This is a genomic window from Citrobacter sp. Cm038 (assembly GCF_030333105.1).
In the GTDB taxonomy this organism is placed as follows: Bacteria; Pseudomonadota; Gammaproteobacteria; order Enterobacterales; family Enterobacteriaceae; genus Citrobacter; species Citrobacter murliniae.
Map to the genome: position 1 here is coordinate 1 of NZ_JAOWGO010000002.1, position 57,671 is coordinate 57,671.

The 57,671-nt window shown below is 51.9% G+C and carries 52 protein-coding genes and 1 pseudogene (1 of these 53 running past the window's edge); 44 read left to right on the forward strand and 9 right to left on the reverse strand.

Annotation, left to right across the window (positions count from 1 at the left end; genetic code table 11):
• Positions 1-321: 321 nt before the first annotated feature.
• From OGY01_RS00005 to OGY01_RS00025, 5 genes are all read left to right on the forward strand, one after another.
• A complete protein-coding gene (locus tag OGY01_RS00005; RefSeq protein WP_045438823.1) occupies positions 322-1,953 on the forward strand; it encodes a sensor histidine kinase in 1,632 nt (543 codons plus the stop codon).
• Positions 1,950-2,669 carry a two-component system response regulator DcuR gene (gene dcuR, locus OGY01_RS00010; protein ID WP_045438821.1) on the forward strand — a complete coding sequence of 240 codons (720 nt, stop codon included), beginning with the start codon at positions 1,950-1,952 and terminating at the stop codon, positions 2,667-2,669. Before OGY01_RS00005 ends, dcuR begins: the two co-directional genes overlap by 4 nt.
• 750 nt (positions 2,670-3,419) lie before the next feature.
• On the forward strand, positions 3,420-4,760 hold the full coding sequence (gene dcuB / locus OGY01_RS00015; protein WP_045438818.1) for an anaerobic C4-dicarboxylate transporter DcuB: 1,341 nt from the start codon (positions 3,420-3,422) through the stop codon (positions 4,758-4,760).
• Positions 4,761-4,856: 96 nt separating this feature from the next.
• Positions 4,857-6,503: a class I fumarate hydratase FumA gene (gene fumA / locus OGY01_RS00020; protein WP_045438812.1), complete on the forward strand. Its 1,647-nt coding sequence runs from the start codon at positions 4,857-4,859 to the stop codon at positions 6,501-6,503.
• A 160-nt stretch (positions 6,504-6,663) separates the two neighbouring features.
• Positions 6,664-7,296: a DUF2238 domain-containing protein gene (locus tag OGY01_RS00025; protein WP_045438810.1), complete on the forward strand. Its 633-nt coding sequence runs from the start codon at positions 6,664-6,666 to the stop codon at positions 7,294-7,296.
• A gap of 54 nt (positions 7,297-7,350) precedes the next feature.
• Here OGY01_RS00025 and melA read toward each other — a convergent pair whose 3' ends face one another.
• Complete coding sequence (gene melA / locus OGY01_RS00030; RefSeq protein ID WP_286492178.1) at positions 7,351-8,706, reverse strand: alpha-galactosidase; 1,356 nt, start codon at positions 8,704-8,706, stop codon at positions 7,351-7,353.
• Between the two features lie 268 nt (positions 8,707-8,974).
• Between melA and melR the strand changes: the two genes are divergently transcribed.
• The 7 genes from melR (at position 8,975) to pmrB (ending at position 18,463) form a co-directional block, all read left to right on the forward strand.
• Complete coding sequence (gene melR, locus OGY01_RS00035) at positions 8,975-9,907, forward strand: transcriptional regulator MelR (protein ID WP_045438806.1); 933 nt, start codon at positions 8,975-8,977, stop codon at positions 9,905-9,907.
• Positions 9,908-10,107: 200 nt separating this feature from the next.
• Complete coding sequence (gene adiA, locus OGY01_RS00040) at positions 10,108-12,375, forward strand: arginine decarboxylase (protein WP_286492180.1); 2,268 nt, start codon at positions 10,108-10,110, stop codon at positions 12,373-12,375.
• 320 nt (positions 12,376-12,695) lie between these two features.
• Positions 12,696-13,457 (forward strand): AraC family transcriptional regulator, encoded by a 762-nt coding sequence (locus OGY01_RS00045; protein ID WP_045438799.1) that lies wholly within the window; start codon positions 12,696-12,698, stop codon positions 13,455-13,457.
• A 127-nt stretch (positions 13,458-13,584) separates the two neighbouring features.
• A complete protein-coding gene (adiC, locus tag OGY01_RS00050; RefSeq protein WP_045438795.1) occupies positions 13,585-14,922 on the forward strand; it encodes an arginine/agmatine antiporter in 1,338 nt (445 codons plus the stop codon).
• Positions 14,923-15,069: 147 nt separating this feature from the next.
• Positions 15,070-16,707 carry a phosphoethanolamine transferase EptA gene (eptA, locus tag OGY01_RS00055; protein WP_286492182.1) on the forward strand — a complete coding sequence of 546 codons (1,638 nt, stop codon included), beginning with the start codon at positions 15,070-15,072 and terminating at the stop codon, positions 16,705-16,707.
• A 4-nt stretch (positions 16,708-16,711) separates the two neighbouring features.
• Positions 16,712-17,380, forward strand: coding sequence for a two-component system response regulator PmrA (pmrA, locus tag OGY01_RS00060; RefSeq protein WP_045438788.1), 669 nt, complete (start codon positions 16,712-16,714; stop codon positions 17,378-17,380).
• A 9-nt stretch (positions 17,381-17,389) separates the two neighbouring features.
• Positions 17,390-18,463, forward strand: a complete 1,074-nt coding sequence (gene pmrB / locus OGY01_RS00065) for a two-component system sensor histidine kinase PmrB (RefSeq protein WP_167493969.1) — start codon at positions 17,390-17,392, stop codon at positions 18,461-18,463.
• Here the strand turns inward: pmrB and pmrR are convergent.
• Complete coding sequence (gene pmrR, locus OGY01_RS23655; RefSeq protein WP_003826741.1) at positions 18,457-18,546, reverse strand: LpxT activity modulator PmrR; 90 nt, start codon at positions 18,544-18,546, stop codon at positions 18,457-18,459. The genes pmrB and pmrR overlap by 7 nt on opposite strands.
• A 104-nt stretch (positions 18,547-18,650) precedes the next feature.
• Entirely contained in the window at positions 18,651-20,153 is a 1,503-nt protein-coding gene (proP, locus tag OGY01_RS00070) for a glycine betaine/L-proline transporter ProP (RefSeq protein WP_045438776.1), read from the reverse strand.
• A 699-nt stretch (positions 20,154-20,852) separates the two neighbouring features.
• Between proP and kdgT the strand changes: the two genes are divergently transcribed.
• A complete protein-coding gene (kdgT, locus tag OGY01_RS00075) occupies positions 20,853-21,851 on the forward strand; it encodes a 2-keto-3-deoxygluconate transporter (RefSeq protein WP_045438773.1) in 999 nt (332 codons plus the stop codon).
• Between the two features lie 29 nt (positions 21,852-21,880).
• On the opposite strand, the gene OGY01_RS00080 is transcribed toward kdgT, so the two are convergent.
• Positions 21,881-22,774: a diguanylate cyclase regulator RdcB family protein gene (locus OGY01_RS00080; protein WP_200012880.1), complete on the reverse strand. Its 894-nt coding sequence runs from the start codon at positions 22,772-22,774 to the stop codon at positions 21,881-21,883.
• Positions 22,771-25,125, reverse strand: a complete 2,355-nt coding sequence (crfC, locus tag OGY01_RS00085; RefSeq protein WP_286492183.1) for a clamp-binding protein CrfC — start codon at positions 25,123-25,125, stop codon at positions 22,771-22,773. Before crfC ends, OGY01_RS00080 begins: the two co-directional genes overlap by 4 nt.
• Positions 25,126-25,678: 553 nt before the next feature.
• Between crfC and OGY01_RS00090 the strand changes: the two genes are divergently transcribed.
• The 17 genes and pseudogenes from OGY01_RS00090 to cbrB all read left to right on the forward strand — a co-directional run.
• The gene (locus OGY01_RS00090; RefSeq protein WP_003031835.1) at positions 25,679-26,014 is read left to right on the forward strand and encodes a zinc ribbon domain-containing protein YjdM; all 336 of its coding nucleotides are present in this window, start codon (positions 25,679-25,681) and stop codon (positions 26,012-26,014) included.
• 79 nt (positions 26,015-26,093) lie between these two features.
• The gene (gene yjdN, locus OGY01_RS00095) at positions 26,094-26,540 is read left to right on the forward strand and encodes a VOC family metalloprotein YjdN (protein ID WP_045438759.1); all 447 of its coding nucleotides are present in this window, start codon (positions 26,094-26,096) and stop codon (positions 26,538-26,540) included.
• A 132-nt stretch (positions 26,541-26,672) separates the two neighbouring features.
• On the forward strand, positions 26,673-27,461 hold the full coding sequence (phnC, locus tag OGY01_RS00100; RefSeq protein WP_048222374.1) for a phosphonate ABC transporter ATP-binding protein: 789 nt from the start codon (positions 26,673-26,675) through the stop codon (positions 27,459-27,461).
• Positions 27,462-27,526: 65 nt separating this feature from the next.
• Positions 27,527-28,543 (forward strand): phosphonate ABC transporter substrate-binding protein, encoded by a 1,017-nt coding sequence (phnD, locus tag OGY01_RS00105; RefSeq protein ID WP_286492185.1) that lies wholly within the window; start codon positions 27,527-27,529, stop codon positions 28,541-28,543.
• 95 nt (positions 28,544-28,638) lie between these two features.
• A complete protein-coding gene (phnE, locus tag OGY01_RS00110) occupies positions 28,639-29,418 on the forward strand; it encodes a phosphonate ABC transporter, permease protein PhnE (protein WP_045438742.1) in 780 nt (259 codons plus the stop codon).
• Between the two features lie 20 nt (positions 29,419-29,438).
• Positions 29,439-30,164 carry a phosphonate metabolism transcriptional regulator PhnF gene (phnF, locus tag OGY01_RS00115; RefSeq protein ID WP_045438740.1) on the forward strand — a complete coding sequence of 242 codons (726 nt, stop codon included), beginning with the start codon at positions 29,439-29,441 and terminating at the stop codon, positions 30,162-30,164.
• Positions 30,165-30,168: 4 nt separating this feature from the next.
• Complete coding sequence (gene phnG, locus OGY01_RS00120) at positions 30,169-30,621, forward strand: phosphonate C-P lyase system protein PhnG (RefSeq protein WP_045438737.1); 453 nt, start codon at positions 30,169-30,171, stop codon at positions 30,619-30,621.
• Positions 30,618-31,202: a phosphonate C-P lyase system protein PhnH gene (gene phnH / locus OGY01_RS00125; protein WP_045438734.1), complete on the forward strand. Its 585-nt coding sequence runs from the start codon at positions 30,618-30,620 to the stop codon at positions 31,200-31,202. Before phnG ends, phnH begins: the two co-directional genes overlap by 4 nt.
• Positions 31,202-32,269, forward strand: a complete 1,068-nt coding sequence (locus OGY01_RS00130; protein ID WP_048222378.1) for a carbon-phosphorus lyase complex subunit — start codon at positions 31,202-31,204, stop codon at positions 32,267-32,269. The genes phnH and OGY01_RS00130 overlap by 1 nt, the downstream gene beginning before the upstream one ends.
• Before the next feature lie 46 nt (positions 32,270-32,315).
• Positions 32,316-33,107 carry an alpha-D-ribose 1-methylphosphonate 5-phosphate C-P-lyase PhnJ gene (gene phnJ, locus OGY01_RS00135; RefSeq protein ID WP_231593097.1) on the forward strand — a complete coding sequence of 264 codons (792 nt, stop codon included), beginning with the start codon at positions 32,316-32,318 and terminating at the stop codon, positions 33,105-33,107.
• On the forward strand, positions 33,104-33,862 hold the full coding sequence (gene phnK / locus OGY01_RS00140; RefSeq protein ID WP_286492187.1) for a phosphonate C-P lyase system protein PhnK: 759 nt from the start codon (positions 33,104-33,106) through the stop codon (positions 33,860-33,862). Before phnJ ends, phnK begins: the two co-directional genes overlap by 4 nt.
• A gap of 9 nt (positions 33,863-33,871) precedes the next feature.
• The gene (gene phnL / locus OGY01_RS00145; protein ID WP_045438722.1) at positions 33,872-34,552 is read left to right on the forward strand and encodes a phosphonate C-P lyase system protein PhnL; all 681 of its coding nucleotides are present in this window, start codon (positions 33,872-33,874) and stop codon (positions 34,550-34,552) included.
• A complete protein-coding gene (gene phnM, locus OGY01_RS00150; RefSeq protein WP_200012894.1) occupies positions 34,549-35,685 on the forward strand; it encodes an alpha-D-ribose 1-methylphosphonate 5-triphosphate diphosphatase in 1,137 nt (378 codons plus the stop codon). The genes phnL and phnM overlap by 4 nt, the downstream gene beginning before the upstream one ends.
• 2 nt (positions 35,686-35,687) lie before the next feature.
• Complete coding sequence (phnN, locus tag OGY01_RS00155; protein ID WP_045438712.1) at positions 35,688-36,242, forward strand: ribose 1,5-bisphosphokinase; 555 nt, start codon at positions 35,688-35,690, stop codon at positions 36,240-36,242.
• A complete protein-coding gene (phnO, locus tag OGY01_RS00160) occupies positions 36,229-36,663 on the forward strand; it encodes an aminoalkylphosphonate N-acetyltransferase (protein ID WP_200012901.1) in 435 nt (144 codons plus the stop codon). Before phnN ends, phnO begins: the two co-directional genes overlap by 14 nt.
• A gap of 8 nt (positions 36,664-36,671) precedes the next feature.
• Positions 36,672-37,430, forward strand: coding sequence for a phosphonate metabolism protein PhnP (gene phnP, locus OGY01_RS00165; protein WP_286492189.1), 759 nt, complete (start codon positions 36,672-36,674; stop codon positions 37,428-37,430).
• A gap of 69 nt (positions 37,431-37,499) precedes the next feature.
• Positions 37,500-37,703, forward strand: a pseudogene (cbrB, locus tag OGY01_RS23725) (inner membrane protein CbrB); the annotation flags it as partial.
• Positions 37,704-37,734: 31 nt separating this feature from the next.
• Here the strand turns inward: cbrB and yjdP are convergent.
• A complete protein-coding gene (yjdP, locus tag OGY01_RS00170; RefSeq protein ID WP_048222388.1) occupies positions 37,735-38,064 on the reverse strand; it encodes a DDRRRQL repeat protein YjdP in 330 nt (109 codons plus the stop codon).
• Positions 38,065-38,133: 69 nt separating this feature from the next.
• Positions 38,134-38,583: a bifunctional allose-6-phosphate isomerase/ribose-5-phosphate isomerase RpiB gene (rpiB, locus tag OGY01_RS00175; protein WP_284097316.1), complete on the reverse strand. Its 450-nt coding sequence runs from the start codon at positions 38,581-38,583 to the stop codon at positions 38,134-38,136.
• A 358-nt stretch (positions 38,584-38,941) separates the two neighbouring features.
• On the opposite strand from rpiB, the gene OGY01_RS00180 reads away from it, so the two are divergent.
• From OGY01_RS00180 to alsK, 6 genes are all read left to right on the forward strand, one after another.
• On the forward strand, positions 38,942-39,832 hold the full coding sequence (locus OGY01_RS00180) for a MurR/RpiR family transcriptional regulator (protein ID WP_284097315.1): 891 nt from the start codon (positions 38,942-38,944) through the stop codon (positions 39,830-39,832).
• Between the two features lie 119 nt (positions 39,833-39,951).
• On the forward strand, positions 39,952-40,887 hold the full coding sequence (gene alsB, locus OGY01_RS00185) for a D-allose transporter substrate-binding protein (protein ID WP_284097326.1): 936 nt from the start codon (positions 39,952-39,954) through the stop codon (positions 40,885-40,887).
• Positions 40,888-41,090: 203 nt separating this feature from the next.
• The gene (gene alsA / locus OGY01_RS00190; protein WP_286492191.1) at positions 41,091-42,623 is read left to right on the forward strand and encodes a D-allose ABC transporter ATP-binding protein AlsA; all 1,533 of its coding nucleotides are present in this window, start codon (positions 41,091-41,093) and stop codon (positions 42,621-42,623) included.
• Positions 42,602-43,582, forward strand: coding sequence for a D-allose ABC transporter permease (gene alsC, locus OGY01_RS00195; protein ID WP_286492193.1), 981 nt, complete (start codon positions 42,602-42,604; stop codon positions 43,580-43,582). Before alsA ends, alsC begins: the two co-directional genes overlap by 22 nt.
• Positions 43,583-43,592: 10 nt before the next feature.
• Entirely contained in the window at positions 43,593-44,288 is a 696-nt protein-coding gene (gene alsE, locus OGY01_RS00200; protein WP_286492195.1) for a D-allulose-6-phosphate 3-epimerase, read from the forward strand.
• Positions 44,272-45,216, forward strand: a complete 945-nt coding sequence (alsK, locus tag OGY01_RS00205; RefSeq protein WP_286492197.1) for an allose kinase — start codon at positions 44,272-44,274, stop codon at positions 45,214-45,216. The genes alsE and alsK overlap by 17 nt, the downstream gene beginning before the upstream one ends.
• Here the strand turns inward: alsK and OGY01_RS00210 are convergent.
• Entirely contained in the window at positions 45,182-47,434 is a 2,253-nt protein-coding gene (locus OGY01_RS00210; RefSeq protein WP_286492199.1) for a hybrid sensor histidine kinase/response regulator, read from the reverse strand. The two genes, alsK and OGY01_RS00210, sit on opposite strands and share 35 nt — an antisense overlap.
• Before the next feature lie 114 nt (positions 47,435-47,548).
• Between OGY01_RS00210 and OGY01_RS00215 the strand changes: the two genes are divergently transcribed.
• The 6 genes from OGY01_RS00215 (at position 47,549) to OGY01_RS00240 (ending at position 53,704) form a co-directional block, all read left to right on the forward strand.
• Positions 47,549-49,072 carry a sugar ABC transporter ATP-binding protein gene (locus tag OGY01_RS00215; protein WP_286492202.1) on the forward strand — a complete coding sequence of 508 codons (1,524 nt, stop codon included), beginning with the start codon at positions 47,549-47,551 and terminating at the stop codon, positions 49,070-49,072.
• On the forward strand, positions 49,065-50,060 hold the full coding sequence (locus tag OGY01_RS00220) for an ABC transporter permease subunit (protein ID WP_045438694.1): 996 nt from the start codon (positions 49,065-49,067) through the stop codon (positions 50,058-50,060). Before OGY01_RS00215 ends, OGY01_RS00220 begins: the two co-directional genes overlap by 8 nt.
• 73 nt (positions 50,061-50,133) lie before the next feature.
• Positions 50,134-51,075: an ABC transporter substrate-binding protein gene (locus OGY01_RS00225; RefSeq protein ID WP_286492204.1), complete on the forward strand. Its 942-nt coding sequence runs from the start codon at positions 50,134-50,136 to the stop codon at positions 51,073-51,075.
• A 69-nt stretch (positions 51,076-51,144) separates the two neighbouring features.
• Positions 51,145-51,828: a D-lyxose/D-mannose isomerase gene (locus OGY01_RS00230; RefSeq protein WP_225760371.1), complete on the forward strand. Its 684-nt coding sequence runs from the start codon at positions 51,145-51,147 to the stop codon at positions 51,826-51,828.
• A gap of 14 nt (positions 51,829-51,842) precedes the next feature.
• Complete coding sequence (locus tag OGY01_RS00235; protein ID WP_200012907.1) at positions 51,843-52,703, forward strand: ketose 1,6-bisphosphate aldolase; 861 nt, start codon at positions 51,843-51,845, stop codon at positions 52,701-52,703.
• A complete protein-coding gene (locus OGY01_RS00240) occupies positions 52,700-53,704 on the forward strand; it encodes a carbohydrate kinase family protein (RefSeq protein ID WP_286492238.1) in 1,005 nt (334 codons plus the stop codon). The genes OGY01_RS00235 and OGY01_RS00240 overlap by 4 nt, the downstream gene beginning before the upstream one ends.
• A 52-nt stretch (positions 53,705-53,756) precedes the next feature.
• On the opposite strand, the gene OGY01_RS00245 is transcribed toward OGY01_RS00240, so the two are convergent.
• Complete coding sequence (locus OGY01_RS00245) at positions 53,757-54,488, reverse strand: response regulator (protein ID WP_225760370.1); 732 nt, start codon at positions 54,486-54,488, stop codon at positions 53,757-53,759.
• Between the two features lie 288 nt (positions 54,489-54,776).
• Between OGY01_RS00245 and fdhF the strand changes: the two genes are divergently transcribed.
• Positions 54,777-56,924: a formate dehydrogenase subunit alpha gene (gene fdhF / locus OGY01_RS00250; RefSeq protein WP_081918179.1), complete on the forward strand. Its 2,148-nt coding sequence runs from the start codon at positions 54,777-54,779 to the stop codon at positions 56,922-56,924.
• A gap of 91 nt (positions 56,925-57,015) precedes the next feature.
• Positions 57,016-57,671: the 5' portion of a Sel1 family TPR-like repeat protein YjcO gene (gene yjcO, locus OGY01_RS00255; RefSeq protein WP_048222406.1), read on the forward strand. The gene runs 28 nt beyond the window's last position; the window shows 656 of its 684 coding nt (coding positions 1-656); its start codon is at positions 57,016-57,018; its stop codon lies beyond the right edge, outside the window.

Here is a 57,671-nt window from a genome sequence, read left to right on the forward strand (position 1 = left end):
AGTTCTCCGGCGCCCGCAACCCTTAAATGTCAGAAAAATGACTGACTGCTGCATTCCACAGCAAAACCCTGCCTTATACCTGTTTACACACAGAGTTATCCACAAAGATGCTGGTATTTCCTGTTCTCTCCCCAGGTAGAAAGACCAAATCTGACGTAAATAACCCTCAACGTCAGCCATATCGTTCAGATTTATGCATCTCCGTTTCTACTACTCTATATAAGCAGTGCTGGCTTCAGCCCTCATAATCCCGGTTCCATCTTTGAATTACGTACTTCATAAAGCGATAATACCCATACAAACAGTGATTCCTGGACCACGATGAGACACACTCTGCAACGCTACGCTATACGTAAACGCCCAATGAAACTCGGTACAACCGTGATTCTCATGGTCAGTGCCGTACTCTTTTCCGTGCTGCTTGTCGTTCATCTGATTTACTTCTCACAAATCAGCAATATGACGCGTGATGCGTTAGCAAGCAAAGCGCTGGCTGTCGCGCGAACACTGGCAGACTCTCCAGAGATCCGCCGCGGTCTGGCAAAAAAGCCCAAAGAGAGTGGTATTCAGGAAATTGCCCTGGCGGTAAATAAGAGCAACGATTTCTTGTTCATCGTTGTCACTAATATGCAAAGCATCCGTTATTCGCACCCTGAAGCGCAGCGAATCGGTCAACCGTTTAAAGGTGACGACATTTTACTGGCGCTACAAGGGAAAGAGAACGTCGCCATTAATCGCGGCTTTCTGGCTAAAGCACTACGCGTCTTTACTCCTATCTATGATGAAAATCACCGGCAGATTGGCGTCGTGTCGATCGGCCTGGAGCTAAGCAGGGTCACCGAACAGATCAATGACAGTCGCGGTAGCATCATTTGGTCCATCTTATTTGGTGTTCTGGTTGGGTTGTTGGGCACATGGGTGTTGGTTAAGGTCCTTAAGCGCATTCTGTTTGGCCTGGAGCCTTATGAAATATCCAACCTGTTCGAACAACGCCAGGCAATGTTGCACTCTATAAAGGAAGGCGTTATTGCCGTTGACGAAAGTGGTGAAGTGACACTGATAAACCAGGCAGCGCAGGAGCTTCTTGATTACCGTAAATCACAAGACGATGAGCAGCTCTCAACGCTCAGCCATGCGTGGTCGCAAGTGGTCGATCTTTCAGAAGTATTACGTGATGGGACGCCACGCCGTGATGAGGAGATCACGGTAAAAGATCGGCTACTCTTAATCAACACCGTGCCGGTACTCAGTAACGGTAAGATCATCGGGGCCATTTCAACGTTCAGAGATAAGACGGAAGTCCGTAAGCTCATGCAACGTCTGGATGGTATGGTCAACTATGCCGATGCACTTCGTGAACGATCCCACGAATTCATGAATAAGTTGCACGTGATTCTGGGCTTATTGCACCTGAAAAGTTATAAGCAGTTGGAGAATTATATCATTAAGACTGCGAACAATTATCAGGAAGAGATCGGCTCACTGTTAGGCAAAATAAAATCCCCGGTGATCGCGGGTTTTTTACTCAGTAAGATTAATCGCACATCAGATTTAGGCCATTCCCTGGTTATTAGTAATGAAAGCCAATTGCCGGAAAACAGTAATGAAGATCAGGTGGCTGTACTGATTACCGTTCTGGGGAATTTGATTGAAAACGCTCTGGAGGCGCTAGGTCAAGAACCGGGTGGGGAGATCAGCGTATCCTTACACTATCGACACGGCTGGTTGCATTGTGAAGTGAATGACGATGGCCCGGGGATCGCCCCCGAGCATATTGATCACATCTTTGAGAAGGGCGTTTCGTCAAAAGGAACCGAACGGGGAGTAGGTTTAGCGCTTGTTAAACAGCAGATTGAAAGCGTTGGCGGCAATATTTCCGTCGAGTCTGAACCAGGGATCTTCACCCAATTTTTTGTACAGTTACCGTGGAATGGTGAGAGGGCCAGCAGATGATCAATGTCTTAATTGTCGATGACGATGCAATGGTAGCGGAATTAAACCGTCGATATGTGGCGCAACTCTCCGGTTTTCATTGCTGTGGGACCGCCTCTACGCTGGAGAAAGCCAAAGAGATAATTTTTCAAGGCGAGCACCACATTGATCTGATTTTACTTGATATTTATATGCAGAAAGAAAACGGTCTGGACCTGTTGCCCGTTCTGCACAGTGAAGGCTGCAAGTGTGATGTCATTGTCATCTCCTCCGCCGCCGACGCCACAACCATCAAAGACTCACTCCACTACGGTGTGGTTGACTATCTGATCAAACCGTTTCAGGCATCCCGTTTTGAAGAAGCCCTTACCAGTTGGCTGCACAAGAAAACGGAGATGGAAAAACACCAGTACTATGAACAGTCAGAGCTTGACCAACTGATCCATGGCAACTCTTCCAGCGAACAGGAAACGCGGCGCTTGCCCAAAGGGTTAACCCCCCAGACGTTACGTACGCTATGCCAGTGGATTGATGAGCACCAGGATCAAGAGTTTTCTACGGATGAACTGGCAAACGAGGTCAATATCTCCCGCGTCTCTTGTCGTAAATACCTCATCTGGTTAGTCAATTGTCACATCTTATTTACCAGCATCCATTATGGCGTTACTGGCAGACCAGTTTATCGTTATCGTGTTCAAGCCGAGCATTACTCATTGCTTAAACAATATTGCCAATAAAACACATATCTGGGATTATTCGTTATATAAAAGTAACAATTATTAAGATAATGAAAAATCCCTTTTTTGTTTGCTGACGCAGTAAAATAGTGATTTGCGTTAGATCAAATATATTTGTATATGATATGTTAATGCATTATTTTAATATTGACAAACGTCACAATGTTTTTAATTTCAAAATCGCTAACAAAAGTTAATTAAGTATTATCTAACTCACAGAGTGTGTATTTTTACCCATAAAGGATTAGTCTGAAATTAACCAGACATAAAAATCTAGCTGGTAGCAATGGAGAACATGCTACGTACTATGGACACCGTACATTTTTGTGAGCAAATAAAAGTATCCGCGAGCCAACCTCATTACATCATGAACTGGCGTGAGCGTGATCACACAAATAATCCTCTCACCCATTGTGCCGGTGGTTCACGTAATAGCGGAAAACATAAAGCTGATGATAAGCGCCTGGATAACCAGGACAAAATACAGACTGTACAGCGTCAGCCACTGCTCTTCATAACAAGCCCTGCTTCCCATCGCCTGAGGATTCTCTCCTCTGAACAAAGCCACAGAAAGAAAGTTTAATATTTCTAATAATCATAAAGAAACATTTTAACCAGACATTTGAATATTAATCGCAAATACGGACATACCGAATATTGACCATTTTCTGATGCTTATTCCAGCACAAAAGAATGTGGTGCAGATCCATTTTTTAAAAATTGACTGGTTTTTTCGCGAGGGTAAATAAAATGTTATTTAGTATACAACTTCTCATAATATTAATATGTTTGTTTTATGGCGCCAGAAAGGGCGGTATCGCGTTGGGTTTGTTAGGCGGTATCGGTCTGGTCATCCTGGTTTTTGTTTTCCATCTCCAGCCAGGTAAACCACCTGTAGACGTTATGCTGGTTATTATTGCCGTAGTGGCCGCGTCTGCAACCTTGCAAGCCTCCGGCGGTCTTGACGTTATGCTGCAAATTGCTGAAAAGCTGCTGCGCCGTAACCCAAAATACGTTTCCATCCTGGCACCGTTTGTTACCTGCACCCTGACCATTCTTTGTGGTACAGGCCATGTGGTATACACCATTCTGCCAATCATTTATGACGTAGCCATTAAGAACAATATTCGCCCGGAACGTCCGATGGCAGCGAGTTCTATTGGCGCACAAATGGGGATTATCGCCAGCCCGGTTTCCGTAGCCGTTGTGTCACTGGTCGCAATGCTGGGCAACGTGACGTTTGAAGGCAAGCATCTTGAGTTCCTCGACCTGCTCGGCATCACTATTCCGTCTACCCTGTTGGGTATCCTGGCTATCGGTATCTTCAGCTGGTTCCGTGGTAAAGATCTGGATAAAGATGAAGAGTTCCAGAAGTTTATCTCTGTACCGGAAAACCACCATTATGTGTATGGCGACACCGCGACTCTGTTAGACAAAAAGCTGCCGAAGAGCAACTGGCTGGCAATGTGGATCTTCCTGGCCGCTATCGCCGTTGTTGCCGTGCTCGGCGCAGTATCTGAACTGCGTCCTTCTTTTGGCGGCAAACCGCTGTCGATGGTTCTGGTTATTCAGATGTTCATGCTGCTGACTGGCGCACTGATTATCATTCTGACGAAAACCAATCCCGCATCTATCTCAAAAAATGAAGTCTTCCGTTCAGGTATGATCGCGATTGTAGCGGTGTACGGTATTGCCTGGATGGCGGAAACCATGTTCGGCGCGCATATGTCTGAAATTCAGGGCGTACTGGGCGACATGGTGAAAGAGTATCCATGGGCCTATGCGGTTGTTCTGTTATTGGTCTCTAAGTTTGTAAACTCCCAGGCTGCAGCGCTGGCGGCTATTGTTCCGGTTGCGCTGGCAATCGGGGTAGATCCTGCGTACATCGTTGCCTCTGCTCCGGCATGCTACGGTTACTACATTCTGCCGACCTACCCGAGCGATCTGGCGGCCATTCAGTTTGACCGTTCCGGCACCACCCACATTGGCCGCTTCGTTATCAACCACAGCTTCATTCTGCCTGGTTTGATCGGCGTAAGCGTATCCTGTGTCTTTGGCTGGGTATTCGCCGCAATGTACGGTTTCCTGTAATCACACTTCGCGTGCCGTCCAGTTTTGTACGGCACGCCACCTTTAAGATACAGAGAATTTTTAAATTCCTGATAAAAATGAAAAGGCTGGAAGCAAATGTCAAAAGTTGAATTCACTTACCAGGCGCCTTTCCCGCTGGGGGAAGACAAAACTGAGTACTACCTGCTGACATCCGATCACGTCAGCGTCGGCGAGTTTGAAGGCGAATCAATCCTGAAAGTAGCACCTGAAGCACTTACGCTACTGGCTCAGCAAGCCTTCCACGATGCCTCCTTCATGCTCCGCCCCGAACACCAACAGCAAGTCGCCTCCATTCTCCATGACCCAGAAGCCAGCGAAAATGATAAGTACGTTGCGCTGCAATTCCTGAGAAACTCCGAAATTGCCGCCAAAGGCGTATTGCCAACCTGCCAGGATACCGGCACGGCAATTATCATGGGCAAAAAAGGCCAACGCGTCTGGACTGGCGGCGGTGACGAAGCTGCACTCTCCAAAGGCGTATTTAATACCTATATTGAAGATAACCTGCGCTATTCACAAAACGCGGCGCTGGATATGTACAAAGAGGTGAATACCGGCACCAACCTGCCTGCACAAATTGATTTGTACAGCGTGGACGGTGACGAATACAAATTCCTCTGTGTCGCCAAAGGCGGCGGCTCTGCCAACAAAACCTATCTGTATCAGGAAACCAAAGCGCTGCTGACTCCCGGGAAGCTGAAGAATTTCCTGGTAGAGAAGATGCGCACACTCGGAACTGCCGCTTGCCCGCCGTACCACATCGCATTTGTAATTGGCGGTACTTCAGCGGAAAGCACGCTCAAAACAGTAAAACTGGCCAGCACGCACTATTACGACGCGCTGCCGACTGAAGGTAATGCCCATGGTCAGGCATTCCGCGATATTCAACTGGAACAGGAACTGCTGGAAGAAGCCCAGAAACTTGGCCTCGGTGCACAGTTTGGCGGAAAATATTTCGCTCATGATATCCGCGTAATCCGCCTGCCTCGCCACGGGGCATCCTGCCCTGTAGGTATGGGGGTCTCCTGCTCTGCTGACCGTAACATCAAGGCTAAGATTAACCGCGAAGGCATCTGGATTGAAAAGCTGGAACATAACCCAGCCCAGTACATTCCAGAATCACTGCGTCAGGCGGGCGAAGGCGAAGTGGTTAAGGTCAACCTTAACCGCCCGATGAAAGAGATCCTCGCCCAGCTTTCTCAATACCCGGTTTCTACCCGCCTGTCTCTGAGCGGCACCATCATTGTGGGTCGTGACATCGCCCACGCTAAGCTGAAAGAACGTATTGATTCCGGTGAAGGTCTGCCACAGTACGTGAAAGATCACCCAATCTACTACGCAGGGCCGGCAAAAACGCCAGCGGGTTATCCATCAGGCTCCTTAGGCCCAACTACTGCAGGTCGTATGGACTCTTATGTCGATCTGCTGCAGTCCCACGGCGGTAGCATGATCATGCTGGCGAAAGGTAACCGTAGTCAGCAAGTGACAGACGCCTGCCACAAACACGGTGGTTTTTACTTAGGTAGCATCGGCGGTCCGGCAGCGGTGTTGGCGCAGCAGAGCATCAAGCATCTGGAATGCGTGGAGTACCCTGAGCTGGGGATGGAAGCCATCTGGAAAATCGAAGTCGAAGATTTCCCGGCCTTCATCCTGGTTGATGACAAAGGTAACGATTTCTTCCAGCAAATCGTGAGCAAACAATGCGCTAACTGCGCGAAATAAGCCATTCGGCCCGGCACTGGACTGCTCCCAATAGTTGGATACTCAACCATTGGGGTCAGTCCGGTGATCCCCCCGGGCCAACTTTCCCCCTTAATTACTGGCATTGAAATTTTATCGTTCCCGGTAAATAGTAGGCTTTTCCACTCGTTGAAAAGTCACCATGAACCGCACACTCAACACATCGCTGCTCAACGCTGGCGCATTGCTGCTGGCGCTTATCCTTATCTACACCGGTTTTAGTGCCACAGAAAAAATCACCTGGTTGATGGAAGTTACGCCGGTCATTATTGTCGTGCCGCTGTTACTTGCCACGGTAAAGCGCTATCCATTAACACCACTGCTCTACACGCTGATTTTCTTTCACGCCATCATTCTGATGGTGGGCGGCATGTATACCTACGCCAAAGTTCCCATCGGTTTTGAAGTTCAGGAGTGGCTGAATCTGAGTCGCAACCCTTACGACAAACTGGGGCACTTCTTCCAGGGACTGGTCCCTGCACTGACGGCGAGAGAAATTTTAGTGCGCGGCAATATTGTCCATGGGCGTAAGATGCTGGCATTTTTAGTCTGCTGCGTAGCCCTGGCGATTAGCGCTACCTATGAACTGATTGAATGGTGGGCAGCGCTGGCGATGGGTCAGGGTGCTGATGACTTCCTTGGCACACAGGGAGATCCGTGGGACACCCAGTCGGATATGTTCTGCGCCCTGCTCGGAGCATTGACTACAGTAATTTTTCTGGCGCGTATTCATTGTCGACAGCTGCGGCGTTATGCATTAATTGCCACCAACTGATTGCCGGATGTTGTTCACGCTAATCCGGCCTGTGCATGACTGATGTAAATGACCTTATCGATGTAACCAGCCCGGTAACCAGTCACCGTGTGCCGCGATCAGGTCATCCACCAGCGCATAAATTTCCTCAATCCCCAATACCGCAGCGGTGTGCGGATCCATCATTGCCGCGTGATAAACACGATCGCGATTTTCCGTCAGGATGGCTTCCGTCAGCAGTGTCTGCACATTGATATTGGTTTGCATCATTGCCGCCAAATGCGACGGGAGGGTACCAACTTTTGTCGGCTGAATGCCGTTAGCATCGACCAGACAAGCCACTTCAACACAGCAACCTGAAGGCAGATTATCGATCAGGTTGTCATTACGAACGTTGCCATAAATTACGCTCGGTTCACCAGTCCAGAGAGCGTTCATGATAGTGCTGGCATATTCTCGAGACGGTTTAATATCAATACGCGCAGCCGTTTTGTACTCTTCCAGCTCTTGATGCCAGTTAGCCAGTTGTTCCACGCAACGTTTCGGGTATTCATCCAACGGAACCCTGTAGCGCTCAATTAGATCCTCGCGTCCCGGTTTGATAAACCACGGTGTATATTCGGCAAAGTGTTCAGACGACTCGGTGACGAAATACCCTAATTTTTTGAACATTTCATAACGCACAATGTTCTGACAACGCGTATTACCGTGAATATTCGGTTTCGGAGCCTGCCCTGCTTCATAGGCTGCCAGCAGTTCCGGGTAAAGATCCACATAGCTGCCATCGGCAGTTTTGCGTTCCAGCTCCAGATAAAACGCCATATGGTTGATCCCGGCGCTGCGATAGCGCAAAGAGGCTGGGTCGATATTCACATCGCGGGCCAGCTCCTCCGCCGTTCCCTGTACTGAATGGCACAACCCCACCTGCTTAATATGCGGATAACGGGCATACATTGCCCAGGTGTTCATCGCCATGGGGTTGACGTAATTAAGCAGAGTGGCATGTGGGCAGACTTCGGTCATGTCTTCACAAATCTGCCATAAATGTGGAATGGTGCGTAGCGCACGCATAATGCCGCCGGGCCCTAACGTGTCAGCAATAGTTTGCTCGAGCCCGTGACGCTTACAAACCGCAAAATCGGTGACGGTACACGGCTCATAACCACCAATCTGGAACGCGACAACCACAAAATCGGCATCCTGCAATGCCGATTTTTGTTCAGTATGGCAAGTGATGTGACCGGAAGCGCCAGCTGAATCCATCAGCTTACGCACCACAATATGCGACTCTTCAAGGCGGGTCGCATCGATATCCATTAAGGCAATATGCGCCGATTTCAGCGCCTCACGATGAAAGACATCCCCGAGAATATTTTTTACAAAGATCGTGGAACCGGCGCCGATAAAGGTAATTTTAGGTGCAGACATCATCACTCTCCAGAACGTTGTTGAATATCGTCATGGTGGCACGGGGTTTCCATGAAAACTTCCGGCTTCTGTAATGAGCACTCCCAAAAACTCAGATCCCCCTTCCGTCAACGAACAATCTGAGTTTATGGGATAAAATTGACCAAAAAGCAGAGTATGCGACCCAAAAATCTGACTATCTACACTCGCAGTGGAGCGATTTGCGCCTCAATTCTCAGTCTTATCCATCGGCAAATGGCATGATTCTGATAATTCAGGAAATGGAGCAACCATGAATACGCTGCCAACGCCACACCTCCCCCTTGATCCGCACATGTGCAATAGTGATGAACCGCAGACTCGTAGCCCGCTAACGCTGTACTCTGAATATCAACGTATGGATATCGAACTGCGCCCGCCGCAAGCCATGACCACCAGCCACTGGCATGGCCAGGTGGAGGTCAACGTCCCGTTCGATGGTGATGTTGAGTATCTGATCAATAACGAAGTGGTGCAGATAAAACAGGGCCATATCACGCTATTCTGGGCCTGTACACCGCATCAGTTGACGCGTATCGGCACCTGCCAGAACATGGCGATATTCAATTTACCTATGCACCTGTTTCTCTCCTGGCCACTGGACCGCGAGCTGATCAATCACGTCACCCACGGCATGGTGATAAAATCACTGGCCACACAGCAGTTGAGCACTTTTGAAGTTCAGCGCTGGCAGCAGGAACTGAGCAGCCCGAACGAACAAATCCGCCAGCTTGCCATCGATGAAATTGGCCTGATGCTTAAGCGGTTTAACCTTTCTGGCTGGCAGCCAATCCTGGTCAATAAAACCTCGCGCACACACAAAAACAGCGTATCCCGGCACGCCCAGTTTTACGTAAGCCAGATGCTGAGCTTTATCGCTGACAACTACGATCAAGCACTCACCATCAACGATGTTGCGGAACACGTAAAACTCAATGCCAATTATGCTATGGGGATTTTCCAGCGCGTAATGCAACTCACCATGAAGCAATACATTACCGCAATGCGTATCAACCACGTCCGCGCACTGCTTAGCGATACCGATAAAACAATTCTGGATGTCGCACTGACCGCTGGGTTTCGCTCCAGCAGCCGCTTTTACGACACCTTCAACAAGTTCGTTGGTATGTCGCCACAGCAATACCGCAAGCTGAGCCAACAACGGCGGCAATCCTCAACGACCTGAGCACCTGGCAATATCACTATCAGCCAAAAAAATAATCCCCCTGTCGATAAACAGGGGACAGAAACGGCTTAATCCTTTATCTAATGAATTGTTTATAAAGGATAAAAACCTCAAACAGTCTGTTTATTGACCGCTTTACTCACTTATTTATCAGGTAAATACTTGCCCTCGTCACACATCCTCCACTACGGGAAAAGACGATGAAAGTATTAATTGTTGAAAGTGAATTTCTGCATCAGGACACCTGGGTCGGTAGCGCTGTCGAACGTCTGGCTGATGCTTTAAGTCGGCAAAATGTTACCGTCATTAAGTCCACCTCATTCGACGACGGTTACGCCATCCTCGCCGCGAATGAAGCCATTGATTGCCTGATGTTCAGCTATCAAATGGAACAACAAGATGAACACCTGAATGTCAGGCAATTGATCGGTAAGCTTCACGAACGCCAACAAAACGTCCCTGTTTTCCTGTTGGGCGATCGGGAAAAGGCCACCGCGTCACTGGATCGCGACCTGCTGGAGCTTGTCGATGAATTCGCCTGGATTCTTGAAGACAGCGCTGACTTTATCGCGGGTCGCGCCATGGCGGCGATGACCCGTTACCGTCAACAGTTATTACCACCGCTGTTCAACGCCCTGATGAAATACAGCAATGTCCATGAATATTCCTGGGCAGCGCCCGGTCACCAGGGCGGTGTCGGTTTTACCAAAACGCCTGCTGGTCGCCTGTACCATGACTACTACGGTGAGAATCTGTTCCGTACCGACATGGGGATTGAACGTACCAATCTCGGGTCTTTACTCGACCACACAGGCGCATTTGGTGAAAGCGAAAAAAATGCCGCCCGCGTGTTCGGCGCAGACCGTTCCTGGTCCGTGGTAGTCGGAACCTCCGGCTCTAACCGCACTATCATGCAGGCATGCATGACCGATAACGACGTGGTGGTGCTGGACCGTAACTGCCATAAATCTATCGAACAGGGGTTAATCCTCACCGGAGCAAAACCGGTGTATATGGTGCCAAGCCGCAACCGCTACGGCATTATTGGGCCTATCTACCCGCAGGAAATGCAGCCAGAAACTCTGCAGAAAAAAATCAGCGAAAGCCCGCTGACTAAAGGTAAAGCAGGACAAAAACCGTCATACAGCGTTGTAACCAACTGCACCTACGACGGTGTGTGCTACAACGCGAAAGAAGCGCAGGATCTGTTAGCGCAAACCAGCGATCGCATTCACTTCGATGAAGCCTGGTACGGCTATGCCCGCTTCAACCCGATCTATTCCGATCACTACGCAATGCGTGGCGAGCCTGGCGACCATAACGGCCCAACCGTTTTTGCCACCCACTCGACCCATAAACTGCTGAATGCTCTCTCTCAGGCCTCTTACATTCACGTTCGTGAAGGTCGCGGTGCCGTCAATTTCTCCCGCTTTAACCAGGCGTATATGATGCACGCCACCACCTCGCCGTTATATGCCATCTGCGCATCGAACGACGTGGCAGTCTCCATGATGGACGGCAACAGCGGCCTGTCGCTGACTCAGGAAGTGATCGACGAAGCAGTCGACTTCCGTCAAGCCATGGCGCGGTTATACAAAGAGTTCACTACCGAGGGAGACTGGTTCTTCAAACCGTGGAACAAAGAGGTCGTAACCGATCCGCAGACCGGCAAAACCTATGACTTTGCTGACGCGCCAACCCAACTCCTGACCACTGACCAAAATTGCTGGGTGATGCGGCCGGGTGAATCCTGGCACGGTTTTAAAGACCTGCCGGATAACTGGAGCATGCTGGACCCGATTAAAGTCAGCATTCTGGCACCGGGTATGGGCGACGATGGCGAACTGGAAGAGTCCGGCGTACCGGCAGCTCTGGTCACAGCCTGGCTTGGACGTCACGGTATCGTGCCAACACGTACTACCGATTTCCAGATTATGTTCCTGTTCTCAATGGGTATCACCCGTGGGAAATGGGGCACATTAATCAACACACTGTGCTCTTTCAAACACCACTACGATGCCAATACTCCGCTGTCGCAGGTTATGCCTGAACTGGTAGAGGAACATCCCGACACTTACGCAAACATGGGCATTCACGACCTGGGCGACACCATGTTTGCATGGCTGAAAGAAAACAACCCTGGCAGCAAACTCAATGCGGCCTACTCCGGCCTGCCTGTCGCGGAAATCACCCCGCGTGAAGCTTATAACGCGATAGTAAGCGACAACGTTGAGATGGTGGCCATCGAAAATCTGCAGGGCCGTATCGCAGCAAATTCCGTAATTCCTTACCCACCGGGAATTCCTATGCTGCTGTCCGGTGAAAATTTTGGCGACGCCAACAGCCCGCAGATCGGATACCTGCGTTCGTTGCAGTCCTGGGACCATCACTTCCCTGGCTTTGAACATGAAACCGAAGGAACGGAAATTATTGACGGTGTGTATCACGTCATGTGCGTGAAAGCATAAGTCTTTTTTTGCTTAGTCTGCTTTTCTGCTTTCAAGGTTGACACATGATAATTGAGTAATTCCTGAGTATTGCTGCAAAACAATAACATTGTCATACCTTTTTGCGCGGGACAACCCCGCGCTTTTTTTATACAAAAAAAGCGTATTGCCACTTGCGTAAATAATTATGTACACCGCGATAATTCCTAAAAATATTGTAATTACTTTAAATCACGCTATTTTAACGCAGGTCTTGATTCATCATACAATTCCATTTAACCGGTATTGTTCACCCCTTGGTGAGCAACGGTATTTTATGTTCATATTCCAGGAGTTCGGGTATGAGGGTTTGCAGCAAAGAAGCTTGTGTTGTTGTATTAACGGAGAAAGATGTTTGGTTAAGGATTAACGGAAAAGAAGCCATCAGTTTAAAAGCTAACCATATGGCGTTATTAGCTTGTGAAAATAATATTATCGACTTCTCTTCACTCAATAATGCGCTGGTTGTCCATATCAGCCGCAGTATCATTAAAGATTACTTACGGTTCTTAAATAAAGATCTGTCACAGATCCCCCTCTGGCAACGCAGTGCCAACCCGGTAATGACCGCCGTCTGCCTGACGCCGGATGTCTTTCGGGTCGCCGCTCAACACAGCGTGATGGATAGCCAGAATGAAAGTGAATCCGAACGTAAACGCTCGTTGTTATTCACTGTGTTATCACGTTTTCTCGACAGTAAAAAGTTTATCTCCCTCCTCATGCATATGCTACGCAACCGTATCAGCGACTGCGTTTACCACATCATTGAGAGCGATATTCATAAAGACTGGAATTTAAGCATGGTCGCCAGTTGCTTATGCCTGAGCCCCAGTTTGTTAAAGAAAAAGCTTAAAAGTGAAAATACAAGTTACAGTCAAATAATTACTACCTGTCGAATGCGATATGCAGTTAATCAATTAATGATGGACGGAAAAAATATTTCACAGGTATCTCAGTTGTGCGGATATAACAGCACGTCATATTTTATTTCCGTATTCAAAGAGTTCTATGGCATGACGCCACTGCATTATGTAAGTCATTATCGGGAACGTTCGGCTGCCTGATTTTTAACCATTAAGCGATAAGCCACAATAATATCAGCATTAGCGATACCCCTTTTCCGACATCATAAAATAGCCGTATGAAGAGGTATGATACGTCGTCATTTATCCTTATCAGGAGTAAAAAAATATGTCGACGGATGCTGATGCTCACAAAGTGGGCTTAATCCCCGTCACCCTTATGGTGTCGGGGAATATTATGGGTTCCGGTGTATTCCTGCTACCCGCAAACCTTGCGTCAACTGGCGGGATTGCAATCTACGGATGGTTGGTCACTATTATCGGTGCTCTGGCACTGTCGATGGTATACGCCAAAATGTCGTCCTTAGACTCCAGTCCCGGTGGTTCATACGCTTATGCACGCCGTTGCTTCGGGCCTTTTTTAGGCTACCAGACTAACGTGCTGTACTGGCTGGCCTGCTGGATCGGTAACATCGCAATGGTGGTGATTGGCGTTGGTTACCTGAGCTACTTCTTTCCTGTCTTAAAAGACCCACTGGTCTTAACGCTAACCTGCGTGGCCGTACTGTGGATCTTCGTTTTGCTGAATATCGTCGGGCCGAAAATGATCACCCGCGTGCAGGCCGTGGCGACCGTGCTGGCGCTGGTGCCTATTGTCGGGATTGCGGTCTTCGGCTGGTTCTGGTTCCGTGGTGAAACCTATATGGCAGCCTGGAACGTCAGCGGCATGAACACCTTCGGCGCAATCCAAAGCACTTTAAACGTCACTCTGTGGTCATTTATCGGGGTGGAAAGTGCCTCTGTGGCAGCAGGCGTAGTCAAAAACCCCAAACGTAACGTTCCTATCGCCACTATTGGCGGGGTGCTAATTGCTGCCGTCTGCTACGTTCTCTCCACAACGGCGATTATGGGTATGATCCCTAACGCTGCACTGCGCGTCTCTGCCTCTCCGTTCGGTGATGCAGCACGAATGGCGCTGGGTAACACCGCCGGGGCGATCGTCTCATTCTGTGCGGCTGCAGGGTGCCTGGGGTCACTGGGCGGCTGGACGCTACTTGCTGGACAGACAGCAAAAGCAGCAGCTGATGATGGGCTGTTCCCGCCGATTTTCGCCCGCGTTAACAAAGCCGGTACCCCGGTTGCCGGGTTAATTATCGTCGGTATCCTGATGACTATCTTCCAGTTCAGTAGCATGTCGCCGAATGCCGCAAAAGAGTTTGGTCTGGTCTCTTCGGTATCCGTCATCTTCACGCTGGTACCGTATCTTTATACCTGCGCCGCCCTGTTGCTGCTAGGCCACGGTCACTTTGGTAAAGCGCGTCCACTGTACTTAGTGGTGACCTTCGTGGCATTTGTCTACTGCATCTGGGCCGTGGTTGGCTCTGGTGCCAAAGAGGTAATGTGGTCGTTCGTGATGCTGATGATCATCACCGCGCTGTATGCCCTCAATTACAACCGGATCCATAAAAACCCGTATCCGTTAGATGCTCCGGTTAACCGTAATTAATTTCGATGCTCACTGAAGCCCGATAGCACCAGCTCATCGGGCTTACTCATCACGCAACCAGCCGGTAAATGCAAACATTAAGAACTTAAGGTTGGCTTAATTTTACTTTGAGAGGATCTGCCCCACTTAGTTAATGGAACCCCCTTAATGTTCAAGCTCCTGTTTAAAAGACCGACTTTCGGGCAAATCAGCTGGCTTCTGCTGATCTCATTTTATCTTGCGACCTTCCTGAACATTGCGTTCTACAAACAGGTACTACAAGACCTGCCGCTGGATTCCCTGCGCAACGTACTGGTATTTTTATCAATGCCGGTAGTTGCCTTCAGCGTTATGAACATTGTACTGACGCTGGCCTCTTTCCTGTGGCTTAACCGCCTGCTGGCCTGCATTTTCATTCTGGCAGGCGCATCTGCCCAGTATTTCATTATGACTTACGGCATCATCATCGACCGCTCGATGATCGCCAATATGATGGATACCACACCAGCGGAAACCTTCGCCCTGCTGACGCCGCAAATGATCGTGACGCTTGGATTCAGCGGCATCATGGCAGCGGTAATCGCTTGCTGGATCAAAATCAAACCGGCAGCGCCAGTATTGCGTAGCGTGTTGTATCGAGGGGCCAATATACTGGTATCCGCTCTGCTGATCGTGCTGGTCGCCGCCTTCTTCTATAAAGATTACGCTTCGCTGTTTCGCAATAACAAAGAGTTGGTTAAGTCCCTCAGCCCGTCTAACAGCATTGTGGCTACGTCGTCCTGGTATTCCCACCAACGGCTGGCTAATCTGCCACTGGTACGCATCGGTGAAGATGCTCATCGCAATCCATTGATGACAAAAGAAAAACGTAAAAACCTCACCATTGTGGTTCTCGGCGAAACCTCGCGCGCCGATAACTTCTCGCTGTCGGGTTATTCGCGCCAGACCAATCCTCTGCTGGAAAAAGATAACGTGGTCTATTTCCCGCGCACCACCTCCTGCGGTACGGCGACAGCCGTTTCCGTACCCTGCATGTTCTCCAACATGCCGCGCGCACATTATGATGAAGAGCTGGCGCACCACCAGGAAGGCGTACTCGACATCATCCAACGGGCGGGGGTTAACGTGCTGTGGAATGATAATGACGGCGGCTGTAAAGGTGCATGTGACCGCGTACCGCATCAGAATATGACCGAGCTGAACCTGTCGGGGCAGTGTATTGATGGTGAATGCTATGACGAAGTCCTGTTCCACGGGCTGGAAGAGTACATTAATCAGTTGCAGGGTGATGGCGTGATTGTACTGCACACTATCGGCAGTCACGGTCCGACCTATTACAATCGCTATCCGCCACAGTTTAAGAAATTTACCCCAACCTGCGACACGAACGAAATCCAGACCTGCTCACAGCAACAACTGGTGAATACCTACGACAACACCATCCTGTACGTCGACTATATTGTTGATAAAGCAATTAATATACTGAAAGCGCATCAGGATAATTTCACCACCAGTCTGGTCTATCTTTCCGATCACGGTGAATCCTTAGGGGAAAATGGCGTCTATTTGCACGGCCTGCCGTATTCGATTGCACCGGACACACAAAAGCATGTACCGATGCTGCTTTGGTTGTCAGAGGATTACCAGCAGCGCTACCAGATCTCTCAGACATGTTTGCAAAAACGGGCAAACGCTGAAGATTTCTCACAGGATAATCTCTTCTCAACCCTGCTGGGATTAACAGGCGTACAGACAACCTATTACCAGGGCGCAGATGATATTCTGCAACCATGCAGGGGAGGCTAACCGAATGAAAATTTTGATTGTTGAAGACGATACGCTGTTGTTACAGGGGCTGATACTCGCCGCGCAAACGGAAGGTTACGCCTGCGATGGCGTGTCAACCGCCCGTGCAGCAGAGCATTGCCTGGAGAGCGGACATTATAGTCTGGTAGTTCTGGATCTCGGTTTACCCGATGAAGACGGCCTGCATTTTCTGAACCGTATCAGGCAGAAGAAATATACCCTACCGGTACTGATCCTCACCGCTCGTGACACGCTCAAAGATCGTATCAACGGACTGGACGTCGGTGCCGATGACTATCTGGTAAAACCCTTCGCCCTGGAGGAACTGCACGCCCGCATCCGGGCGCTATTACGTCGTCATAACAACCAGGGTGAGAGTGAACTTATTATCGGTAACCTGACGCTGAATATTGGTCGTCGCCAGGTGTGGTTGGACGGACAAGAGGTTATCTTAACGCCCAAAGAGTACGCGCTACTGTCGCGGTTGATGCTCAAAGCGGGCAGCCCGGTACACCGTGAAATTCTGTATAACGACATCTACAGTTGGGATAACGAGCCGTCGACAAATACGCTTGAAGTCCACATTCACAATCTGCGCGACAAAGTCGGGAAATCACGCATCCGCACGGTCAGAGGATTTGGCTACATGCTGGTTGCTACCGGGGAAAGCTAAGTGAAGCTGATACATTTTTTAAAACAACCGCTCCCGCTTCGTCACCGCCTGATGCTGACGATTGGCCTTATTCTGCTGGTCTTTCAGCTGATTAGTACCTTCTGGCTATGGCACGAAAGCACTGAACAAATACAGCTGTTCGAGCAGGCGTTACGCGAAAACCGTAACAACGATCGCCACATCATGCATGAGATCCGCGAGGCCATCGCCAGCCTGATCGTCCCCGGTATCTTTATGGTCAGCCTGACGCTGATTATTTGCTATCAGGCAGTACGGCGTATTACCCGTCCCCTTGCTGATTTACAAAAAGAGTTAGAAGCACGTACAGCAGATAACCTGACTCCTATCGCTATTCGCAGCTCGACCATTGAGATCCAGGCGGTAGTCTCGGCACTCAATCAACTGGTGACGCGACTGACCACCACCATCGAAAACGAACGTCTGTTTACCGCCGATGTCGCCCACGAGCTTCGAACGCCGTTATCCGGCGTTCGCCTGCACCTGGAACTGCTGTCAAAAGCCCACAACGTTGACGTTTCGCCGTTGATTGCCCGTCTTGACCAAATGATGGACAGCGTGTCGCAGCTACTGCAGCTCGCCCGTGTGGGTCAGTCGTTTTCCGCCGGGAATTACCAGCATGTGAAACTACTGGAAGACGTGATATTGCCTTCCTACGATGAGCTCAGCACTATGCTGGACCAGCGGCAACAGACGCTATTACTACCAGAGAGCGCCACGGATGTCGTCGTCCGGGGTGACGTCACGCTGCTGCGTATGCTGCTGCGAAACCTGGTGGAAAACGCACATCGTTACAGCCCGGAAGGCACCAATATTACGATTGTCCTAAACACAGAACACGATGCGTTGATGGCCGTCGAGGATGAAGGGCCAGGAATTGATGAAAGTAAATGCGGGGAGTTAAGCCAGGCGTTTGTACGCATGGACAGTCGTTTCGGCGGCATTGGCCTGGGATTGAGTATTGTTAGCCGTATAACCCAGCTCCACCATGGCCAGTTCTTCTTGCAGAATCGCGTCGGAACTACCGGCACCCGAGCCTGGGTGGTGCTGGAGAAAGATCAGTAAGAGCTCACCCATACGTACAAAAAGCTGCTCACGATCAGCACGCTGCATACGGTGGTTAAACTTTCATAAATACGGGTTTTCATGACACTCTCCTCCAATAATCTGGAGGAGAGTTTGCCTGACAGAGATTAAGCCAACCTTAAGAGCCTGCCCTATTAGGCTCTAAGCCCTGGCTTACAGGAAAAGATTACTCATCAATACGCGGGTGCTGCTGTACCAGTCGCGAACGCTTGACCTGCAATTCAGCAATTTCCTGATCGATATCTTCAATCTTCTGCTCGATGTTATCGTAGTGCTCACCGAGGATTTCTTTCGCTTCCTGTATATCCGAAGCCGCAGGGGTCGCTCCTTTCAGTGGCTGATTAGCGGTCTCTTTCATGGTCACGCCGGTAATTAAACCCACCACCGCAATCACCATCAGATAGTAAGCAGGCATCATCAGATTCTGCGAACTTTCCACCAGCCAGGCAGCCAGCGTTGGGGTCAAACCGGCAATCAATACCGAAATATTAAACGCCGCAGCCAACGCACTGTAACGAATGTGCGTCGGGAACATCGCCGGTAACGATGATGCCATTACCCCGGTAAAGCAGTTGAGGATCACCGCCAGCATCAATAAACCAGCGAAAATCAGGCCAATAATGTTGCTGTTAATCAAAATGAATGCCGGGATCGCCAGCACAAACAGCGCAATACTGCCCATAATAATAAACGGACGACGCCCGAAACGGTCGCTGAGCAGCCCCATCACCGGTTGTACAAACAGCATCCCGATCATGATGGCGATAATAATCAGCACACCGTGATCTTCAGAATAATGCAGGTTATGCGACAGGTAGCTCGGCATATAAGTGAGCAGCATGTAATAGGTGACGTTTGTCGCAATCACCAGACCAGTACACGCCAGCAGGCTACGCCAGTGCTTGGTCGCAATTTCCTTAAAGGAGACTTTCGGCCCTTCCTGCAAACCCTGACGGTCGCCCTGCTCCAGCTTATCAACGTGCTGTTGAAACGCCGGAGTCTCTTCCAAAGCGTGACGCAGATACAGACCAATCAACCCTAACGGCAACGCGAGGAAGAACGGAATACGCCAGCCCCAGTCAAGGAAATTCTCCTCACCGACGACGGTGGAGATCAACACCACGACGCCCGCACCCAGCACAAATCCCGCGATGGAGCCGAAATCCAGCCAGCTCCCCATAAACCCACGCTTACGGTCGGGAGAGTATTCCGCGACGAAAATTGATGCGCCGGTGTACTCCCCACCCACTGAGAAGCCCTGCGCCATCTTACACAGCAGCAGCAGTATTGGCGCCCAGATACCAATGGAGGCATACGAAGGGATAAGTCCGATACAGAACGTACTTATCGACATAATCACAATCGTGATAGCAAGTATCTTCTGGCGACCATATTTATCGCCGAGCATACCGAAGAACAATCCGCCAAGCGGTCGAATCAGAAAGGGAACGGAGAAGGTGGCAAGTGCAGCAACCATCTGCACGCTGGGGTCAGCCCCCGGGAAAAACACTTTACCTAATGCGTAAGCTACAAACCCATAAACACCAAAATCAAACCACTCCATTGCATTACCTAACGACGCAGCGGTAATGGCTTTTCGCAGTTTACCGTCATCGATAATGGTGACGTCGCGAAGCGTGATAGGTTTTATTTTTTTCCTTTTTAGCATACCTGTCCTCTTAGACTTAGCCCTGTCGCGCACAGAACGAATCACTCAACGCAGCATGCGCTAAGGTCATCGGCCTTGCGGGGAATGCACTGGCGCAATCCCTGTAACAAGCGTAGCAGGTTTACTTACACTGACCTGAAGTGTGCAGTACAACCGAACCTGTTGACGCCTGATTGGGCGGTTAATGACCTCTTTACCCTAACAGTGTTTAAATTTGTGATCAACTTCACACATAGTTTTTCATTTCGTCAACATGCGTAAATAAGGTCATTCTTAGTCAGCTTTTTTACATAAAGTCGTTGCGATTTATTGGCAATTATCTACAAGAGAATCACCCTGTCGCACCAACAATCACCGCAGTCATTATTATTCTGCTAGCGAAAAAAACATCTAATCCCTTCACAAAAAATTCACAGATTTTTTAATAGCCGGAAGCTTTAGGAATTTTTGCTCGGAATATGTGATGAAGATAACTAAAACACCGTTTTATTTTGATTGAATCATCGTTCTCATGAATGCACACTAATTCCAGACGCAATATCCCTGGGAGCAGTTAGATGCTCAACGTATGCCGCGTTAGATTTTATAAAACAAAGAGATAGCCGTTTTCTTTGTTGTTATTTTTAAGTAACCATTTGAATTTAAATAATTTTTAATTTCTTGCGCGTTTGATACCAGCGACAAGACATGAGGACGTTTATGAAAATTAAAGCCACGATTGAACGCATCCCCGGCGGAATGATGTTGATTCCACTGTTATTAGGCGCAGTATTAAATACGTTAGCTCCCGATACCGGTGCTTATTTCGGTTCATTTACAAAAGGAATGATCAGCGGCACCGTTCCGATTCTGGCTGTGTGGTTTTTTTGTATTGGCGCATCTATTGATTTACGCGCAACCGGAACAGTATTACGCAAATCCGGTACGCTGGTATTAACCAAAATAGCCGTGGCCTGGGCAGTGGCAATGATTGCCGCTTCATTTATCCCTGACACAGGTATTCAAACTGGTTTCTTTGCGGGTCTTTCCGTTCTGGCGATTGTCTCGGCAATGGACATGACCAACGGTGGTCTGTACGCCAGCCTGATGAATCAGTACGGTACTAAAGAAGAGTCCGGCGCATTCGTTCTGATGTCACTGGAGTCTGGCCCGTTAATGACTATGGTCATCCTGGGTTCTGCAGGCCTCGCTTCCTTCGAACCGCACCATTTCGTCGGTGCAGTCTTACCGTTCCTGATTGGCTTTGCGCTGGGTAACCTGGATCACGACCTGCGTTCCTTCTTCAGCAAAGCGACGCCGGTGCTGATTCCGTTCTTCGGCTTCGCGCTGGGTAACACCATTAACCTGAGCGTCATTGTTGATACCGGTCTGCTGGGTATCCTGCTGGGTGTCGCGGTAATCGTTATTACTGGTATCCCGCTGATTATTGCCGACCGTGTCATTGGCGGAGGGAACGGTACTGCGGGCGTTGCAGCCTCTTCTGCGGCAGGTGCTGCGGTGGCAAATCCGGTGATCATCGCTCAGATTAACCCGGCATTTGAACCCGTTGCCGCCTCAGCGACGGCATTGGTTGCCGCCAGCGTTATTGTCACTGCGATTTTGGTACCAATTATCACCGCGCTGTACGCCAAACGTTTTAACAAACAGCCGGTCGTCACAGAGACTGCGGCCACACCAGCGGATTCTCTGCACCACTAAGTTTGCCCCAACGTACTCACCGTCCCCTCTCAACCCATGAGAGAGGACGGTGCAAAAATCTCTTCAACCATCGCATCAACTAACCGCTTTGCCGAACACAGCCTCGGCATTCCCAACGCCACATTTTGCCAACGCTGCGTTACCGACCAGCTCACCGGATGCCGCTCTGCATCACACCAGTCACCAAGCCAGCTCAGCATATCGTTGTGTTCACTTGATCCGCCGACAGCAGGTGTACTGAGCCATTGGTGATAATAATGACGCGTAGTAGGTGCAGCATTTACGCTATGTGCCAGCGCCTGGGTAGCCATCGTGCGCAGATTGTCTTTTAGCATCGATACCACATCGGCATTCCCCAGCCGACAGGCATCTCCAAAGGCTCCCCAACGTAGCTCCTCCAGCGCGATGAAGCAGCGCCCCGGCAATGACCAGCCGTCATAAGCGCCGGCACGCCAGCGAGTAAAAATTTGTTCGCTATGTTCACCTGCCTGGACAGTCAGCCCTCGTTGGACAAGCGCCTTCTTTTTATAAGCGCTGCGTTGTGTAAACCAGTCGGAGAGTGCGCTTATCTGCAGCATTACGCCCTGGGTGGCATGACCGCGCGGATTTTCCATTTGATGCATAAACAACAGTCGTTCAGCAATACGCATCAGTGCCAGATGCCCCGGATCGATCATTCCCGCCAGTTTCTCCACCAGCTTAAGACGCATAACCAGGTGCTCGCTGGACACTCCCGCCATAACCCACGCCCGAAGCTGAGTCTGGGATAACACTTCTTGCGTCAGGCGCGCGCGCAGTCGCTTCTGCTGTTGCAGAAAACCGCCGGAACGTTTGGTTTCATCTCCCTGAACCAGGTCGACCATAAACTTCGGGTAGACACACTCCAGCGTCCGCCCTGGGCCTTCCAGTAACACGTTAGTCATGTATGCTCTACTGCAAAAAGGGTGTGAATATCGTCACGTAGCAAGCGAGAATCTTCATAAATCCATGCCGCAGTCGCAATACGATGCTGTAATTGCTCACTCAGGGCATTCACTGCAGATTCATTTTGCTGACGCAGGGCCAAACTCTCACGCAGGCTCGCCTGTAATTGCGTCAGGCTCAGTGAAAAATCGGCAAAAAACGTTGCCATACCTGCCGTAACGGAAATATCGACCTGCGCCACTAAAGCTTTACGGATTTGTTGGCAAAACAGGGTGACGTACTGCACCAGGCTCTTGTGCAGTACGCTCATATCAATCAGGTAACGCGTTTTGGTTTCAACGTAATCATTCCATCCCCAGTTTGGCTGGTTCAGCCAGCGGGAGAAAGTGTCCCGCACGCCTCCCACCGTGGAGGTGGTATTTTCCGACGGCATATCCTGTTCAATGGCTTCGTTAAACAACTGGCGAGTATTGAAGTTGAACATCGCCGCATGAAATGCCGGAAAACGGATCCGCGCACGAAATCCGGTATGGCTCAGTTCCTCTTTCACCCGCAGCTCAATTGGCCTCATGGCCTCGTTTAACGTCCGCGACAGCGTCGACTCCAGTTGCTCAAAACGCAACGCCAAATCGCGACTGATATTCTCCTGCGCTGCCAGCAGGACGACTTCACAGGACGACCGAATTTTATCTAATACAATCTTCGCTTGCCCTTCGTCATGCAGCACCAGCATTTCACCCGCCATTTCCGCCGCTGCAATGGACGCTCCCATACCGTGTTGTGAAATCCTCAACACGTTTTCTTTTGCAAAGAACGCATTAATTCTAAAAAGAATATCGGCTTGCTGTTGATTGAGAAACGCCGTGGCAGATTCCAGCGCCAGCTCAACCTCGTGGTTAACTTCATCACTCACCCGCTCCTGGCTCACCTGAAGCTGCTGCATATCTTCTTCAATATGGCTGACATTCAGCTGCAGCTTTTCATACGCTACTGTTAAGCCGTGATAGCGAAACTCCAGGTATTCATGCGCGCTTTGCGCATAGTTCAATAACTTATGTGACGCAGAGCGTAGTGCATAGAGCGAAGCATTAGCGTAGGCAGCATGGATCAATTTTTGAATCGGCTGCTCAAACAATGAATCTTCCCAAAGCAAATCGGCGGCATGCCTAATATGCTCCGTATCATCAAGATCGGTGGTTCGCCAGCGCCTGCCGAGCGCCGCTTCGGCAAAATCCTGTACCCAGCGTTGTTTATGGTGATCCGGCAACCGCCCGTTAGTCGTCAACTCATGACGCGCCCTGTTCGCCAGATATCCCCACATTGAAGAAACCGGATAAATACGTTCAGGTGTAATAGCGCCTTTCATCAAGGTACCGGAAATCAACGCCCGCACCTGCTCTTCATCATCACTATTGCGGTCTTTCTGATCGAATTTATTCACCAGAGCGTACAACGGCACCGACTTTCCAACCGCTGTAATGGCCTGACGGACTTCCTCATCCGAAATAGATTTCAGTTGGGTATAATCCATCACCGCCAGCACCGCTGAAGCCCGCGCCAGCTGTTCATTAAGCATCTTTTGTAAGTGCGGCTGCCCCGCCTCATTTGGCCCCGGCGTATCCAGCAGGGTCAATTGCCCCGGATAGCTCGCCAGCCCGGCCAAATGCACAAACTCAACTTCAATAACCGGAATATGCTCAATCGCTGCGTAAGCGGAAAAAGGAAAATCGACCTCCAGCGCTTTTGACAGACGCACAAGATCGTTCAGACTTTTGAGACAGTGGAAAATAGGTTCTGCGCCAAGATAATACCGTTCAAATGCCACGCCGGTTTCAATACGCTGAAGCAGGGCATTCATATCCTTATCAATTTCCAGCGTCTGAGTCAGAAGCTGGCGATCGCACTCCCGCACGCGCTGCTGTAATAAATTCATCAAGTCATCAATCGGTGCAACATGAGAAAAATGCAGCACCGGCTCTTTCTGACCTGGCGTATGGCGGATAAGCGTCGGCAGCGCCGTCATCGGGCGATTACGATTAGGCAGAACCTCCGTACCCACAATCGCGTTTATTGTCGTCGATTTACCTGCCTTCATGGTGCCGACAATAGCCAGCACCATCTCCAGACGCGTTATCTTTCGCAGCTCATTGTTGAGCGTTGCCTGCTGGACATCCATGCCACGCGCACTGAAATGCAGGGGCTGTACCTTTCCGCTATGCTCTCCTTCTTTCTGCGTGACGTTATCCAACGATGTCGCGGGCAATTTTTGTAATTGCTTGAGATGTTCCTGAGAGAGCATCAGCAAGCGTTCAGCTTCCTGACTTAATTCATATATTGTCTGTGTGTACATGGAAAATTTTTCCTTAACGCAAATAGCAGTGCTTTTATTTAGCCAAATCGTTTTATTTATAGACTTTCGGCTTTTATAATTACGTGTGGAAATAATTAAAAATCAAAACAACCAATTGATATTTTTAATATAGAATTCAATGTATAACCGTTGGCCTGAGGCCTCTCACTTACTGTATTAAGTAAGAAAGATAAAGAGAGTAGTTCAGTTTTAAAAAATGCCAGCTTAATTCCCCTACCTAAATTAAGGGGTCGTGAAGCATTCACATACAATGGCTAAGTGATACTGAAAGTCGTGTGACCTATGAATATCAGGTGGTTTGCCTCACCTTATCTTAAATAACAAAGCGTAGCAATTTCCCTTAAAAAATATTCAGTCCGGATTTCAGGTACTGGAAAGCAAAGGAATTGTGGTGTTTAACTGCAGCCTGCCATTTTTCTTAATCGGACAGTAGTCCCGACAAAAGCAGGGATTTTATGTATAATTGCGGCCTTTTTCGGCAATCTGCCATTTTTGGGCGCTTTTGCCCCTGCTGACTTTTGAGGAAATCTACATGTCATTACCACACTGCCCACAATGCAACTCCGAATACACTTACGAAGATAACGGCATGTTCATTTGCCCGGAATGCGCCCACGAATGGAACGATGCTGAACCGGCTCAGGACAGCGACGAACTGATCGTGAAAGACGCTAACGGCAACCTGCTGGCCGACGGCGACAGCGTTACCGTCGTGAAAGATCTGAAGGTAAAAGGTAGCTCTTCAATGCTGAAGATTGGGACCAAAGTGAAAAACATCCGTCTGGTTGAAGGCGACCACAACATTGATTGCAAGATCGATGGATTTGGCCCAATGAAACTGAAATCCGAGTTCGTGAAAAAGAACTAATGATTATGCCCGGTGGCGCTTCGCTTACCGGGCTTACGCTAACTACACTTAACTGGCTTCTTTTACTGAGGTAAAAATTATGCCATTAAGTCCCTACATCTCTTTTGCCGGCAATTGCGCCGACGCCATCGCATACTACCAACAGACATTGGGCGCAGAGCTGCTCTACAAAATCAACTTTGGTGAAATGCCCAAATCGGCACAGGACAGCGAAGAGGGTTGCCCTTCAGGTATGAAATTCCCCGATACTGCAATAGCCCACGCTAATCTGCGTATCGCGGGCAGCGATATCATGATGAGTGATGCTGTTTCATCAGGAAACGCACATTATTCCGGTTTCACGCTGGTTCTTGATACGCAACATGTCGACGAAGGGAAGCGCTGGTTTGACAAACTTGCCGCCAAAGGCCAAATCGAAATGGACTGGCAGGAAACCTTCTGGGCGCACGGATTCGGTAAAGTCACCGATCAATACGGTGTGCCATGGATGATTAACGTCGTGAAGCAACCGCAGCCAACCGAGTAACCTGACGGGAGGCTCGCCCTCCCGTACTGTCATCAAATCTCGCTCAACTCTTCATCGCCAGGTAACCTTCCTTTAACGAAAATGTCACATTAATCCGCCACGATGGGGCCACTTTTTTAGGGAGGCCGCATCATGCAAACGATTATTCGCGTCGAAAAACTCTCCAAATCCTTCAATCAACATCAGGCGCTAAACGCGGTTGATCTCAATATCGGTGCCGGTGAGATGGTCGCTCTGCTTGGGCCGTCTGGCTCCGGCAAATCCACCCTTTTACGCCATTTAAGCGGTTTGATTACTGGTGATAAATCACCAGGCAGTCGCGTCGAACTGTTAGGTCGCACCGTACAGCGTGAAGGCCGGCTGGCGCGCGACATTCGCAAAAGCCGCGCTCACACCGGCTACATCTTCCAGCAGTTCAATCTGGTGAACCGTCTGACCGTGCTGGAGAACGTGCTGATTGGTGCGCTCGGCAGCACACCGTTCTGGCGCACTTGTTTTAGCTGGTTTACGTCAGAACAGAAACAACGTGCGTTACAGGCGCTAACCCGCGTTGGCATGGCGCACTTTGCATATCAGCGCGTTTCCACGCTTTCAGGCGGGCAGCAGCAACGCGTCGCCATCGCCCGCGCGCTGATGCAGCAGGCAAAAGTGATCCTCGCCGATGAGCCGATTGCCTCGCTGGACCCGGAATCTGCGCGCATCGTGATGGACACCCTGCGCGACATTAACCAGACCGACGGCATCACCGTGGTTGTCACACTGCATCAGGTGGATTACGCCCTGCGTTACTGCGAACGCATTGTCGCACTGCGTCAGGGGAACGTCTTCTTTGATGGCAGCAGCCAGCACTTCGATAACGATCGATTTGATCATCTCTACCGCAGCATGAACCGCGTCGAACAGAACGCGCAGGCTGCTTAATTGAACTGAAAAGACCAGGCTGACAAGTGAAATAGCCTGGAACAATGACTCGTTGAGGAAAAAACATGAGCTATAAGGCCGTTGCCGCGCTGGCGTTCACCAGCATGTTCAGCTTCAGTACCTTGTTAAGCCCGGCGCATGCCGAAGAGCAGGAAAAAGCGCTGAACTTTGGCATTATTTCGACTGAATCACAGCAAAACCTGAAGCCACAGTGGGAACCGTTCCTGAAGGACATGGAAAAATCACTGGGCGTAAAAGTGAACGCCTTCTTTGCCCCGGACTATGCCGGGATCATCCAGGGAATGCGTTTTAACAAAGTCGATATCGCCTGGTACGGCAACCTCTCCGCCATGGAAGCAGTGGACCGCGCCAACGGACAGGTCTTTGCACAGACCGTTGCCGCAGATGGATCGCCGGGTTACTGGAGCGTGCTGATCGTTAACAAAGACAGCCCGATCAACAACCTGAACGAACTGATCGCCAAACGCAAAGATCTGACTTTCGGCAACGGCGATCCTAACTCCACTTCAGGCTTCCTTGTTCCTGGTTACTACGTCTTCGCCAAAAACAATATTTCTGCCAGCGACTTCAAACGCACGGTTAACGCCGGGCACGAAACTAACGCCCTGGCGGTCGCCAACAAGCAGGTGGATGTGGCAACCAACAACACCGAAAACCTCGACAAACTGAAAACCTCCGCGCCAGACAAACTAAAAGAACTGAAGGTGATCTGGAAGTCACCGCTGATCCCGGGCGATCCGATCGTCTGGCGTAAGAACCTCTCCGAAAACACCAAGGACAAGGTGTACGACTTCTTTATGAGCTACGGCAAAACACCAGAAGAGAAAGCCACTCTGGAACGTCTGGGCTGGGCGCCATTCCGCGCCTCCAGCGATCTGCAACTGGTGCCGATTCGTCAGCTGGCGTTGTTTAAAGAGATGCAGGGCGTGAAGGACAACAAAGGACTGAATGCAGAAGAAAAAACCAGCAAAACCTCAGCGCTGAAAGCACAGCTCGACGACCTCGACCGCCTGACTGCTGCACTGGGTGCGATGACCAACGTCACCAAAGCGGTGCAGTAACGGATTGCCCGGTGGCGCGATGCTTACCGGGCCTACGAACGTAGGCCGGATCAGGCAAAGCCGCCATCCGGCAATACAGAATAACGGAGCCAAATATGCAAACCATCACCGTCGCCCCACCCAAGCGCAGCTGGTTCTCGCTGCTGAGCTGGGCCATCCTTCTCGCCGTGCTGGTTGTCTCGTGGAAAGGCGCCGAAATGGCCCCGCTCACGCTGATCGAGGATTCCGGCAATATGGCGACTTTCGCCGCCGACTTCTTCCCGCCGGACTTCAGCCAGTGGCGGGACTATTTGGGCGAAATGGCCGTCACTCTGCAAATCGCCGTCTGGGGTACCGCCCTCGCTGTTGTTTTATCGATTCCTTTTGGCCTGATGTGCGCCGATAACCTCGTGCCGTGGTGGATTTACCAGCCGATGCGAAGGGCGATGGACGCCTGTCGCGCCATCAACGAAATGGTCTTCGCCATGCTGTTTGTCGTCGCCGTCGGCCTGGGTCCGTTTGCAGGCGTCATGGCGCTGTTCATCCATACCACCGGGGTGCTCTCCAAGCTGCTTTCCGAAGCAGTAGAAGCCATTGAACCCGGTCCGGTAGAAGGGATTCGCGCTACCGGTGCTAACAAGATTGAAGAGATCCTCTACGGCGTTCTGCCGCAGGTCATGCCGCTACTCATCTCCTACTCGCTGTACCGTTTTGAGTCCAACGTCCGCTCCGCCACGGTGGTTGGGATGGTCGGCGCAGGCGGGATCGGCGTAACGCTATGGGAGGCGATTCGCGGCTTTCAGTTCCAGCAAACCTGCGCCCTGATGGTGTTAATCATCGTCACCGTCAGCCTGCTGGATTTCCTCTCCCAGCGTTTACGTAAGCACTTTATCTGATTAGCGAGGCATTGATTGCTATGCACTTGTCTACACATCCGACCAGTTATCCGACGCGTTATCAGGAGATTGCCGCGAGACTTGAGCAGGAGCTTCGTCAACATTATCGCTGCGGCGACTACCTTCCCGCGGAGCATCAGCTTGCCGCGCGCTACGAGGTGAACCGCCATACATTGCGCCGTGCCATCGACCAACTGGTTGAACGCGGCTGGGTGCAGCGTCGCCAGGGCGTGGGCGTACTGGTGCTGATGCGACCGTTCGATTACCCACTCAATGCTCAGGCGCGCTTCAGCCAGAACCTGCTGGACCAGGGTAGCCACCCTACCAGCGAAAAACTGCTGGCGGTGCTGCGCCCGGCGTCCAGCCACATTGCCGACGCATTGAGCGTCAAAGAGGGCGACAACGTCATTCATCTGCGCACCCTGCGCCGGGTGAACGGTATCGCTCTGTGTCAGATTGACCACTACTTTTCCGACCTCACCCTCTGGCCGCTGTTGCAGGGCTTTAACAGCGGCTCATTGCACGACTATCTGCGCGAGCAATCTGGTCTGACATTACAGCGCACGCAGACGCGTATCAGCGCCCGCCGCGCGCAGGCCAAAGAGAGCAAGATACTGGAAATCCCCAACATGGCGCCGCTGCTGTGCGTGCGTACCCTGAACCACCGTGATGGCGAAGAGCATGCAGCGGAATACTCCGTCAGCCTGACCCGCGCCGACATGATCGAATTCACCATGGAGCACTGACTGAATGCACGTCGATATCGCCACCCGCCAGCACTGGATGCGCGTGCTGGCTTACAGCAACGCTGAAACCCTGAATGCGCGTCTGCAGGCACTGAAGCTGACGCCGGAATATGAACTGATCCGCGCACCAGAAACCGGACTGATGCAGATTCAGGCCCGTATGGGCGGCACCGGCAACCGTTTCTTTGCTGGCGACACCACGCTCACCCGCGCAGTAGTACGCCTTAAAAGCGGCACGCTGGGCTACAGCTACCTGCTCGGACGTAATAAACACCATGCTGAGCAGTGCGCCGTCATTGACGCGCTGCTCCAGGAACAGACGCATTTCCAGAGCCTAATGGAAACCCTTATTACCCCGCTGGAAGCGGAACGCGATGCACTGATTAGCGCTCGCCGTGCCGAAGTTAACGCCAGCCGGGTCGACTTCTTCACGCTGGTACGCGGAGATAACGCATGACCTTACAAACAGCCTTTAACCTACCCGTCCAGGACGCGCAACAAAGCTTTCGTCGTCTGCTGAAAGCAATGAGCGAACCGGGGGTGATTGTCGCCTTGCATCAACTGAAACACGGTTGGCAGCCGCTGAATCTCGCGACCACCAGCGTGTTACTGACACTGGTCGATGGCGACACACCGGTCTGGCTGGCACCTTCCATGAATAATGACATTGCCAGCCAGAACCTGCGTTTTCACACTAACGCGTCGCTGGTGGATCAGCCGCAACTGGCGGCATTTGCCGTTGCCGACGAACGCATCAGCAGCGAACAACTGAACGCACTCTCCTCCGGCTCCGCCGTTGCGCCAGAGACCAGTGCCACCCTGATTGTGCAGGTCGCAGGTTTAAGCGGTGGCCGAATGCTGCGCCTGACGGGTGCGGGCATTGCAGAAGAACGGATGATTGCGCCACAACTGCCTGAATGCATTATTCATGAACTCACCGAACGCCCGCACCCGTTCCCGTTGGGAGTCGATCTGATCCTGACCTGCGGCGAGCGGTTGCTGGCTATTCCGCGAACCACCCATGTGGAGGTGTGCTGATGTACGTCGCCGTCAAAGGGGGTGAAAAGGCGATAGCCAACGCCCACGCACTGCAAGAAAACCGACGCCGGGGCGATGATGACATTGCCGAACTGAGCGTGACGCAAATCGAACAGCAGATGAACCTGGCGGTCGATCGCGTGATGACTGAGGGCGGGATTGCTGACCGTGAACTGGCCGCGCTGGCACTGAAACAAGCCAGTGGTGATAACGTCGAAGCCATCTTTCTGCTGCGCGCCTACCGCACAACGCTGGCAAAGCTGGCGGTGAGCGAGCCGCTAAACAGTGCAGAGATGCGCCTGGAACGCCGTATCTCCGCCGTCTACAAGGACATTCCCGGTGGACAGCTGTTAGGCCCTACTTACGACTACACCCACCGCCTGCTGGATTTTACCCTGCTGGCCAATGGCGAAACGCCGCCACTGCGAACCGCTGATAGCGCACAGGAGGCCTCCCCACACGTCTTCTCTCTGCTGGCAAACCAGGGACTGGCAAAGCGTGAAGAAGATAACGGGGCAACGCCCGATGACATCACCCGCACACCGCCAGTTTACCCCTGCTCACGCGCCTCACGCCTGCAACAGCTAATGCGTGGTGATGAAGGTTATCTGCTGGCACTCGCCTACTCCACTCAACGCGGTTACGGGCGTAACCATCCGTTTGCGGCAGAGATCCGCAGCGGCTATGTGGAACTGGAAACTGTACCGGAAGAGCTGGGATTTGCGGTCAATGTCGGCGAACTGTTGATGACCGAATGCGAAATGGTCAACGGTTTTGTCGCGCCAGAGAACGAAGCGCCCCATTTTACCCGCGGTTACGGGCTGGTGTTCGGCATGAGTGAACGTAAAGCGATGGCAATGGCACTGGTGGACAGAGCCCTACAGGCACCCGAATACGATGAAACGGTCACGGGACCCGCGCAGGACGAAGAGTTCGTGCTGGCGCATGCGGATAATGTCGAGGCGGCGGGTTTTGTTTCGCACCTCAAGCTCCCCCATTACGTCGATTTCCAGGCCGAGCTGGAACTGCTCAAACGTCTGCAACAGGAGGCCTCTCGTGACCACTAACCTCTCCGGTTACAACTTTGCTTATCTTGATGAGCAGACCAAACGCATGATCCGCCGCGCCATTTTGAAAGCGGTCGCCATTCCCGGCTATCAGGTGCCGTTCGGCGGCCGTGAAATGCCGATGCCCTACGGCTGGGGAACTGGTGGTATTCAACTGACTGCCAGCGTGATTGGCGAGCCGGATGTGCTGAAGGTGATTGACCAGGGTGCAGATGACACTACCAACGCCGTGTCGATCCGCAACTTCTTCAAACGCATTACTGGGGTAAATACCACTGAGCGAACAGAAGACGCCACGCTGATCCAGACTCGTCATCGGATCCCGGAAACACCCCTAACTGAAGATCAGATCCTGATCTTTCAGGTACCAATCCCGGAGCCGCTGCGCTTTATCGAACCTCGCGAAACGGAAACCCGCACCATGCACGCGCTGGAAGAGTACGGCGTGATGCAGGTGAAGCTGTATGAAGATATCGCCCGCTTCGGCCATATCGCCACCACTTATGCCTATCCGGTGAAGGTTAACGGGCGCTACGTGATGGACCCATCACCCATTCCAAAATTCGACAACCCGAAGATGGATATGATGCCAGCCCTGCAACTGTTTGGCGCAGGCCGTGAAAAACGGATCTACGCCGTTCCGCCCTATACCAGGGTGGAAAGCCTCGATTTTGACGATCACCCGTTCACGGTGCAGAGCTGGGATGAGCCCTGCGCCATCTGCGGTTCAACCCACAGTTATCTCGACGAAGTGGTGCTCGATGACACCGGCAAACGGATGTTTGTCTGCTCCGACACCGATTACTGCCGCCAACAGAGTGAGGCTCTCAGCAAATGACGCAACCGCTGCTTTCGGTCAACAACCTGACCCACCTCTACGCGCCGGGAAAGGGCTTCAGCGATGTCTCTTTCGACCTGTGGCCTGGCGAAGTGCTGGGCATCGTCGGCGAGTCCGGCTCCGGCAAAACTACGCTGCTGAAATCGATCTCCTCACGTCTGACGCCGCAGAGCGGTGAGATTTTGTATCAGAACCATTCGCTGTACGGCATGAATGAAGCCGACCGCCGCCGCCTGCTGCGTACCGAATGGGGCGTGGTGCATCAGCATCCGATGGACGGTCTGCGCCGCCAGGTTTCGGCGGGTGGCAATATCGGCGAACGCCTGATGGCTACCGGCGCGCGCCATTATGGTGACATCCGAGCCACCGCGATGCGCTGGCTGGAGGAGGTCGAGATCCCCGCCTCACGTATTGACGACCTGCCGACCACCTTTTCCGGCGGCATGCAGCAACGTTTACAGATCGCCCGTAACCTCGTCACCCATCCCAAACTGGTGTTTATGGATGAACCCACCGGCGGGCTGGACGTCTCGGTACAGGCCAAACTGCTGGACCTGCTACGCGGCCTGGTGGTGGAACTGGATCTGGCTGTGGTGATTGTCACCCATGATTTAGGCGTGGCGCGTCTGCTGGCAGACCGTTTGCTGGTGATGAAGCAAGGTCAGGTGGTGGAAAGTGGATTAACTGACCGCGTGCTCGATGATCCACATCACCCCTATACCCAACTGCTGGTGTCGTCCGTATTGCAGAATTAAGAGGCCAACATGATTCGCGTTGAAAATGTCAGTAAGACTTTTGTACTCCACCAGCAAAACGGTGTACGTCTGCCGGTGCTGCAAAACGCCACTCTGGAAGTTAAAAACGGGGAATGCGTGGTACTTCACGGCCATTCCGGTAGCGGAAAATCAACGCTGCTGCGCTCGCTATACGCCAACTATCTGCCGGATGAAGGGCACATCCACATTCGCCACAGTGATGAATGGGTGGATCTGGTGCAGGCTCCGGCACGCAAAGTACTGGAAGTCCGTCGCGCAACCATCGGCTGGGTGAGCCAGTTTCTGCGTGTGATCCCAAGGATTTCCGCGCTGGATGTCGTAATGCAGCCTCTGCTTGATCTGGGGGTTTCTCGCGAGGAATGCGCTGCCAAAGCGGCGAATCTGCTCACTCGCCTGAATGTCCCGGAGCGGCTGTGGCATCTTGCACCGTCGACGTTTTCCGGCGGTGAACAGCAGCGCGTCAACATTGCCCGCGGGTTTATCGTTGATTACCCCATTCTGCTGCTCGATGAGCCCACTGCCTCACTGGATGCCAAAAACAGCGCCGCCGTCGTCGCACTGATTGAAGAAGCGAAAGCCCGCGGCGCGGCAATTGTCGGCATTTTTCACGATCAAACCGTGCGCGACCGCGTAGCGGATCGCCTGCACCTGATGGGAACAACAGCATGATTATCAACAATGTAAAGCTGGTGCTGGAAAATGAAGTGCTGCAGGGATCGCTGGAAATACAGGACGGGGTTATCCGCGCTGTTGCCGAAGGCCAGAGCCGTCTTCCGCAAGCGCTGGACGGTGAAGGCGGTTGGCTGTTGCCGGGACTGATCGAACTGCATACCGATAATCTGGATAAATTCTTCACCCCCCGCCCGAAGGTGGACTGGCCCGCCCATTCGGCAATGAGCAGCCACGACGCGCTGATGGTCGCCAGTGGTATCACGACCGTGCTGGATGCCGTTGCCATTGGCGATGTGCGTGACGGCGGCGACCGTCTGGAAAACCTGGAGAAGATGATTAACGCGGTGGAAGAGACACAAAAACGCGGGGTCAATCGCGCTGAACACCGCCTGCATTTGCGCTGTGAGTTGCCGCATCACACCACCCTGCCGCTGTTTGAAAAGCTGGTCGGTCGCGAACCGGTAACTCTGGTTTCGCTGATGGACCACTCGCCGGGTCAGCGTCAATTTGCCAACCGCGAGAAGTACCGCGAGTATTATCAGGGCAAATATTCACTCACCGATGCGCAGATGGCTCTTTATGAAGAGGAACAAGTGGCACTGGCGGCGCGCTGGTCGCAGCCCAACCGCTCAGCCATTGCGCAGATGTGCCGCGAACGTCAGATTGCGCTGGCAAGCCACGATGACGCGACGCATGAACATGTGCTGGAATCGCATCAGCTTGGCAGCGTTATTGCCGAATTTCCCACCACGTTTGAGGCCGCAGAAGCCTCACGCCAGCATGGTATGAATGTGCTGATGGGAGCGCCAAACATCGTGCGCGGTGGTTCTCACTCAGGCAACGTGGCGGCACATAAGCTGGCAGAATTAGGCCTGCTGGATATCCTCTCTTCTGATTACTACCCCGCCAGCCTGCTCGATGCAGCCTTTCGTGTTGCCGATGACGAAGCCAACCGCTTTACGCTATCGCAGGCAATCCGGCTGGTCACCCGCAACCCGGCACAAGCGCTGAATCTCAACGATCGTGGCGTTATTGCTGAAGGTAAGCGTGCGGATCTGGTGCTGGCACACCGTAAGGGCGATCACATCCATATCGATCACGTCTGGCGTCAGGGGAAAAGGGTGTTCTGACTATGGGAAAACTGATCTGGCTGATGGGGCCATCCGGCTCAGGTAAGGACAGTTTGCTGGCGGCACTCCGCCAGCAGGAACATACGCAGTTACTGGTGGCGCACCGCTACATTACCCGAGCCGCTAACGCCGGGAATGAAAATCATATCGCCCTCAGTGAACAAGAGTTTTTTACCCGCGCCGGGCAGAATCTGCTGGCGCTGAGCTGGCATGCCAACGGCCTATACTACGGCGTGGGCGTGGAGATCGACCTCTGGCTGCACGCCGGTTTCGATGTCGTCGTCAACGGATCGCGCGCCCATCTGGCACAGGCGCAAACGCGCTATGGCACCTCGCTTTTGCCCATTTGCTTACAAGTTTCTCCTGAGATTTTGCGCCAGCGCCTGCAGATGCGCGGGCGGGAGAGCGCAATGGAAATCGCCGCCCGCCTCGAACGCGCAGCACGCTACACGCCGTTTGACTGCCATGTCCTCAATAACGATGGAAGTTTGCTACAGTCAGTCGATACATTGCTCACACTGATGGGACGCAAGGAGAAGAAACATGTCTGTCTGTGAATTACGCCGCGCCACGCTGTACGATGTTGATGCGGTTTACGCGCTTATTTGCGAACTAAAGCAGGGCAAATTTGACCACCAGGCATTTAGCGCCGGGTATGCCGCAAATCTGCAGGACCACAATATGCGCTACCAACTGGCGCTATTGGACGGACAAGTCGTCGGGATGATTGGTCTGCACTTACAGTTTCACCTGCACCACGCCAACTGGATCGGTGAAATTCAGGAATTAGTTGTAATGCCACAGGCGCGAGGGCTAAAAGTAGGCAGTCAATTGCTGGCCTGGGCTGAAGCGACAGCACGTGAGGCTGGCGCAGAAATGACCGAGCTTTCCACCAGTGTTCAACGCCACGACGCACACCGTTTTTATCTGCGTGAAGGCTATGTACAAAGCCATTACCGCTTCACCAAGCCGTTGTAGGGAGAGCTATGAGTCTGACCATCACGCTGACGGGAACGGGCGGTGCCCAGTTAGTACCGGTTTTTGGCTGCGACTGTGCAGCCTGCCAACGGGCACGTATACAGACACAATACCGTCGTCGCCCCTGTAGCGGGGTGGTCAGGTTCAATGATTCGGTGACGCTGCTGGACGCGGGGATCCCACACCTGATGGATGACTGGCCCGCAGGCAGTTTCCGGCAATTTCTGCTAACCCATTACCATATGGATCATGTACAGGGGCTGTTTACGCTGCGCTGGGGTGTAGGCAAGACCATCCCGGTGTACGGACCGCCGGATAAACAGGGCTGTGACGATCTGTTTAAGCATCCCGGCATTCTCGATTTTAGCCATACGGTCGAACCGTTTGTGGTCTTTGATCTCCAGGGCTTACAGGTTACTCCATTGCCGCTTAACCACTCAAAACTGACGTTTGGTTATCTGCTGGAAACCGCGCACAGTCGCCTGGCGTGGCTCTCTGACACCGCCGGACTACCTGACAAGACGCTGAAATTCCTGATCAACAATCAACCTCAGGCAATCGTCATCGATTGTAGCCATGCCCCGCGCACCGAACCGCCGCGTAATCATTGCGATCTCAACACCGTAATGGCACTCAATGAGCTGATTCGCTGCCCGAGGGTGATCCTGACTCACATCAGCCACCAGTTCGACGCATGGATGATGGAAAATCCATTACCAAAAGGGATGGAGGCCGGATATGACGGGATGGAGATTGTGGTGGATTAGCCCACTTCACGCGCGCTTCACACTCCAGGCCTATGCTCCCTGCACATTGTTCAATTTGAAGGGAATCGCATGACCCGAACACGACGTATCATCCACCACGCCAGTTGGTTCACGCTGCTGGGGCCGTTTATCGGCATGCTGTTAACCATTATCGGTCTGATGTGCATAACGTCTGATTCAGCCATGCGCCTGCTGGCCGACATTCTGCACATGTTTTCGCTGTTTATTACGCTGACATGGATAATCGGTGCGATTCCCGCGCTACTGACGGGAATCATCGTCGCGAAAAAAGGTGAATGGGGCGTTAACGATCGTAGTCCTCTTCCATTCTACGCTCTTCATCTTCAAGCTGACGCCGTTCCTGATCGAGCTGACGCTGGCGGTCGTCTAACTGACGACGACGGTCTTCAAACTGGCGACGGCGGTTATCATACTGCCTGCGACGATCGTCGCTCATCTGGCGCTGCCAGCTTTCATCACGAGAATCGTCGTAATCCCGATTATTTTCAGGTTTATAGGCATCGCTGACGGCACGTTGAATATTGCCGATGGCGTCATCGATAATATCCGCCTGTGCCGAAATGGTGGTCAGCATCAGCAGACTGAATAAAAAGAGTGTCGTGGAGCGTTTCATAAAACCAGCCCTGAAGAGAAACTCGCTCCACGGTAATCAAAGCACTGTCACACAAGTAGCGGAGGATTCTCAATTCCTCCGCCGCTCTATCGCCATAATTGTCTCAACGCGTTGTTGATGACGTCCTCCTTCGAACACTGCATCCAGCCAAGCGTCCACAATCATTTTCGCCAATTCCAGTCCTACCACTCGCGAACCAAACGCCAGTACATTAGAGTCATTATGCTGCCGCGAGAGTTGTGCCGAGTAGGGTTCGCTACAGACAACCGCACGGATCCCGGCAAACTTGTTCGCCGTTATTGAAATACCGACGCCTGTACCACAAATCAGAATCCCGCCATCGACCTCTCCGGTAACCACCGCCTGCGCCACTTCGCTGGCGTAGCGTGGATAATCAGTACGCTCGGACGAATATGTCCCCTTATCAATCACTTCAATACCGCGCTGCGCCAAATGTTTAAAAATATCCGATTTAAGGATAAAACCGACATGATCACAGCCAAATGCAATCTTTTTCATAGATGTTCCGCCACCCTTAAAACTTCACAAAAAAATATTTTCTGTGATTTAAATGCAATAAAAAGCGTCAATTATCAACCTAAAACGTCTTACTGGCCTGTTCTACACACATACATTCAGCAATGCAATAGCGCTTAATGCGCCCCCTTTCCCGCCATACTGACGATAAAAGAACATCACTTTAAAGTAATCACCTGTTTTTAATGACATTAAACTAAGCCGATGTTTTAAATGCGTTCTGTTTTTTCACAGAAACAAAAACTTTATAAATTTAATTATTTTGTGAAGCGATCGGCATCTTTTCTGTCGTTGCTGTGGTGATATAGTGACGTCTTCATTTCAAGGACAAGAGAACGTAATGAGCCAGTCAGAGTTTGATTCAGCGCTTCCAAACGGTATCGGGCTTGCGCCTTACCTGCGTATGAAGCAGGAAGGGATGACCGAGAACGAAAGCCGGATCGTGGAGTGGTTACTCAAGCCGGGGAACCTGAGTTGCGCCCCCGCGATTAAAGATGTTGCGGAAGCGCTGGCAGTATCTGAAGCCATGATTGTTAAAGTATCGAAGCTGCTGGGGTTCAGCGGCTTTCGCAACTTACGCAGTGCGCTCGAGGACTATTTTTCTCAGTCTGAGCAGGTGTTGCCTGCCGAGCTGGCCTTTGATGAAGCACCGCAGGACGTGGTAAATAAGGTATTTAACATTACCTTGCGCACCATTATGGAAGGACAGTCGATCGTCAATGTCGATGAGATCCACCGTGCCGCACGCTTTTTCTATCAGGCAAAACAGCGCGATTTGTATGGCGCGGGTGGATCGAATGCTATCTGCGCTGACGTACAACATAAATTTTTACGCATTGGCATACGCTGTCAGACCTATCCCGATGCGCACATCATGATGATGTCTGCCTCGCTCTTGAAAGAAGGTGATGTGGTTCTGGTCGTCACTCATTCAGGGCGAACCAGCGATGTCAAAGCGGCTGTCGAGTTGGCTAAAAAGAACGGTGCAAAAATTATCTGTATCACTCACAGCTACCATTCGCCAATTGCTAAACTGGCTGACTATATTATTTGTTCGCCAGCACCGGAGACACCTTTATTAGGGCGTAATGCTTCGGCACGTATATTGCAACTTACATTATTAGACGCATTTTTTGTTTCAGTAGCACAACTCAATATTGAACAGGCAACCGTTAATATGCAAAAAACCGGCGCAATTGTTAATTTTTTCTCACCAGGCGCGCTGAAATAAAATGTTAGTTGCTTCCATTTATATTCTCTAAATAATTCGATTTGCAGGAAAGACAACGCATCTGCAACTTGAAGTATGACGAATTCATGGAAGCAACACCCTACACAGAGATTACTACTATGAATAAATATCTGAAATATTTCAGCGGTGCTGCTATAGGCCTAATGTTGTCAACCAGTGTTTTTGCCGCCGCCGAATATGCTGTCGTATTAAAAACTCTCTCTAATCCTTTCTGGGTGGATATGAAAAAAGGAATTGAGGATGAAGCAAAAACGCTGGGCGTCAGCGTCGATATTTTTGCTTCACCTTCAGAGGGCGATTTTCAGTCTCAACTGCAGTTATTCGAAGACCTAAGTAATAAAAATTACAAGGGGATTGCCTTTGCCCCCTTGTCCTCGGTGAACCTGGTAATGCCCGTAGCCCGTGCATGGAAGAAAGGGATTTATCTGGTCAATCTCGATGAAAAAATTGATATGGATAATCTGCAAAAAGCGGGCGGTAATGTTGAAGGTTTTGTCACCACCGATAATGTTGCCGTCGGGGCGAAAGGTGCGACATTCATTATTGATAAGCTAGGTGCTGAAGGTGGTGAAGTAGCAATTATTGAGGGTAAAGCTGGTAACGCCTCCGGCGAAGCGCGTCGTAATGGTGCTACCGAAACCTTCAAAAAAGCAAGCCAGATTAAACTGGTTGCTAGTCAACCCGCCGACTGGGACCGGATTAAAGCACTGGATGTCGCCACTAATGTTCTGCAGCGTAATCCGAATATCAAAGCGATCTATTGCGCGAATGACACGATGGCTATGGGGGTTGCTCAAGCCGTCGCAAACGCTGGAAAAACAGGAAAAGTGCTGGTAGTCGGTACTGATGGTATTCCTGAAGCCCGCAAGATGGTGGAAGCTGGACAAATGACGGCGACTGTTGCCCAGAACCCAGCGGATATCGGTGCGACTGGGCTTAAGCTGATGGTTGATACCGCGAAATCAGGCAACATTATCCCGCTGGATAAAGCACCGGAATTTAAGCTGGTCGATTCTATTCTGATCACAAAATAAAATTGACGTAAAAGGTCATTTGTAGGCCTGATAAGTGTAGCGCCATCAGGCAATGATTCGACTTTTGTGCCGGATGGCGACGCGAAAGCGCTTTATCCGGCTTACTGATTCAGCCAACATTTTGCTTACACATAATCATCCGAGATGCGTCGAGGCGGCAATTGAGAGGCAACTAAAAGGATGAAGTGTAAAAGAGAGCATTTATGGTCACGCCATATATATCGATGGTGGGGATCGGCAAATCCTTTGGTCCGGTTCACGCATTAAAATCGGTTGATTTAACTGTCTACCCTTATGAAATACACGCCTTATTAGGGGAAAATGGTGCCGGTAAATCCACGCTGATGAAAGTGTTGTCGGGAATACACGAACCGACAAAAGGTACCATTACCATTAATGACATTAACTATGACAAACTGGATCACAAATTAGCAGCAAAACTCGGCATTGGAATTATTTATCAGGAACTCAGCGTCATTGATGAATTAACGGTATTGGAGAATTTATATATCGGTCGTCATCTGACGAAAAAAGTCTGCAGCATGAATGTTATCGACTGGCGAGAAATGCGCGTGCGCGCCGCCATGATGTTATTACGCGTGGGCTTGAAAGTCGATTTAGATGAGAAAGTGGCGAACTTATCTATTAGCTATAAACAGATGCTAGAAATCGCCAAGACGCTGATGCTCGACGCCAAAGTAATCATCATGGATGAACCCACCTCCTCACTCACCAATAAAGAGGTGGACTATCTATTTCTGATCATGAGTCAGTTGCGTAAAGAAGGCACTGCCATCGTCTACATCTCACATAAGCTGGCGGAAATTCGCCGCATTTGCGACCGCTATACGGTGATGAAAGACGGGAGTAGCGTTTGCAGTGGCATGGTGAGCGATGTGTCAAATGACGATATCGTTCGTCTGATGGTAGGCCGCGAACTGCAAAACCGATTTAACGTGATGAAGGAGAGCACCGGCAACCTTGAGCGCGATACGGTATTTGAGGTGCAGAATGTCACCAGTCGTGACAGAAAAAAGGTCCGGGATATCTCATTTAGCGTCAGCCGGGGAGAAATATTAGGCTTCGCTGGGCTGGTCGGTTCCGGACGTACCGAACTGATGGATTGCCTGTTTGGCGTTGATAAACGCGCTGGCGGTGAGATCCGTCTTAACGGCAAAGCCATCTCTCCACGTTCACCACTGGATGCCGTAAAAAAGGGGATGGCCTACATAACTGAAAGCCGCCGGGATAACGGCTTTTTCCCCAACCTCTCTATCGCTCAGAACATGGCTATCAGCCGCAGTCTTAAAGGCGGCGGCTATAAAGGCGCGATGGGTCTGTTTCATGAAGGTGACGAGCAACGTACTGCTGAATCTCAGCGCGAACTGCTCGCACTGAAGTGCCACTCGGTAAACCAGAACATTACCGAACTCTCCGGCGGTAACCAGCAGAAAGTACTGATCTCCAAATGGCTGTGTTGTCACCCGGAAGTGATCATTTTCGATGAGCCTACCCGCGGTATCGACGTAGGCGCAAAAGCCGAAATTTACAAGGTGATGCGCCAACTGGCGGACGACGGGAAAGTCCTCCTGATGGTGTCATCTGAACTTCCTGAAATTATCGCCGTCTGCGACCGCATCGCCGTGTTCTGCGAAGGACGACTGACGCAAATCCTGACCAACCGCGATGACATGAGCGAAGAGGAGATTATGGCATGGGCATTACCTCAAGAGTAAAAGACGAAGCGAGCGAGAAGAAACCCTTCAACTTTGCGCTGTTCTGGGATAAATACGGTACCTTTTTTATCCTGGCGATCATCGTCGCCATCTTCGGTTCACTGTCGCCAGAATATTTTCTAACCACTAACAACATTACCCAAATTTTTGTGCAGAGTTCCGTGACCGTTCTGATCGGCATGGGCGAGTTCTTCGCTATTCTTGTCGCCGGTATCGACCTCTCGGTTGGCGCGATTCTGGCGCTTTCCGGCATGGTGACCGCCAAGCTAATGTTAGCTGGTGTCGATCCGTTTCTCGCAGCTCTGATTGGCGGTGTACTAGTCGGCGGCGCACTGGGGGCGATTAATGGCTGCCTGGTAAACTGGACTGGTCTGCACCCCTTTATTATCACGCTTGGCACCAACGCGATTTTCCGTGGGATCACGCTGGTCATCTCCGATGCCAACTCGGTATACGGCTTCTCGTTTGACTTCGTGAACTTCTTTGCCGCCAGCGTGATAGGAATACCCGTCCCCGTTATCTTCTCGTTAATTGTCGCTGTTATCCTCTGGTTTCTAACAACTCGTATGCGTCTCGGGCGCAACATCTACGCACTGGGTGGCAACAAAAACTCAGCTTTCTATTCCGGGATTGACGTGAAATTTCACATCCTGGTGGTGTTTATCATCTCCGGTGTTTGTGCGGGATTGGCTGGTGTCGTCTCCACGGCTCGATTGGGCGCCGCAGAGCCACTTGCCGGAATGGGTTTTGAAACCTACGCCATCGCCAGCGCCATCATTGGCGGCACCAGCTTCTTCGGCGGCAAGGGGCGTATTTTCTCTGTGGTGATTGGCAGCCTGATCATCGGCACCATCAATAACGGCCTGAATATTCTGCAGGTACAAACCTATTACCAACTGGTGGTGATGGGCGGATTAATTATCGCAGCTGTCGCCCTTGACCGTCTTATCAGTAAGTAAGGAATTAATCATGAAAATCTCCCCCTCTTTAATGTGTATGGACCTGCTGAAGTTTAAAGAACAAATCGAATTTATCGACTGTCATGCAGATTACTTTCACATCGATATTATGGACGGCCACTTTGTGCCAAATCTAACGCTCTCACCGTTCTTCGTCAGCCAGGTTAAAAAACTGGCGAGTAAACCGCTCGACTGCCATCTGATGGTAACGCGTCCGCAGGATTACATTAGTCAGTTGGCGCGCGCTGGTGCGGATTTCATTACCCTTCATCCGGAAACTATCAACGGCCAGGCGTTCCGCTTGATTGACGAAATCCGCCGTCATGGCATGAAAGTGGGGCTGATTCTTAACCCGGAAACACCGGTTGAGGCAATGAAATACTATATCCATAAGGCCGATAAAATTACGGTCATGACTGTCGATCCCGGCTTTGCCGGACAACCATTCATCCCTGAAATGCTGGATAAAATTGCCGAACTGAAGGCATGGCGTGAACGAGAGGGTCTAGAGTACGAAATCGAGGTGGATGGTTCATGCAACCAGGCGACCTACAAAAAACTTATGTCAGCTGGTGCGGATGTCTTTATCGTCGGCACCTCCGGGCTATTCAACCATGCGGAGAATATAGACGATGCGTGGAAAGTGATGGCTGCGCAGATCCTGACTGCGAAAAACGAGGTACAGCCTCATGCAAAAACAGCGTAACGTTGTAGCGGGCGTGGATATGGGGGCAACCCATATCCGTTTTTGCCTGCGGACAGCAGAGGGTGAAACTCTACACTGTGAAAAAAAACGTACCGCAGAGGTGATTGCTTCCGGCATCGTGTCAGGTATCGCCGGAATGCTCAACGAGCAACTTAGGCACTTTGAAGTTCGCTGCCGCGGTCTGGTGATGGGGTTTCCGGCGTTAGTCAGCAAAGATAAGCGCACCATTATTTCTACGCCTAACCTGCCATTGGCGCAGGAAGAACTACAGGGGCTCGCGGGTAAACTGGAAGAGGTGCTGGACTGCCCTGTGGAGTTTTCCCGCGACGTCAACCTGCAACTGTCCTGGGATGTAGTAGAAAATTACCTCACGCAGCAGCAGGTTCTGGCTGCCTATCTCGGTACCGGAATGGGCTTTGCGGTGTGGATGAACGGAGCCCCCTGGACCGGAGCGCACGGCGTGGCAGGAGAACTGGGTCATATTCCCCAAGGCGATATGAGCCAACGCTGCGCCTGCGGCAACTCAGGGTGTCTGGAAACTGTCTGCTCCGGACTAGCACTAAGACGTTGGTATGAACAACATCCCCGAGATTATGCGCTGAGTGAACTGTTTGTTTATGCTGGCAACGCCTCCTTCGTCCAGGATCTACTGGAAAACGCTGCACGGGCAATTGCTACCAGCATTAATCTGTTCGATCCCGATGCAGTGATTCTGGGAGGAGGCGTGATGGATATGCCCGCCTTCCCACGCGAGACGCTGATTGCCATGACCCAAAATTACCTGCGCCGTCCACTGCCATATCAGGCCGTGCGTTTCATCGCAGCCTCGTCTTCTGCCTTCAATGGCGCTCAGGGCGCGGCGACACTGGCCCATTATCTTTTTTTATCACAATCTAACGCAGTGCTTGCGCCAGTTGCACACGGGTAAAAGGTTTACGCAATAACGCTACGTCCGGTAGCGCTGGGTTGTGCGCCGGGCGTAAATCCTGGCCGCTGATCAGCAGGATGGTCAACTGCGGATAATGCTTCAGCGCGTGGTTAACCACATCCACCCCGCTTAAGCCACCAGGTAACATTAAGTCACTGATAAGAATATCAATCTCAGATGACGACGCCAGCATATGCATCGCCTGTTCGCCGTTGGACGCCTCCAGCGTCAGATAGCCCAGCAGGTGTAGCTGCTCGCACAACGTCTGGCGCACGTCGGCCTCATCTTCGAGTACCAGAACCAGTTTTTCGCCGCGGGTTGTGGCGTGTTCCGTTATCGGTTCCACCTGAATCTGCACCGGCACAATCGCGCGAGGAAGCTGTAACCTGACGGTAGTTCCCTGCCCTGGCGCGCTTTCAATCTCGACGCGACCGCCGGACTGGCGCACAAATCCGTATACCATCGACAACCCCAGCCCGCTGCCGCTGCCGGTCTGTTTGGTAGTGAAAAACGGTTCAAAGACCTGTGCTTTGATCTCCTGCGACATGCCGCTACCCTGGTCGGCAACCTCCAGCATCACCATGTCCTGCCTGCGTCCATCGCTGCGCGTCACCCGCTGATTCCAGCTGCGAATTTTAATCGTGCCCGCCTGCCCTTCCATCGCATCACGGGCATTCATGACCAGATTAATGATGGCATTTTCCAGTTGGCTGACGTCAATCCACGCCGGCCAGGCGGGCGTCTGGGCTTCAATCTCCAGCGTCAGCGTGGCGGGTAACGAGTGGCGCATCAACTCACCCAGATTCTCCAGCAACGTTTTCAGCTCTACCGCATGCGGATGCAAAGATTGTTTACGCGAAAAGGCTAATAGCCGTTGGGTGAGTAGTGCGCCGCGCTCCGCCGCTTTTAGCGCCCGGTTGATACGCGGCGCATCGGGAGAATCCGGATTAACCAGATCCAGACTGCCGATAATCACCGCCAGCAGGTTATTGAAATCATGCGCTAACCCGCCGGTCAGTTGCCCCACCGCCTTCAGCTTTTGGCTGTGCAACAGTGCTTCTTCAAGGCCCTGACGTTCGGTTCGATCGATTTCCATTTGCGTGGTTTTTTCTTTCAGCAACCGGGTGGTGTGCTCAAGCGAAGCCGTGTTACGCGCAAAAACGCTAAAAGCACGCGCCAGCTCTCCCAGCTCATCGCGCCGTTGCAGGGCAGGAACACTAACGTCTGATTCACCATGCGCCAGCCGGGTCATCGCACGCGAGATAGCCGTCAGGTTGGAGCCAAGATTACGGTAGATATACCAGCCGGCAAAGCCGGTGATCACCACCGCCAGCAGCGCAAAGATCATGATAAACAGCACGCCGGACTGCAATTCATGATGGCTCTGCGCCACCCGCTGTTCGGAGATAATCGCCACCTGTGAGACATACTGGTTGATATCACTGTTGAGGATCGCTACCAGCGCTTTGATATGAAACATATACCAGTTGATCGCCAGATCGCTCTGTTCCAGCGCTGACGAAAGCGGTTCAAGTTTATGTAGCTCCTGATTGAAGTCGTTGAGAATAAGGTTAATCAACAGGTTGGCATTGTGCAGTGGCAACGCAGGCATTACATCGTCCAGCTGTTTGATCACCGATCGCGGCGTTGGCGTTTCGATAGCGGCGACGATCAAGCGATCCATTTGCCCCAGCAGCACGTCATCCTGCCCATCGGTGAGTTTTTGCAGATGGCGTAAGTAACTTTGATTCTGGTACAGCGAACTGAGCAATGCGTTACGTTCCAGATGTCGTAACTGACCGCGCTGTAACATGCCTTCCACACTGCTTTGCAACTCATTGCTGCGTTGAATAATTCGCCCAACCAACTCCGGTTCCTGCTGTGCCAGCGGTGCGCTGGCCAGTTGTTCCAGCGAATGTTTCAGCGCCCGCTGGGTCTCCTGTAACCGCTCCGCTTCACCTTTGTATTCCAGCGCCCCCACCACTTGCGAGAGCCGCACCGCCGCCGTTGCCACGTTTGCTGTATCGCGCGCCAGATTCATGCTACCGGTCATATCGTCTACGGTTTGCTGTTGCACCTGTTCCTGAATCTGACTGGCATGCTGAAAACCCAGCACCGCAACGCCACTCACCATCAGCGTGACCGCGACCACCAGCAGGTTAAAGAACAGCAGTCGCCCACGCGCACTGGCGAAAAAGTGACGTCCGGGTTGCGGCATATCACGCTCCATGAAGAAAAATCGCAATATGACAAATATGAACGGCTTCTGACATTTTGCATTTACATTCCTGTGATGGACTGCTGATATCGGCCACCCCGCAGGAGATCCGTTATGAGCAAGACACCGGTTCTGGAAATGCGCAATATTGCCAAAGCATTTGGCAAATTTTATGCGCTGAAAGGGGTCGATTTGACGGTCTGGACCGGTGAGATCCACGCGCTGATGGGCGAAAACGGCGCGGGAAAAAGCACCCTGATGAAGATCCTTGCTGGCGCCTATACCGCCACCAGTGGTGAGATCCTGATTGACGGTCAGCCTTTTCATATTCGTGGGCCAAAGGATGCGCTTAGTGCAGGCATTACGTTGATTTATCAGGAGATGCAGCTCGCACCGAATCTTACAGTAGCGGAAAATATCTTCCTCGGCAGCGAGCTGTCGCGTGGTGGCCTGGTCCAGCGTAAAGAGATGGTGATGCAGGCGCAAAAGGTCATCGACCGGCTTGGCGCGCAGTTTAAGGCCAGCGATCGCGTGATGACGCTCACTATCGCCGAACAGCAGCAGGTGGAAATCGCCCGCGCTCTGCACCGTAACAGCCGCATCCTGGTAATGGATGAACCCACCGCCGCACTCTCCTCCCGTGAAACCCACCGCCTGTTTGAGCTGATCATGCGTCTGCGTGATGAAGGCATGGCGATTATCTACATCAGCCACCGTATGGCAGAAGTCTACGAACTGTCGGATCGCGTCAGCGTATTACGCGACGGGCAGTACGTCGGCAGTCTGACCCGCGACAAGCTCAACGCCTCCGAACTGGTACGTATGATGGTGGGCCGCCCTTTAAGCGATCTGTTCAACAAAGAACGCGATATCCCATTAGGCAAAGCGCGTCTGAATGTCCATCACCTGACTGATGGCAACAAAGTCCAGCCATGCAGTTTACTGGTGCGTTCCGGGGAGATCGTTGGCCTGGCTGGGCTGGTCGGAGCCGGGCGTTCCGAACTGGCGCAACTCATATTTGGCGTACGTAAAGCGATCAGCGGCATGATTGAAGTGGACGGTGAGCCGGTGGTGATCCACTCCCCGCGCGAAGCCATTGACCACGGTATCGGTTTTCTTACCGAAAATCGCAAAGAACAGGGGCTGTTTTTAGAGCTGGCGGCGGCAGAGAACATCACCATGGCAACCCTGGAACGTGATGCAAACTGGGGCATGCTCAACCGCAAAAAGGCACAGACCATTTCTGATGACGCCATCCAGTTGCTCAATATCCGCGTCCCACATGCTCAGGTTCGCGCAGGCGGTCTGTCTGGCGGTAACCAGCAAAAATTACTGATCTCACGCTGGGTAGCGATTGGCCCACGCATTTTGATCCTTGATGAACCGACCCGTGGTGTGGACGTCGGAGCAAAAAGCGAGATCTACCGGATCATGAACGATATGGCGCGCAAAGGCGTGGCGATCCTGATGATCTCCAGCGAACTGCCGGAAGTCGTCGGCATGAGCGATCGGGTGTATGTGATGCGCGAAGGCAGTATTGCCGGAGAGCTGAACGGACAAAACATTACTCAGGAAAACATTATGACGCTGGCGACCGGCGTGAACGACTCCCATCATCAGGCGGTGCACCATGACTAATCCAACCACTCCCCAGCAGGTGGCAAAATCGGCCTCCGCAAAAAAAATGCTGATGAGCGATCTGATGCAAACGGTCGGCATTTTACCCATTTTGATCCTGATTGTGGCGGTATTTGGTTTTATCGCCCCAAACTTTTTTACTGAGAGCAACCTGCTCAATATTACCCGTCAGGCATCGATTAACATCGTACTGGCTGCCGGAATGACCTTCATCATTCTGACCGGCGGGATCGATCTCTCCGTGGGCTCCATTCTTGGTACTACCGCAGTCGCGGCGATGGTCGTTTCTCTTATTCCTGAACTGTCCATGCTGTCGATTCCGGCTGCACTGATGCTCGGTCTGGTTCTGGGGTTGTTTAACGGCGCACTGGTCGCCTTTGCCGGATTGCCACCGTTTATCGTTACGCTTGGGACCTACACGGCACTACGCGGTGCGGCCTATCTGCTGGCAGACGGGACGACAGTAATTAACTCCAACATTAGCTTTGAGTGGATCGGCAACAACTATCTCGGGCCGATTCCGTGGCTGGTGGTCATTGCCCTGGCGGTGATTGTCGTGTGTTGGTTTATTCTGCGCCGCACCACACTGGGCGTTCATATCTACGCAGTCGGCGGCAACATGCAGGCGGCACGGTTAACCGGCATCAAAGTGTGGCTGGTGCTGCTGTTCGTCTACGGCATGAGCGGTCTGCTTTCGGGTCTTGGCGGGGTGATGAGCGCCTCACGACTGTACAGCGCCAACGGCAACTTAGGCATGGGCTATGAGCTGGACGCCATCGCGGCGGTGATCCTCGGCGGCACCAGTTTTGTCGGCGGAATTGGCACCATCACCGGCACGCTGGTTGGGGCGCTTATTATCGCGACGCTCAATAACGGAATGACGCTGATGGGCGTTTCCTATTTCTGGCAACTGGTGATCAAAGGGGCGGTGATCATCATAGCGGTGCTAATCGACAAATACCGTACCCGACACCATCAAAGTGCATAAGCCAACTTGCCGGATGGCGGCGCAATTGCCTTATCCGGCTTATAACAACAATACCCTACGTGAGGAAACGAGTATGCGTTTGAAGCCAATAGTGACTGCGCTCTGTGCTGGCGCACTGCTTGCTGCTACGCCTTATGTGCAGGCAAAAGAACTGAAATCAATCGGCGTAACGGTGGGCGATCTTGCCAACCCGTTCTTCGTACAGATAACCAAAGGTGCGGAGCTGGAAGCGCGCAAACTGGCGGGTGATGGTGTCAAAGTAACGCTGGTTTCCAGCGGCTACGATCTGGGGCAGCAGGTGTCTCAGATCGACAACTTTATTGCCGCCAAAGTTGACATGATTATTCTTAACGCTGCCGATTCCAAAGGCATCGGACCGGCGGTCAAGCGGGCAAAAGATGCGGGGATCGTCGTGGTCGCTGTTGACGTGGCGGCTGAAGGTGCAGATGCGACCATCACCTCCGATAACACCCAGGCAGGTGAAATGGCCTGTAAGTACATCACCGATCGCCTGAAAGGCAAAGGCAACGTCGTGATCATCAACGGGCCTCCGGTTTCCGCGGTACAGAACCGCGTGGAAGGCTGCCAGACCGAATTCAAACGCCACCCGGACATCAAGGTGCTTTCACATAACCAGAACGCCAAAGGCAGCCGTGAAGGTGGACTGGAGATCATGACTGCATTGCTGGCGGCCAATCCGAAGATTGACGGCGTATTCGCGATTAACGATCCCACGGCGATCGGCGCCGATCTGGCAGCAAAACAGGCGCAACGCAGTGAATTCTTTATTGTTGGTGTTGACGGATCTCCAGATGGAGAAGAAGCACTGAAGCGTGAGAATTCACTGTTTGTGGCGACCCCGGCACAAGATCCGCAAGTGATGGCTGCCAAGGCGGTAGAAATCGGCTATGACATATTACAGGGGAAACCCGCGCCGAAAGAGCCTGTGCTGATCCCGGTGACGATGATCGATAAAAACAACGTCGGTAGCTATAAGGGTTGGACGGTGAAATAACCCCCCACCACGACACTGCCGGATGGCGGCATCAATGCCCTGTCCGGCGTTATAAGGAGAATGCTGCCCATGAAACGCTCCGCAATAAACGAAATTCTCGGCCACACACGCCAGTTTTTTTCCCTGCACGATGTGCATCTCCCGCCTTTTGCCAGCTTTCCGCCAACCCAATGGCGCAAACTCGATGCCTCCGCATGGAGCGAAGTCTTTGACCTCAAACTCGGCTGGGATGTCACTGCATTCGGTGGCAACAACTTCGCCGCACTGGGATTAACGCTGTTCACCCTACGTAATGGCTCGCCGAAAGGCATGCCTTATGAGAAATGCTACGCCGAAAAAATCATGCATGTCCGTGATGCGCAGGTCACCCCAATGCACTTTCACTGGCGCAAGCGCGAAGACATTATCAATCGCGGCGGCGGCAATTTGATTGTTGAACTGTGGAACGCCGATATTCGCGAGCAAACAGAAGCGAGCGACGTCAGCGTGGTCATTGACGGTTGTCGGCAAATCCACTCCGCTGGCAGCCAGTTACGCCTGACTCCGGGGGAAAGCATCTGCCTGACACCCGGTCTGTATCACAGCTTTTGGGCTGAGGAAGGTTTCGGCGACGTACTGGTTGGCGAAGTGTCTTCTGTTAATGACGACGACCATGACAATCACTTTCTGCTGCCGATCGCCCGTTATAACGACATTGAAGAAGATGAACCGGCGCAGCTGGTGCTGTGTAACGAGTATCGCCTGTTCCGTTAACCAAGGAGCGTATTATGCCGTTGATTTCTCTTGCCGATGGCCTCGCCCATGCTCGCGAGCACCGCTATGCCTTAGGGGCTTTTAACGTCCTCGATTCACACTTTCTGCGCGCGCTGTTTGCCGCAGCCAAACAGGAACGTTCACCGTTTATTATCAACATTGCCGAAGTCCACTTTAAATATGTCTCGCTGGATTCGCTGGTCGAAGCGGTGAAATTTGAAGCCGCACGGCATGATATCCCGGTGGTGCTTAACCTTGACCACGGTCTGCACTTTGAGTCAGTCGTCCGGGCACTGCGATTAGGATTCAGTTCAGTAATGTTCGATGGTTCAACGCTGGATTACGAAGAAAACATCCGTCAGACCCGAGAAGTGGTGAAGATGTGTCACGCCGTCGGCGTTTCGGTGGAAGCGGAACTGGGTGCGGTGGGCGGTGATGAAGGCGGTGCGCTGTACGGTCATGCCGACGAATCATTATTTACCGATCCCATGCTGGCACGCGATTTCGTCGACAGAACCGGTATTGACGCGCTGGCAGTTGCTATTGGCAATGCGCACGGCAAGTACAAAGGCGAGCCAAAACTCGACTTCCCGCGTCTGGACGCCATTCGCCAGCAGGCAGCGATCCCGTTGGTACTGCATGGGGGTTCAGGCATCAGTGATGATGACTTCCGCCGTGCGATCGAACTGGGGATTCATAAAATCAACTTTTATACCGGCATGTCACAGGCGGCACTGGCTGCAGTAGAGTCGCGCATGGCCAATCGTCAGTCGCTGTACGATGAATTTGCCGAGCTGTTATTAGGTATTGAAGAGGCCATCACCGATACCGTTTCCGAACAGATGCGCATCTTTGGCAGCGCGGGGCAGGTCTGATGGAACGCAGGGGCATTATCGCCGCGGGCAACATGCTGGTCGATCATGTACATCAGATCGTGCAATGGCCAGAGCGCGGCTGGCTGGCTGAAATAACCCGTAGCGAACGCGCAACGGGCGGTGCGCCGTTAAACGTGCTGCTCACGCTGGCGAAAATGCACACGGGTTTGCCGCTGCAGGCGGTGGGATTGATCGGCCAGGACAGCGACGGGGACTACATCATGGCGATGCTCGAGCAGTATCACGTTAATCGCCAGCACGTACAGCGCACCACCTCAGCCCCTACCTCGATGTCTCAGGTGATGACCGACCCAGGCGGCCAGCGTACTTTTTTTCACTCTCCCGGCGCGAACCGGCTACTGGATTTGCCCGCATTTGGCGCACTTGATACGTCGATGAAAATTTTCCATCTGGGTTATCTGCTGCTGCTCGACAGTCTGGACATGCCAGACGAAGAGTTCGGCACGCGCAGCGCACGATTGTTGACACAAATGCGTGAGAATGGATTTGAAACATCGCTGGATCTTGTGTCTCGCAAGGGTGATCCACGCTATCAACCACTGGTAATGCCCGCGCTGCGTCATCTGGATTATCTGGTCATCAACGAGCTGGAGGCCGGAGAATTCAGCGGTCTGGAGATCCGCCAGCCCAACGGTGAGTTACATATCCCCCATATCGCCAGCGCCGCGCGTGAACTCCTGGACGCAGGCGTGCGCCGGCGAGTGGTGATCCACTGCCCGGAAGGCGCCTGGGGAGAAACGCCGGATCAGGATGGCGTCTGGATACCGTCACAGTATCTGGCACAGGAGGAGATCGTGGGCAGCGTCGGCGCGGGGGATGCGTTTTGCGCGGGTTTTCTGTACGGCTGCCACGAACGCTGGTCGCTGACGGATAGCGTCAGACTGGCGCACGCCTGCGCACGGGCAAGCTTGCTGTGCGCCAACGCGATTGACGGTGCAAAAACGCTGGAAGAGTTAAAAGCCGGAATGGCTGACGCCTGATGGCGCGACGCTTATCAGGCCTACGGGAAACGTGTAGGCCTGGGTGATCAAATTACGCTGCTTTATCGTGATGCTGCACGTCAGCGGCGAACACATAACCCAGGCCGCGCAGAGTTTTGATCAACGTCGGCTGATGCGGATTGTTCTCTATTTTTCGCCGCAAACGCATAATTAATACATCGATAGTACGGTCAAAGACTTCGACGTTGTCGCTACGCGTTAGCTCCAGTAACTGTTCACGGCTCAGTACCCGACGGGCGTTTTGCGCCAGCGCCAGTAGCAGACTGTACTCGCCTTGCGTCAGATCCACTTTCAACTGTTGGGGGTTATGCAACTGGCAGCCTGTGGTATCAAGATGCCAGCCATTAAAGGAGAGTCCCGTCGTTTGCGGGCCTGTGCTTTCTGCACTGAGCACTCCGACACGCCTGAGCACCGCCTTCACCCGCGCCACCAGCACGCGGGCGTTGAACGGTTTGCCAATGTAGTCATCAGCGCCCATTTCCAGTCCCACAACCACATCTGACTCACTGCCCAGCCCGGTCAACATCACGACCGGCAACCCTGGCCTCATCTTTTGCACCTGTTGCAGCACCATCAACCCGTTGGTATCGGGCAGCATCATATCCAGCAATACCAGAGCAATATCCGGCTGGGTATCAATACAGCGCAACGCCTCCTGCCCGGTATGACAGGCCGTCACAGCAAAGACATGCTCACTCAGCACATCCTGTAACAATGCGCAGATCGCCACGTCATCATCCACAACCAGTATGGCTGGCTTCATTATTCTTCCCCATTTTATGCCAACTCAAATGAGTGTGAATGATTCTGCACAGAGTGACAGCGATAAGGCACAAGGACATGCGGGAAACATAACCTTGGTCACACTGCCAGGCCGTCACACATTTGGAATTCGTCACGTCAAATATGACGACAGCCTGTTTTTCGTCAGGGTTTTGTTCAAAATTCACCCGTAATATCAGTAAATGCCCCTAATAAAAACATGGCATAAAAGATGCATAACTAAAGCGACAAGCGCGTATGCGCGATTTGATTAACTGGAGCGAGACCGATGAAAAAAGTCGTCACGGTTTGCCCATATTGCGCATCAGGTTGCAAAATCAACCTGGTGGTCGATAACGGCAAAATCGTCCGGGCTGAGGCGGCGCAGGGGAAAACCAACCAGGGTACCCTGTGTCTGAAGGGCTACTATGGCTGGGATTTTATTAACGATACCCAGATCCTGACCCCTCGTCTGAAAACCCCAATGATCCGTCGCCAGCGTGGCGGCAAGCTGGAATCTGTATCCTGGGATGAAGCGCTTAATTACGTCGCCGATCGCCTGAGCGCCATCAAAGCGAAGTATGGCCCGGACGCCATTCAGACGACCGGTTCATCTCGCGGCACAGGTAACGAAACCAACTATGTAATGCAAAAATTCGCGCGCGCCGTTATTGGTACCAATAACGTTGACTGCTGCGCTCGCGTCTGACACGGCCCTTCGGTTGCAGGTCTGCACCAATCGGTCGGTAACGGCGCAATGAGTAATGCTATCAATGAAATTGATAACACAGATTTAGTGTTCATCTTCGGGTACAACCCGGCGGATTCCCACCCTATCGTGGCGAATCACGTGATTAACGCTAAACGTAACGGGGCGAAAATTATCGTCTGCGATCCGCGCAAAATTGAAACTGCGCGCATTGCCGACATGCACATCGCGTTGAAAAACGGCTCGAATATCGCGCTGCTCAACGCCATGGGACATGTCATTATCGAAGAAAAACTGTATGACCAGGCGTTCGTGGCCTCGCGTACGGAAGGCTTCGAAGAGTACAGCAAGATTGTCGAAGGCTACACGCCGGAGTCCGTCGAAGATATTACTGGCGTTAGCGCTCAGGAAATTCGTCAGGCTGCGCGTATGTACGCATCGGCAAAAAGCGCGGCCATCCTCTGGGGCATGGGTGTTACCCAGTTCTATCAGGGTGTGGAAACCGTGCGTTCACTGACCAGCCTCGCCATGCTGACCGGTAACCTCGGTAAGCCAAGCGTGGGTGTTAACCCGGTCCGTGGCCAGAACAACGTTCAGGGCGCGTGCGACATGGGTGCACTGCCGGATACCTATCCGGGCTATCAGTATGTGAAAGATCCGGCTAACCGCGAGAAATTCGCCAAAGCCTGGGGCGTTGAAAGCCTGCCTGCACATACCGGCTATCGCATCAGCGAACTGCCGCACCGTGCGGCACATGGCGAAGTTCGCGCAGCGTACATTATGGGTGAAGATCCATTACAGACCGATGCTGAACTCTCCGCGGTGCGCAAAGGCTTTGAGGATCTGGAACTGGTCATTGTGCAGGATATCTTCATGACCAAAACAGCCGCTGCCGCAGACGTTATTTTACCGTCTACGTCATGGGGTGAGCATGAAGGCGTTTTCTCCGCAGCTGACCGTGGCTTCCAGCGCTTCTTTAAAGCCGTTGAGCCGAAGTGGGACCTGAAAACGGACTGGCAGATTATCAGTGAAATCGCTACCCGTATGGGCTATCCGATGCACTACAACAACACCCAGGAAATCTGGGATGAGTTGCGTCATCTGTGCCCTGATTTCTACGGTGCCACTTACGAGAAAATGGGCGAACTGGGTTATATCCAGTGGCCGTGTCGCGACACCTCAGATGCCGACCAGGGTACGTCTTACCTCTTCAAAGAGAAGTTCGACACCCCGAACGGCCTGGCGCAGTTCTTCACCTGCGACTGGGTAGCGCCAATCGATAAACTCACCGAAGAGTACCCAATGGTACTGTCTACGGTGCGTGAAGTTGGCCACTACTCTTGCCGCTCCATGACCGGCAACTGTGCAGCGCTGGCTGCACTGGCGGATGAGCCGGGCTATGCCCAGATCAACACCGCCGACGCTGAACGTCTGGGTATTCAGGATGAAGATCTGGTGTGGGTTAACTCTCGCAAGGGTAGAGTTATCACCCGCGCGGCAGTGAGTGACCGTCCGAACAAAGGTGCGATTTACATGACCTACCAGTGGTGGATTGGGGCATGTAATGAACTGGTAACCGAGAACTTAAGCCCGATTACCAAAACGCCGGAGTATAAGTACTGTGCCGTCAACGTTGAACGCATTGCCGATCAGCGTGCTGCCGAACAATACGTTATTGATGAGTACACCAAGCTGAAAGCCAGCCTGCGCGAAAGCGCAATGGGTTAAGCTTGTCTCTACGGCCTCCATTCGGAGGCCGTTTTTTTATGCAAATAATCTCTCTATACTGTTCATTCCCTACACTAAATCTAAAAATAAGATGAAACGACTTTTCGCCTTAATGGTGTTAATCACATGCTTTGTCCATGCCGAAGAGCCTGGTAGCCAGTTTCTGCAGGCTGCCGAATCCGGAGACCGACGTGCGCAATACTTCCTCGCTGATACCTGGTTTAGTTCCGGCGATTTGAGCAAAGCCGAATACTGGGCGCAAAAAGCCGCCGACAACGGTGATGCTGATGCCTGGGCCTTACTGGCGCAAATTAAGATAACCAATCCGGTCAGTCTGGATTACCCGGAAGCCAAAACGCTGGCCGAAAAAGCCACTCAGGCTGGCAGTAAGGCCGGGGAAATCACGCTGGCGCGGATTCTGGTGAACACTCAGGCGGGGCGACCAGATTATCCCAAAGCCATTACGTTGCTACAAAATGCATCCGAGAATCTGGAAAGCGATTCAGCTGTTGATGCACAAATGCTGCTAGGGCTGATTTATGCCAACGGTGTGGGCATACCCGCAGATGATGAGAAAGCGACATGGTATTTCAAACGCAGTTCTGCCATTTCGCGTACCGGTTATTCCGAGTACTGGGCAGGGATGATGTTCTTAAACGGCGAGCAGGGCTTTATCGAGAAGAATAAACAGAAGGCTCTGCACTGGCTGAATCTGAGCTGTACGGAAGGATTTGATACCGGCTGCGA

Excerpts from the sequence above, each read along its gene's own strand:
- OGY01_RS00045 (WP_045438799.1), top strand. The coding sequence starts at position 12,696 with ATGAGGGTTTGCAGCAAAGAAGCTTGTGTTGTTGTATTAACGGAGAAA.
- alsE (WP_286492195.1), top strand. The coding sequence starts at position 43,593 with ATGAAAATCTCCCCCTCTTTAATGTGTATGGACCTGCTGAAGTTTAAA.
- OGY01_RS00180 (WP_284097315.1), top strand. The coding sequence starts at position 38,942 with ATGAGCCAGTCAGAGTTTGATTCAGCGCTTCCAAACGGTATCGGGCTT.
- phnK (WP_286492187.1), top strand. The coding sequence starts at position 33,104 with ATGACGCAACCGCTGCTTTCGGTCAACAACCTGACCCACCTCTACGCG.
- OGY01_RS00235 (WP_200012907.1), top strand. The coding sequence starts at position 51,843 with ATGCCGTTGATTTCTCTTGCCGATGGCCTCGCCCATGCTCGCGAGCAC.
- phnO (WP_200012901.1), top strand. The coding sequence starts at position 36,229 with ATGTCTGTCTGTGAATTACGCCGCGCCACGCTGTACGATGTTGATGCG.
- OGY01_RS00090 (WP_003031835.1), top strand. The coding sequence starts at position 25,679 with ATGTCATTACCACACTGCCCACAATGCAACTCCGAATACACTTACGAA.
- phnJ (WP_231593097.1), top strand. The coding sequence starts at position 32,316 with ATGATCCGCCGCGCCATTTTGAAAGCGGTCGCCATTCCCGGCTATCAG.
- eptA (WP_286492182.1), top strand. The coding sequence starts at position 15,070 with ATGTTCAAGCTCCTGTTTAAAAGACCGACTTTCGGGCAAATCAGCTGG.
- OGY01_RS00025 (WP_045438810.1), top strand. The coding sequence starts at position 6,664 with ATGAACCGCACACTCAACACATCGCTGCTCAACGCTGGCGCATTGCTG.
- alsA (WP_286492191.1), top strand. The coding sequence starts at position 41,091 with ATGGTCACGCCATATATATCGATGGTGGGGATCGGCAAATCCTTTGGT.
- pmrR (WP_003826741.1), bottom strand. The coding sequence starts at position 18,546 with ATGAAAACCCGTATTTATGAAAGTTTAACCACCGTATGCAGCGTGCTG.
- phnN (WP_045438712.1), top strand. The coding sequence starts at position 35,688 with ATGGGAAAACTGATCTGGCTGATGGGGCCATCCGGCTCAGGTAAGGAC.
- adiC (WP_045438795.1), top strand. The coding sequence starts at position 13,585 with ATGTCGACGGATGCTGATGCTCACAAAGTGGGCTTAATCCCCGTCACC.
- yjdP (WP_048222388.1), bottom strand. The coding sequence starts at position 38,064 with ATGAAACGCTCCACGACACTCTTTTTATTCAGTCTGCTGATGCTGACC.
- alsK (WP_286492197.1), top strand. The coding sequence starts at position 44,272 with ATGCAAAAACAGCGTAACGTTGTAGCGGGCGTGGATATGGGGGCAACC.
- OGY01_RS00220 (WP_045438694.1), top strand. The coding sequence starts at position 49,065 with ATGACTAATCCAACCACTCCCCAGCAGGTGGCAAAATCGGCCTCCGCA.
- OGY01_RS00130 (WP_048222378.1), top strand. The coding sequence starts at position 31,202 with ATGTACGTCGCCGTCAAAGGGGGTGAAAAGGCGATAGCCAACGCCCAC.
- OGY01_RS00245 (WP_225760370.1), bottom strand. The coding sequence starts at position 54,488 with ATGAAGCCAGCCATACTGGTTGTGGATGATGACGTGGCGATCTGCGCA.
- fumA (WP_045438812.1), top strand. The coding sequence starts at position 4,857 with ATGTCAAAAGTTGAATTCACTTACCAGGCGCCTTTCCCGCTGGGGGAA.
- OGY01_RS00080 (WP_200012880.1), bottom strand. The coding sequence starts at position 22,774 with ATGACTAACGTGTTACTGGAAGGCCCAGGGCGGACGCTGGAGTGTGTC.
- melR (WP_045438806.1), top strand. The coding sequence starts at position 8,975 with ATGAATACGCTGCCAACGCCACACCTCCCCCTTGATCCGCACATGTGC.
- phnC (WP_048222374.1), top strand. The coding sequence starts at position 26,673 with ATGCAAACGATTATTCGCGTCGAAAAACTCTCCAAATCCTTCAATCAA.
- OGY01_RS00005 (WP_045438823.1), top strand. The coding sequence starts at position 322 with ATGAGACACACTCTGCAACGCTACGCTATACGTAAACGCCCAATGAAA.
- OGY01_RS00225 (WP_286492204.1), top strand. The coding sequence starts at position 50,134 with ATGCGTTTGAAGCCAATAGTGACTGCGCTCTGTGCTGGCGCACTGCTT.
- proP (WP_045438776.1), bottom strand. The coding sequence starts at position 20,153 with ATGCTAAAAAGGAAAAAAATAAAACCTATCACGCTTCGCGACGTCACC.
- crfC (WP_286492183.1), bottom strand. The coding sequence starts at position 25,125 with ATGTACACACAGACAATATATGAATTAAGTCAGGAAGCTGAACGCTTG.
- OGY01_RS00210 (WP_286492199.1), bottom strand. The coding sequence starts at position 47,434 with ATGCCGCAACCCGGACGTCACTTTTTCGCCAGTGCGCGTGGGCGACTG.
- OGY01_RS00215 (WP_286492202.1), top strand. The coding sequence starts at position 47,549 with ATGAGCAAGACACCGGTTCTGGAAATGCGCAATATTGCCAAAGCATTT.
- kdgT (WP_045438773.1), top strand. The coding sequence starts at position 20,853 with ATGAAAATTAAAGCCACGATTGAACGCATCCCCGGCGGAATGATGTTG.
- dcuB (WP_045438818.1), top strand. The coding sequence starts at position 3,420 with ATGTTATTTAGTATACAACTTCTCATAATATTAATATGTTTGTTTTAT.
- alsC (WP_286492193.1), top strand. The coding sequence starts at position 42,602 with ATGGGCATTACCTCAAGAGTAAAAGACGAAGCGAGCGAGAAGAAACCC.
- phnL (WP_045438722.1), top strand. The coding sequence starts at position 33,872 with ATGATTCGCGTTGAAAATGTCAGTAAGACTTTTGTACTCCACCAGCAA.
- adiA (WP_286492180.1), top strand. The coding sequence starts at position 10,108 with ATGAAAGTATTAATTGTTGAAAGTGAATTTCTGCATCAGGACACCTGG.
- rpiB (WP_284097316.1), bottom strand. The coding sequence starts at position 38,583 with ATGAAAAAGATTGCATTTGGCTGTGATCATGTCGGTTTTATCCTTAAA.
- melA (WP_286492178.1), bottom strand. The coding sequence starts at position 8,706 with ATGATGTCTGCACCTAAAATTACCTTTATCGGCGCCGGTTCCACGATC.
- phnP (WP_286492189.1), top strand. The coding sequence starts at position 36,672 with ATGAGTCTGACCATCACGCTGACGGGAACGGGCGGTGCCCAGTTAGTA.
- dcuR (WP_045438821.1), top strand. The coding sequence starts at position 1,950 with ATGATCAATGTCTTAATTGTCGATGACGATGCAATGGTAGCGGAATTA.
- phnE (WP_045438742.1), top strand. The coding sequence starts at position 28,639 with ATGCAAACCATCACCGTCGCCCCACCCAAGCGCAGCTGGTTCTCGCTG.
- phnH (WP_045438734.1), top strand. The coding sequence starts at position 30,618 with ATGACCTTACAAACAGCCTTTAACCTACCCGTCCAGGACGCGCAACAA.
- OGY01_RS00230 (WP_225760371.1), top strand. The coding sequence starts at position 51,145 with ATGAAACGCTCCGCAATAAACGAAATTCTCGGCCACACACGCCAGTTT.
- pmrA (WP_045438788.1), top strand. The coding sequence starts at position 16,712 with ATGAAAATTTTGATTGTTGAAGACGATACGCTGTTGTTACAGGGGCTG.
- yjdN (WP_045438759.1), top strand. The coding sequence starts at position 26,094 with ATGCCATTAAGTCCCTACATCTCTTTTGCCGGCAATTGCGCCGACGCC.
- phnG (WP_045438737.1), top strand. The coding sequence starts at position 30,169 with ATGCACGTCGATATCGCCACCCGCCAGCACTGGATGCGCGTGCTGGCT.
- phnD (WP_286492185.1), top strand. The coding sequence starts at position 27,527 with ATGAGCTATAAGGCCGTTGCCGCGCTGGCGTTCACCAGCATGTTCAGC.
- phnM (WP_200012894.1), top strand. The coding sequence starts at position 34,549 with ATGATTATCAACAATGTAAAGCTGGTGCTGGAAAATGAAGTGCTGCAG.
- phnF (WP_045438740.1), top strand. The coding sequence starts at position 29,439 with ATGCACTTGTCTACACATCCGACCAGTTATCCGACGCGTTATCAGGAG.
- alsB (WP_284097326.1), top strand. The coding sequence starts at position 39,952 with ATGAATAAATATCTGAAATATTTCAGCGGTGCTGCTATAGGCCTAATG.